This is a genomic window from Oribacterium sp. HCP28S3_H8 (assembly GCF_052064775.1).
Classification (GTDB): domain Bacteria; phylum Bacillota; class Clostridia; order Lachnospirales; family Lachnospiraceae; genus Oribacterium.
This window is the reverse complement of the sequence record NZ_JBQHUZ010000005.1, coordinates 173,014-221,232: the sequence shown is the minus strand read 5'-3', so window position 1 is coordinate 221,232 and position 48,219 is coordinate 173,014. Positions and strand designations below refer to the sequence as shown.

Genomic DNA, 48,219 nt, shown 5'->3' with positions numbered 1-48,219 from the left:
AAGGCATCTAAGCGTGAAGCCACCCTCAAGATGAGATATCCCATCGTAAGAGTAAGACCCCTTGCAGAGTACAAGGTTGATAGGGCTAAGCTGTAAGTGCCGCAAGGCATTCAGGTGATAGTTACTAATAGGTCGAGGGCTTATCCAAAAGGTTTTTGGTCCGGTTAGGTTTGATGTTTTATGAAATGTGTTTATGGATAAAGCGGTATGCGATTTTCAAGGCATGAGAGGAGAGCAGGTCAGATGGCCTGCTCTTTTTGTGTAAATTGATTTTTTTGCTTTTACGTTGGCGTGCTATTTATTATTATTATTTTATCTTTGTTATCTATCACAGCTTTTTATGCAGCTTTCTTAAATTATGCATTTTTGCCATACATTATGAGGCGTAATTTACGGTATATACAAGATATGATATAATTTCCTCGTATTGAAAAGTATAAGACCACAACACGGAGGTATTACATATGATGACAAACCGTGAAATCAAAGCTTTTGCATGGCATCAGATGCATGGCAACTGGATTGCATCGATTGCAGCGTATCTGGTTATGGTGATCGGAATCGTGAGCATTTCCTTCGGGATCAGTATGGTGCTTGCACTTGCTGGTATGATGCTAAGAGATCCTGTCATCCTGTTTGGAAGCAGTGCATACAGTACTTTACTGATTTCTACATGTGCCGGGATCTGCGTCGCGGCACTGGTAGCTTTGCTGCTCTGGTTTATTATCGGAACATCCCTTGGCATGGAGATCATGTTTCTTAATATTGTGAGAGGCAGAAAATGTGTGCCATTTGATATATTTAAAGGTTTTAGAGTGCGGCAAATGGGACATTATCTTGGCGTAATGATCATCATCTGGTTGATCAGCTGGGTGCTGATGATGCCTGAACTTTTTCTTAGCTTAAGGATGGGATTTCAAACAAAGACGGTAGAAGTCATCAACATTATCACTACACTTTTGATCTATTATATGGCACTGGTTCTTGGTATGGCACCACTGGCATCTGCAGATAATCCTGACATGAAGGCCGGGACGGCAATTCGCGTTTCTATCCATATTATGAAAAAAAGGAAAATCCGTTTTCTCTTGCTGATGCTTTCTTTTCTGCCCTGGATCCTGCTTAGCGTTATTACATTCGGAGTAGGATTTTTGTGGACGATACCGTATATGATGGCGGCCCAGTCTATTTTTTACCTGAGCGCATATAGTGAGGACTATCAAGGCAATGGAAATGATGATGTGACACCCTATGCCGAATATAGAGAGCTGAGTCCCGAGGAGGCGGAAGCTGTTAAGACACAGGAAAAAGACACCCCGGAAAAACATGCAAGCTTTGAGGAGATCTACCAGGCAACTCATAATGGTCAGGGCGTAGATTCCAATGCTCAGAAAGTATCTCCGGATGAATCACAACGTGATTTAGAACCAGAGAACTATAAGGAGCAGACAAAGCTTTTGAATTCGTCCCATGATGCAGATACCAACCAGACTACGTAATAAACAGAAAGAGGAATAGTATGAAATGTCCATTTTGCGGCGCAGAAGATACCAGAGTTATTGATTCGAGACCAGCGGATGATAATGCGGCGATCCGGAGAAGGCGGCAGTGCGAGAAGTGCGGTAAACGGTTTACTACATATGAGAAGCTGGAAACCATGCCGCTTATGGTGATAAAAAAGGATCAGACCAGAGTACCATACGACCGCTCCAAAATCGAGAATGGTATTCTGCACTCCTGTCATAAGCGTCCGATATCTACGGATCAAATCCGGAAAATGGTGGATGAAATCGAAAATGAAATATTCGCTACTGGTGAAAAGGAAATTCCGACGAGACAGATCGGTGAGCTTGTTATGGAAAAGCTGAAAGAAGTTGATCAGGTAGCCTATGTGCGTTTTGCGTCTGTTTACAGAGAGTTTAAGGATGTCAATACTTTTGTAGATGAAATCGGTAAGCTCCTTAAAAATAAGTCTACATCGTCGGGGACAGAACAGTAGTCGGCATCAGAGATACATTAGGGGGGAGAGATGAATAAAGTAAAAATCTGTGTGCCGATTACCGGCAAAACGCTTAAGGACATCCGCAGGCAGGCGGAAATTTGCGCTACGACAAAAGCGGACATTGTAGAGTGGAGATATGATCTTGCATCTGAGCTTTACGCAGATGACTTCGCAAATGATTTTAAGCCGGTGCTTAAGATGATTCAGGCGATTATTGCCGGAAAAAAGCTGCTTTTTACGATACGCACCGATGCGGAGGGAGGCATATTTCCATATACAGCCTCTCAGACGGATAGAGAGAGCTATTTACAAACGATCCTTACCGCGATGGATTCCGGCTGTGTTGATTTTGTAGATATAGAGGCAGGACGAGATGCTGATATCGTGCACAGACTTCTTCTTGATGCTGCGAATGCAAATATCGCGACAATTGCCTCGTATCATAACTTCCATTTTACCCCGGAGACTGCGGAGCTTTTACAAAAGTTCCGGGAGCTTGCAGGTACCGGAGCGGACATTGTAAAAACAGCATATATGCCTAAGGATCCAAGAGATGTAGCAAGACTTTTGTATGCAGTTACAGAGTTTCGCCTGGAGGATCACGCGCGGCATGAGATTATTGCAATGTCAATGGGCAGCCTTGGTAAAATCAGCAGGATTTCAGGAAATGTATTTGGCTCTGATTATACATTTGCGGCAGCAGATGAGGCATCAGCGCCAGGGCAGATGCCGGTGGAGCTTGTAAGGAATCTTTTGGATGTTTTTGAGGGATGAGGCAGACGATGAAAGAAATTGAGGGCAATATTTATCTGATCGGTTTTATGGCAAGCGGCAAATCAACTGTGGCATCCAAACTTTCTGAATTGACCGGATTGCCGGTCCTGGAGATGGACAGTGAAATTGAGTCCAGGGCAGGAATGCCTATATCCGGGATATTTAAGCAGTTTGGTGAAGAATATTTCAGAGAACTTGAAACGAAAGTGCTTTCGGACCTTACATCGGAGCATGCGATCATATCCTGCGGCGGAGGAACACCTCTACGTGAGGTGAACCGGCAGCTGATGCGAGGACGAGGCCGCATCATTTATCTTTCCGTGACCCCGGAAACAGTAGCAGAAAGACTTAATGTTAATCAGACTGATCGTCCGGTGCTTAAAGGACATGTGAATGTGAAGGATATCAGTGAAATACTTGAGAAACGTGACCCGATTTACCGGGAGCTTGCAGAGGATATTATATCTACAGATGGCAGAAGCATAGAGGAAATCTGCGCACAGATTCTGACACAGCTTTAGCACTATCATTATAGTATTTGCCTATATACCTCATATATAAAAATGTATGTAAATGAAACCTTTTTCCGGTGAAGCAGATTGTAATAAAAATGTCATTATGTTAAAATTTATCCAGTAATGATATTACATGTCAGTTCAGTATCATAATTAAAGGGGGTTATTTTATGGCTGAAGACAAAAACGCTAGAACCGGGCTATGGCTTGGCGGATTACCATGGTGGCAGGCAGTGATCTGTATCCTGCTTTGCCTTATCCCAATGTACCTTACCGTACAGGGCAAGGATGGTCCAAAGATGGTACAGTCTACCACAATGGCTGGTACACTTGCAATCTGCTTTGGTCTCGCAGTAATCTTTAATGAGATTGGCGAGAGAGTACCGATCTGGAACACTTACATCGGCGGCGGACTTCTTGCTACATTCTTTGGTGTTGCAGTCCTCAAGCAGTTCAACCTTGTACCAGAGGCAGGACTTGATGCAATCAACAGCTTTATTTCAGATGATGCAAACTTCCTTGAGATGTTTATCATCATGCTGATTATCGGTTCGGTTCTTTCTCTGGATCGTGATATTCTGCTTCGTTCGTTTGCGGGTTATATCCCGGCAATCCTCGGTGGCTTGCTGGCAGCTACGATCCTTGGTGGAATTACCGGTGCCATCTTTGGCATTCCATTCTCTGACACACTGATCAAGTATACACTTCCGATCATGGGTGGCGGTAATGGTGCCGGTGCAGTACCTCTTTCACAGATCTATGAGCAGGTTACAGGAGATGCGGCAGCAAACTACTATTCCTTTGCTATCATCGTACTGACAATTGCCAATATTTTCTGTATTATTGCTTCTGCAGCACTCAATGCTCTTGGTGAGAAGGTTCCATCTCTTACCGGTGATAAGAAGACTCTGATCCGTGGCGCAGAAGAGCTTGCAAGAGATGATGAGAAGATCAAAACAGATAATACCGATCTTTCCGGAGCACTGCTCCTTGCCTTTGCATGCTTCTCAGTTGGTATTCTTATGAGCTCTGTGATTCTGCCTAAGATTGCAGGAGCACCGATCCATAAGTATGCTTACATGATTATCTTTGTTGTTATCCTTGCAGCTACAGGTCTGGTCCCTGCAAGAGTAAGAGCAGGTGCCAAGAGACTGCAGTCCTTCTTCTCCGGTCAGCTGGGTATCATCATCATGGTCGGCATGGGCGCAGACTTTAATCTTGGCGAGCTGTTCAAAGCAGTTGCTCCTTCCAACATCATCATGGCTCTCATGATCGTTATCGGTGCTATTATTGGTTCTGCTGCTGTTGGTTACCTGGTAGGCTTCTATCCGATCGATTCTGCTATCACTGCTGGTCTTTGCATGGCTAACCGTGGTGGTAACGGTGACCTGGCTTGCCTCGGCGCTGCAGATCGTATGGATCTCATTGCTTACTCTCAGCTTTCATCCCGTCTGGGCGGCGGTATCGTCCTGATCATTGCATCCTTCGTCTTCTCCTTCATGCTGTAAGACGTTCTGGAGACAAACTTTTACAACAGAATATACGGTAGATTAAACCGGGAAGCGCTGTCCGTCTTGGGTGGCGCTTCCTTTGTATAACGGGAGTTTTTAATGATCGTTTATTTTAAAAAAGTCAGTAATCTGATTATGATACTGGGGGGAGTTCTCGGTGGTATAGCGGCCTGGTTCTACCTGCATGGTGAACTATTATCAACAGAGCATCCGACGAATGTTTTTATTTTTGCACTATGGATTTTTGCCGGAGTTATTTTGTTCCGGGTAATCGCTTCGGTGTATGCTACCCGTAAGTTAAAGGAACTGCAGGCAGAGCTCTATAAGGACTGTAAGCCTCAGGAATTTCTGGAGCATTTTGAAGCCTTAAATGCCGGGATCCCGCACAATCTCGCGGAGTATGCTCATGGACAGAACAATATATCCTTTGCCAGAGAGGCTCTCGGAGACTTTGACGGTGCCATGGATGCGATTAAAGACCTGAAACCTCAGGAGTTAAGGATTCATGCGCTTACAACAACGGCATTGATCGTCAATCAAAAAGCCAATCTGCAGATTCTGCGTAAGGACTTTGAAGCGGCATTATTTCAGATTGAAGACTTATATCGTATTAAAGAAGTCGCAGAAAAAAGAGCCAAGATGCTTGCAGATAATCTCGGTCAGGTAATACGGCTGCAGGAAGCACGTATTGCGGCTGCCAAGGGTGATGAAAATACTGATATTGCATATCTGGAGGAAGAGGAGAAGCTCTCCACCAATCTGATTCATAAAAAGGAAATTGCACTGGAGCTTGCCGAGTACTATCTACGTACGGGACAGAAAGAAAATGGAGTCAAGAAGCTCAAGGCAGTTTTAGAGAATGAGAGAGGACTTTACCCGGAAACAAGAGCCAGAGAACTGCTGGAGCATCCGGAGAAATATTATGTATATCAGGAAGTGGTACGGGACGATACCGGTAAAGAGATCGGGCAGCAGGATGCGGATGGATTTGTAGTGATCCGCGAGTGAAACCTGCGGGTAAATGGTCCGGTAAAAAATCAGATAAAGATAGGGCCTATTGTGCTATATGATGTAATTTCTATTGCGTAAAGTCCGGATACGTGATATTACAGACATACATGTCTGAAATGCAGAGGAGATCTATGGCATCTCAGAAATACTAATGTAGACAGGGTGAATTGAATGAAGTTTGAACCGAAGCAGGATCTGAAGCGATTGATCGTGGTTATTTTTGCGGCCTTTCTGATGGCTGTAAACATTCGCACATTTGTTCGTGCAGGAGGATTGTATCCGGGCGGAGCAACCGGACTTACCGTTCTGATTCAGAGAGTCAGTCAGCTTTATTTCCATCATGCGATCCCGTATTCTGCGGTCAATATCGTGTTGAATGCAATTCCTGTTTATATTGGCTTTAGATTTATCGGAAAAAAATTTACATTGTTTTCGCTGATTATGATTCTGCTTACTGGTTTTTTTACGGATCTGTTACCGGCGATGGTTGTGACGTATGACACACTGCTGATTTCAATCTTCGGCGGTCTTATTAACGGACTGGTCATCAGCCTCTGCCTTATGGTAGATGCGACCTCCGGTGGAACAGACTTTATTGCCATCTATTTATCACAGAAAAAGGGTATGGAAACCTGGAACCTGATTCTGGGACTTAATGTCCTGATCCTCGGCAGTGCAGGTATCCTGTTTGGCTGGGATAAGGCATTGTATTCTATCATATTTCAGTATGTTTCCACGCAGATGCTGCATACTGCGTACCGGAACTATCAGAGGCAGACCTTATTTATTATAACGGACAAATCACAGGAGGTAGCGGCAGCGATCCACGATGTATGTCATCACGGTGCTTCCATCATGGATGCGGAGGGATCGTTTAAGCATCAGAAGCACAAGGTGGTTTACTCTGTGGTATCGGCAAGTGATACGCACAAGGTGATTCAGACGGTCAAAGAAATTGATCCCCATGCCTTTATTAATTCCATACGGTCTACGGAAATTGCCGGTCGTTTTTATATGAGACCGAAGGACTGATGTCGATAGACGGATATGAACAGTATAAATCGTATAGATCAGATGAGCAGGATGGATCAAAGGGATCCGGGCTTGAAAGGTCGTCTTGCGCGAAATATCATTTTATGGATGCTTGTAGCCTTTTTTCTTTCTCTTTCTTATTGTCTGCATATTGATATCTGCTTCTTTCATCGTATTACCGGATGGAACTGTCCCGGATGCGGTGCTACGCATATGCTCCTGGCTCTTTTAAGAGGAGAGCTCCGGCGGGCATTCTGGTATAATCCGGTACTGCTGATTCTGCTCCCTGCACTGTGCGTGGTGATAGGGGATATTTACATTCGCTTCCTGAAAACAGGCTTTGTTGTACCTCGACCATGGGAGAGAGGACCGCTTATTATGGTGGGAGTTTTGCTTATAGCATTTGGAGTGGTGAGAAATCTGTCAGTGTATCCGCTGTATTGAGTTTAGATAAAAATATACTGCTTATACGCATGCTGGAGCTCAGGCTATAACAAAAGCAGCAGGAGAGGCTTTAACGTATGCTGATCCTGCTGTTTTTTATGTCTTATATTTTATAAGCGTCTATATGAAATTTGATTTTGATGCCTGACAGACTGTTATATCGAATTTGTTTTTGCGTTTAAGGCTCTTTGAAATTTTTACGCAGCAGCTCGATCATGTGCTGATCCGCCTTGGACTGGAAGGAATCCTTAAGGGTTGTAATGCAAAGACTCCAGTAAGCCCCGTATTTCCTGTCGATGGAAAGATAATAAGGAGATTCGTCAAAGTGCCGCTTCCTTACATAATCGGAGGGAACCATCGTATACCCGTAACCGGAAGCAGCAAGCCGCAGCAGTGTATCATAGTTTCTTGAGGTCAGCCGGATCTCCGGAGTAATATGCGCCTGTCGCAGAGCAAAATCCGTCACATGCCGGATGCGCTGCCCTTTATGGAGAGTAAGCAGTGGTTCGTTCTGCAGATATTTCAGATCCAGAACCGGATGCTCGTAGCCCTCCGTAACTACTGCCTTGCGGATCAAAGGACTGTTGGAAGAAACCGCGATGATGAATGGATGGTTTGCAAGGATCTCATAATTCAGAGAGGGATTTGGCTGCGCATCAGCAACAGGAGCATGCATAATCGAGAAGTCAAGGTCTCCGGAGAGTAGATTTGCTTCCTGATCATCCGTGGACCCTTCATAGATATCGATATCAATATTTGGACACTCCTTCTGAAATACCGGAAGCACTTTTGGCAGCAGAAAGGATCCGAGATGATTGGTTATGCCAAAATAGATATGTCCCGCCTTAAGATCGTTGAGGTCGGCGACCTCTGCTTCAAAATCATCAAAGATTTTAAGCACCTGGCAGGCCATCTGATAATATTTTTCACCGGCATACGTCAGCCTTAAACCATTGGGGCTCCTGACAAAAAGCTTGGTACCTACATTGTCCTCGATGCGCTGCAGAGACTGGGAGAGAGACGGCTGCGCTACAAACAGCTTCCGCGCGGCACGAGATATATTTTTAGCATCCGCGACAGTTTTGACATATAGTAATTCACGAGTGGTCATGATCTTCACCTCACAATATGTTCCTATTTTATCATGTCAGGTCAAGATATCAAATGATCTTTGTATATGAAAAGGGTATTTCTGATGCAGCTGAATAAGGTAAATGTGTATTTTTGATACTTTAATCTGCCTTAGAATCCTTAAGAAGCAGAGTTTCCGAACAGGTACTTTGCATCTCGGATTCATGGTATATAATAAAACCATGACCATGTCATAGTTCATCGAGATATGCTGGAGGAAAATGTGTAAATGGAAAATCTGATATTCAGTCTAAATGCCACAATGCCGATTTTTATGCTCATGGTCCTGGGGTATTTTTTAAACCGGATCGGCTGGATGGATGATGTCCTCGCAGCTAAGCTCAATACGTTTGTGTTCCGCGTATCTCTGCCGGTAACCTTATATCATCAGCTGGCGGGTGTAGATATTTATGCCGCCTGGGATAGCGGATTTGTACTGTTCTGCTTTTGTGCAACCTTAATCAGCGTATTGCTGGCTGCGTTCATTTCGCTTCTGTTTCCTGACAAGGCAGAGCGTGGAGAGCTGATTCAGGCATCTTACCGGAGCAGCGCAGCGTTGCTGGGACTGGCATTTATTGAAAATATCTATGGCAGCTCCGCCATGGCGCCTCTTATGATTATCGGGGCGGTGCCTCTTTATAATGTAGTGGCGGTAGTTGCATTGTCTCTTACAGATCCGGAGCAGCAGGGGCTCGATCGTGAAACCCTGTTGCATACGCTCCGAGGTATTGTTACCAATCCGATCCTGATTGGAATCCTCATCGGACTAGGCTGGTCCTTACTTAAGCTGCCGCGACCGCTTATTTTGACTAAGACCTGTGCCAGCGTCGGTGCGACGGCTACACCGCTGGGACTCATGGCAATGGGAGCAAGCTTTGATTTTAAAAAGGCATCTGGTAAGCTGAAGCCGGCATTGGCCGCGAGCTTCCTGAAGCTTTTTGGATTTAATCTTATATTTTTGCCGATTGCCATCCGGCTTGGATATCGGGAAGAAAAGCTGGTAGCGATCCTTGTCATGCTGGGTTCTGCCACTACGGTAAGCTGCTATGTCATGGCTAAAAATATGCATCATGATGGGGTGCTTTCATCGAGTGTTGTGATGCTTACCACGCTTTTCAGTGCATTTTCACTTACCTTCTGGCTGTTTCTGATGAAATCCTTTGGTATGCTTTAACTTAAAATCACGTAGAGAGGCAATTGTATGTTGCCTGTTAATGCTGGATCCATTATGATCAAACTACAAGGCATTAAGAACAGGAGAAAGAACAGGAGAATGTCTATGGATTTCCGTGAGCTCACCTATGTTACCGCGGTTGCAGACTGCAAGAGTGTCACCGCAGCAGCCAAAAAGCTGTACATTTCCCAGCCATCCTTATCTTATATTTTGTCCAAGGTAGAGCAGGATGTGGGAGTCCGGCTGTTTGACAGAAAAACAAACCCGATTACTCTTACGTATGCGGGAGAGAAGTATGTGGAAACAGCTCGGAAAATACTTAAAATGCGGGATAATCTGCGCAGTGAGCTGTTGGATATCGGCTCCGGAGAGCAGGGAGAAATCAAAATAGGAATCCCTACGGAACGGGCAGGATATATGCTGCCTAAGGTGGCAGGACGTTTCCAGGAATCGTTTCCAAGGACGGAGATCCGATTAATGGAGTCTAAGTCAGATGAGATCATCGAGAGCTTGCTGAATGACCGGATCACATTCGCAATCCTCCCGGGTGGGCGGGAAGGACTGCCTGCCGGATTACATACGGAGCTGATCTATCAGGAGCAGATCCTGCTTGTAGCAGGAGACCATATGATTAAGGAGGATATGCTGGTTTCTAAGGATGAAGGCGGTGCATTTATGGGTAGAGACCTGCCGGTGGTTAAGCTGTCATGCACGGGAGATCTGCCTTATATCATGATGCAGAAGGGCAGATATATCCGTAAAGCTACCGACCGGCTGTTTCAACAGGCCAATATTAACCCGAAGGAGGTTATGGAGCTCGCCAGCTGTATGTCTGCGGCGCAGCTTGCCAAGTCAGGACTGGGAATTACGATTGTGCCGGAAAGAGCGGTGGAAGCACTGGGCGGCAGGGAAAAATTCCATTGTTATTATTTTGATGAGCGACCGGAGTTCTGGGATGTGAATGCTGTCTATAAAGAAGGTACGTACCTTGACCGCGCAGATCGATATTTCATTGATCTTATGAAAGACACCTTTACACGGCATGTATGAGTATATACTGAGGAAGAGAAGCATTCACCTTACTTTACAATATAGAAACCTCATATTGTTGCCGGCAGAAGCTACGGGCGACAGTATGGGGTTTTTTGATGCTGCTGCTAAAGCCATAAAGCTTGCTCTATATTAATAGAAATTATCTATAATATACATAGACATATATACATAACATCTATAGTATTATCCTATTAATACTATAACTATACAAGTATTTTACTATATTTCGTGAAAGTAATAGAATCTAAGTATAAGGATTGTACAAAGAGCAGTACACTGCTCGCAATTTTATTACAGGAGGGGTAAAAATGGTCAAGTTATATGATGGCGGCGTATATCTCGTGCACGGACAGGAGGTTGTGCCGGAAAATGAAGCCGCAAAAGTGCGTCAGCTGACAGGGAAGGATCCGGATAAGATGGAGGCCAAAAAGGGCACGATTGCCTATGGCATTATGAAGGCACATAATACCAACACTTCCATGGATCAGCTCAAGCTTCGGTTTGATGCCATGGCGTCCCATGATATTACCTATGTTGGGATCATTCAGACAGCAAGAGCATCCGGCATGGAGAAGTTTCCGCTTCCATATGTGCTGACCTGCTGCCACAATTCACTTTGCGCGGTTGGCGGTACCATCAATGATGATGATCACCTGTTTGGCTTATCTGCAGCTAAAAAATATGGTGGCATTTACGTACCTCCTCATGTCGCTGTCATTCACCAGTTTATGAGAGAAATGTTTGCAGGCTGCGGCAAGATGATTCTGGGATCTGACTCACATACGCGTTATGGTGCCCTGGGAACCATGGCGATCGGTGAGGGCGGCGGTGAGCTCTCCAAGCAGCTTTTGAACCAGACCTATGATGTTGCATATCCCGGTGTTATTGCTATTTACCTTACCGGCAGGCCACAGCCGTTTGTAGGACCGCAGGATGTGGCACTGGCAATCATTCGCGCAGTATATAAGTGCGGCTATGTTAAGAACAAGGTTATGGAATTTGTGGGACCGGGCGTTGCCTCGATGACTACAGACTACCGTAATGGCGTGGATGTTATGACAACCGAGACCACCTGCCTGTCCTCAATCTGGAGAACCGATGCAGATACCAAAGCGTTCCTCGATAAGCATCATAGAGCAGATCAGTATACCGAGCTTAATCCGGCAGATGTAGCATACTATGATGGATGCGTCTATGTGGATCTGTCCTCGATAAAGCCGATGATTGCGCTTCCGTTCCATCCGTCCAATGCGTATGAGATCGATGAGCTGTATGCTAACCTTGAGGATATTTTACGTGAAACCGAGCTTGCCGCGGAGAAGGTTGCGGAAGGCAGAGCACATTTCACATTGCTGGATAAGATTACATCGGATGGTAAGCTCCAGGTGCAGCAGGGGATCATTGCCGGCTGCGCAGGCGGTAACTATACCAATGTAGTGGAAGCAGCACACGCTCTTAAGGGAAAGAGCTGCGGCAACGATGAGTTCTATCTTTCCGTATATCCGTCTTCGCTTCCGGTATACACAGACCTTGACCGGAAGGGTCTGCTTGCAGATCTGATGGATGCAGGTGCCATTATCAAGACGGCATTCTGCGGACCTTGCTTCGGCGCGGGCGATACGCCGGCAAACAATGCGCTGTCCATCCGTCATACGACCCGGAACTTCCCAAATCGTGAGGGCTCCAAGCCGGGCAATGGACAGATGTCTGCCGTGGCTCTGATGGATGCACGCTCCATTGCTGCAACCGCTGCAAATGGAGGCAAGCTCACTTCTGCGGAAACACTGGACTGCTGGGGCGATGTTCCGGAGTACCAGTTTGATGATAAGGCATATAAAAACAGAGTATACAACGGCTTTGGCAAGCCGGAGGAGGAAAAGCCGCTGCGCTTTGGCCCGAATATCAAGGACTGGCCGGAGCAGGAAAAGATGACGGATAACATCCTCCTTAAGGTCTGCTCCAAGATCCTGGATGATGTAACGACGACAGATGAGCTGATCCCATCCGGTGAGACTTCCTCCTATCGGTCCAATCCGCTGGGACTCGCAGAGTTCACACTCTCGAGGAGAGATCCGGAGTATGTGGGGAAAGCCAAGGAGGTAAGAAATCTTGAAGATGAGAGAAAGCAGGGCAAGATTGATGCGGCAGTTGCAGAAGCTTTTGATGTGATCCATACGATTCCAGGACAGCAGAATGTGAATGCAGCGGATGTTGAAATCGGATCCACCATCTATGCCAACAAGCCGGGAGATGGTTCTGCGCGTGAGCAGGCCGCTTCCTGCCAGAGAGTACTGGGGGCACTTGCCAATATTACAAAGGAATATGCCACTAAGAGATACCGTTCTAACTGTATCAACTGGGGCATGATTCCGTTCCATCTGAAGGGAGAACCGGATACCTTTGAGGTAGGCGATTTTATCTATGTGCCTGGCATCCGGAGTGCACTTCAGAACAATGCACTGGATGATATTAAAGCGTATGTCATTAAAGAGGGTAAGGCAGAGGAAATCTCACTTTATATCCAGCCAATGACCGCCAATGAGCGCCAGATTGTAGAGGATGGATGTCTTATTAACTTTAATAAGTTCGGTCATGCTGCCAAAGCAGAGTGAAAATCTATAGTCCGGTACACGAAAGAAAGCTGAGATCATAGAATCCAAAATTTATAGACAAGATGTATTGCTAAAACAAAGAAGCCATCGGGATTATCCCGAGGCTTCTTTGTTTTAGAAGATATGAAGTAAGAGTATGGGAATTCATTAAAAGTAAAAAGATTTCGGATCACTGGATTCTGTCATTACATATGCAGTGCATCTGCAATCGTTGCATACAGGCGGTCCGGCTCGATCGGCTTAACAAGGTGTGCCGTGAGTCCTGCCCTGAAGCTCTCTTCAAAGTTCTCACGGAACGCATTGGCTGTCATGGCAATAATTGGGATCTGCTTGGAACCTGGAATATCGTTTAATTTGCGGATCCTGCGGGTCGCCTCCAGGCCATCCATCCCGGGCATCAGGATATCCATGAGGATGACGTCAAAATTTCCGCGCTCTTTTTTATAGATCTCGATTGCCTCTGCTCCATCCTTGGCAGTAACTGCGGTCATGCCGCGACGCTCCATAAGCTTCACGCCGATTTCAAGATTAATATCGTTGTCATCCACGATCAGAGCCCGCTTTCCGCTGAAATCCGGACAGGTCTGATCAGATGTATCCTGGTATGCGAGCTGCGCCTCCTCGGAGAGAGGCATGGTCAGCGTCACGGAAATTCTGGTTCCTCTGGAGGCATCCGACTCTGCAGTAAGTGTGTCAGCCCCCATGGCATTGATATAGCTTTTTAAAATGATAAGGTCAATGTCAATGGATCCAAGATCATCATCAATCTTATCCTTGAGGTAGTCATGCGGCTTAAAGAGCAGACGGAAGCGCTCCTGATCGATGACGATCCCCAGACTTACGACGGAAAACTCAATCGTGACATTTTGCTGGCTGTGCATCAGCTCGCGTGCATGGAGCTCAATCCTGCCTCCCTTTACGGTATAGCTGATTGCACTTTTTAAAAGCTTCATAAGGATCTGCTGGAGGCAGTGCTGATCCGCCATGACCGTGAGGTCTGTCATGCCCTCTGTCTGCAGGGTGTAGATCAAACCCTTTTCCTGCATAGCATTGGATATATGACGGGAGATTTTTTCCAGTAATCCGTTAATATTGATTTTAACCGGCTGAAGCTCGATTTCATGGCTCGCAATTCCACGGAGATCTAGAATGTCGTTGATTGACTCATTCATATAAGAGCCGGACATGGAAATCTTATGCAGATAATCTTCTATAGAAGAATTGCTTACAAAATCATTTTCCGCAATCCTTGTGAGTCCCAGAATCGAATAAAGCGGTGTGCGTATATTACGACTCATCAAAGTCATAAAAAGATTTTTCTGCCGGATCTCCTGCTGCGCACTTTCCAGAGCACTTTCCAGCTCCTTTGTATGATTTACAACGTTTTGAAAGGTATCTGTGATATCATGAATCGTCAAAATAATGATGTCATTATTACGGATAAAGTAAGCTTCTTTAAGACGTAAGCTGCCATCCTGGCTTTTGGCAGTATAATGAACCCGATATACGGGAGACTTGTCAAGTGCCTGCTCGATGCTGGAGAGCTTTAAATCCTTTATAATATTTTCAGGATCCGGATCGGAGGATATATCCATAATATATTTTTTACTGATGTCCTCATAATTAAACCGGATGGACTGCATACGCTTCCAGTCTGCATTGGTAGAAAAAAGAGTCACTGCAGTCTCTGTAGCCGGGTCAATCTGAATTAGTTCCTCGTAACCATCTGAAAAAAAACGGTCAAAGAGTGAGGCTTTTTCACTGTCGGTTAAATTAAATTTTACCATATAAATTACATCCTTTACGATCAGTGTTTGTGATCAAAAACAAACATTTCTTTTGATATTATAGCGTTTAATTTGATAACTGAACAGATGAAACTGCCATTTTACGGAAAAAACTATGTGGAAAAATTCTCTTTTGCACCTTTATTTTCTGCTATGGAACCTTTAAAATAAGTATATAATCCTGTAAAAAATACACAATCAGGCATAGACGATTATGTGAAAGGATGTGAGTTCATGTTGACACAGAAAAAACTTCCATTAAGTATGCAGCCAAATTGTGTTGTCGGTATTGGAGCATCTGCCGGGGGATTGGAGGCTCTGCAGCAGTTTCTGACCTTTCTGCCGTCCAATACGGGTATGGCTTTTGTCATTATCCAGCATCTTGCGCCGGATCATAAAAGTCTGGTTGCGGAGATCCTTAGTAAGTACAGTGCCATGCCGGTTACGGAAATAACGGACGGTATGCATGTTGAGCGAAATCATGTTTATATGATTCCACCTAAATATAATGTTGAGATCGAAGCGGATGTTTTAAGACTTAAAGAATATGATTCTACCATCATTAACCATCCGATTGATATATTTTTCCGTTCGCTGGCAAGCTCTTATGAAAATCGTTCTGTAGCGGTGATTCTGTCCGGTACCGGATCTGACGGTACCAATGGCATCCGTTCCATTAAGGAGCAGAATGGCATGATCATCGTACAGACACCGGAGTCAGCTAAATTTGATGGGATGCCGCGTAATGCGATTGCAACTGGTTTTGCGGATTTGGTGCAGAACCCGGAGTCCATTGCAAGAGAAATGGCACATATCGCTGTTTCCATGATGGATGCCAGCAGTAAGCTGCAGCTGTCGGATCAGGACCTGATGGCACAGGTATTTGCGATTCTTAAAAATATAACCAATATTAATTATACGTATTATAAGCAGACGACGATCCTGCGCAGGATTGAGCGCCGGCTTGTGGTTACGCATAACCGGAATCTGAGAGAATATGTGACCTATCTTAATAATAATCCGGAGGAAGCAAAAATCCTTGCTAAGGAGGTGCTGATCGGAGTCACATCGTTTTTCCGGGATCCGGAATACTTTGAGGTGCTTAAGGAAACGGTACTGAAGCAGCTGTTAAGAGATGCGCCCAAGGAAAAGCAGATCAGAGTCTGGGTTGCGGGCTGCTCCACCGGTGAGGAGGCGTATTCCATTGCGATTCTGCTTATGGAGGCAATGGAGGAGCTGGATATCCGGAGAGACGTTAAAATATTTGCAACTGATCTGGATGCAGATGCCATTGCAACTGCGGTAAGGGGAGTGTATGGAGATAATATCATTGAGGATGTCTCTGTAAACCGGCTGTCCAAATATTTTTCCCGGAAGGGTAATAAATATGTGATTCACCATGATATCCGGAAGATGATCATTTTTGCGCAGCATAATGTATTTCAGGATCCGCCATTTGGCAAGCTGGATCTGATCAGCTGCAGAAATGTGCTGATCTATTTCCAGACGGTGCTGCAGAGGACAATTTTTGCTATTTTCCATATGGCACTCAATGACCATGGATATCTTTTTCTGGGAAGGTCGGAGTCTGTCATTGATTATGATGATGTGTTCCGGGTACTGTGCGCAAATGAAAAGATTTTCATTCACAATACCTCCGGCAAGGCTCCGGCTCATGAGCGCTTTAACTACTCAATGCAGAATGTGGAGAGTTCCCTGGAGCCGATTCAGATCCAGAAGATGGAGGACGATGCCGAGGTTCAGTATAAAACCAATGACCTGGATACCTCGATCCTGGAAGCACTGATGCCGGCATCGGTGCTTGTGAATGAAAAAAATGAGCTGAACCGAACCTATGGAGACTGCTCCAAGTTCCTGTCGATCCCGACCGGAGCTGCGACACTGGATATTTTCCAGCTGATCCGGACGGATCTTAAAATCGCGGTTTCCACGGTGCTTCGTGATGCCCGTCAGACCAAACACAAGGTAAGCTACGACTCTCTGCCGGTACAGCTGGAAGATGCGCCGGAGTATATCTCCATCGTAGCGCAGCCGATTTTTGATCATAATGGGCAGCAGACCAGCTTTATGGCGATTTCCTTCCTGAGAGGGAAGCGGGAGCTGTCCGGAGACGTCCGTAAATTCCAGATTGATACGGCAGCAGCCCAGCGTATTTCCAATCTTGAGCAGGAGCTTAAAATTACCAAGGATAATCTGCGGCAGACCGTTACGGAGTTGGAGTCGGTAAATGCCGAGCTGCAGGCTGCCAATGAGGAGCTGCTGACTGCCAATGAGGAGCTGCAGTCCTCCAATGAGGAGCTTTAGTCCGTAAATGAGGAGCTGTATACCGTAAATTCGGAGTATCAGTCCAAGGTTACGGAGCTTGCCGGTCTCAATGATGACATGGCAAATTTCCTGTCGACCACATTAGTCGGGATACTGATGGTAGACCAGAATCTCAATATCCGTAAATTTACAGAGTATATTTCGGATGAGTTTAATGTTGCGGATCAGGATGTGGGCAGATCCCTCCGGTACATTGCATATAATTTCGGCACGATTGATCTCATCAAACAATGCAGGCAGGTTTTAAAGACGATGAATGCAATCGAGCAGCATTGCACGTCAATTGCCGGTAAGACCTATCTGATCCGTATTGCGCCATACCTGACCAGGGAAACCATTGCCAAGGATAATGCGGATTCAGTAAAGGAAACGGGTAAAAAGAAGCTGCAGGGGCTGGTTATTACCTTTGTAGATACGACAAAGCAGGTGGATGATCAGGAGCAGATTGACGAGATGGCCAAGGCACTCCGGCAGGCGGTAAAGTCCAGTCAGGAGAAGGAGACCTTCCTCTCTCATATGTCGCATGACATGCGGACGCCTATGACGGCAATTCTCGGTTTGACAGAGCTTAGTCTCCGGGAGAAAAATCTTCCGGCAGAGGTGAAGGATAATCTGGAGAAGATTCAGACATCCAGCCAGTATCTGGTTGGTCTTATGGAAGAAATCCTGGAAACCAGCAAGATCAACGCAGGTAAGGTTGTATCCGTCAGCACCGCGGTAAAGGAGGAGACCGTCTTTAATTCCGTTGCAACGATCATCAGTGAGCAGGCAAGAGACAATCATCAGATCTTTGATCTGGATGTGGAGGGCTGCCAGAACCGGTATGTTTTGATGGATCAGCAGCATGTGGAACGGATCCTCATGAATCTTTTGTCCAACAGCCTGAAATTTACACCGGAAAATGGCAGGATTTCGCTGATTATTAACGTGGATTATCACGATGGCAAGGCATTCCATACCTATATTGTAAAGGATAATGGTATCGGAATTTCCGAGAGTTTCCAGGCAAGGATGTTCCTGCCATTTGAACAGGACAGTGTGGACGGTGAACACCATGATGGTACGGGACTTGGACTTTACATCTGCAAGAACCTGGTGGAGCTGCTTGGTGGCACGATTGACTGCACCAGTGAAGTTGGTAATGGCACAACCTTTATTGTGAAACTTAGCTACAGCATTGCGACAGATGAGCAGATCGAGCTTCAGACGCATCGCACGGAGACATATGAGGATCAGGTGCTGTATGGCAAAAACGTCCTGCTGGCGGAGGATAACCATATCAACGCCGAGGTCATTATCAAGATTCTAAATACCAAGGGAATCCATAGTGAGCTTGCAAGAGATGGACAGGAGGTTGTGGATCTGTATAAGAGCCGCGGACCGTACCACTATCAGGCAATCCTTATGGACCTGATGATGCCTGTAAAGGATGGAGAGGAGGCGGCCAAGGAAATCCGCAGTTCTGGACTGGAAGATTCGGAATCAATCCCGATTATTGCACTCACTGCAGATGTGACGGATGACGTTGAAACACGCTGCAGAGACGCAGGCATGAATTACTGCATCAGCAAACCGATTGATGCCGAAGATCTTTTCTATCATTTTGCAGAAGCGTTTGAGCATAAAAAGTAAGATGAAAAACGGGGAGAATAATCATTGACAGTAATAGACACCCTGGCAGCCTGGGGTGCGGATCCGGAATCCGCACTCCGAAGGCTTGCCGATGATCAGGAGTTTTATATCCACCTTCTAAAAGAGTTTGTACAGGATCCTGCTTTGGAGCGCCTCAGACTGGCATTGAATAGAAAACAGTATCAGAAAGCATTTCTCAATGCACATGAGCTCAAGGGAGTTGCGGCAAATCTGAGTCTTACTCCGCTTGCACAGAGTCTCTCCCGGATGGTAGAGGATCTAAGGGGGCAAACCACCCCGGGTCCGGAATTTCAGGAGCACTTTATCAAAATGACCACAGATCTTGATGAACTACGGCTGATTTTAAGAGAGGCAGATATTAATAACAAAAGTCAGGCCGAATAAAAGGCTGGTATAGTTAAATACAATAGATGCTATATTTGACAAACTATTTTACTATAGGTAATCATGGGATTATAGTAGCTTTGTACCAAATAGATAGTTTTATTCTAGCGCAGACTAGATTATAATTACTAATAGTTGTGTAACATTTTCTGAAATGTCACTTGTAAAACGTGGTAACAATTGGATAGCAGAACCAGGAAAACGGTTCTCTACACAAGGAGGGATACTATGGAAATTAAGAAACCTGCTGTTGCAGGCACGATGGAATCCAGTGACTGTCAGGTTACTGTGGAGCCGGGAGATGGAAAGATTGATTTCACTCTGGACAGTGCAGTAGCTCATCAGTTCGGAAATCAGATCCGCAAGGTAGCCTTTGAGACCCTTAAGAATCTCGGCGTGGACAATGTAAAGATCTCCATTGTCGATAAGGGTGCGCTTGACTGCACAATTAAGGCAAGGATCGAGGGAGCGGTTTATCGTTCTGTTGACCAGTACAAGAACTTACCATGGGGAGGTGCAATCAGATGATTGAAAATCCTAATAAAAAGAGACTCAGAAGATCCATGATGTTCCTGAATGCACAGAAGCCTTCACTGATCAAGGATCCGTATATTTACAAGTGCGATTCACTTATGCTTGACCTTGAGGATGCTGTTGCCGTTACTGCTAAGGATACTGCAAGATTTTCACTGTATCATGCACTTACCACCATTGATTACAGAGGAGCAGAAAAGGTTGTACGTATCAATGGTCTGGATACCGACCTCTGGGAGGAGGATATCCGCTGCTGTGTAGCCGGTGGATGTGACGTTATCCGTATTCCCAAGACTGAGACCGCCGATATGGTAAAGGCAGTTGAAGAAAAGGTTGTTGCTGCCGAGGAGGAGTTTGACAGAGAGCCTGGCTCTACTTTGATTATGGCTGCGCTTGAGTCTGCCAAGGGTGTTATGAACGCATATGAGGTATGTACTTCCTCTGATCGTATGATTGGCGTTGCTCTTTCCGGTGGTGACTATACAAAGGATCTGCAGACCAAAATTACCGGTACAGGAGTCGAGCTTATGGGCGCGCGTCAGCAGATGATTATTGCAGCTCGTGCAGCAGGAGTTCAGTGCTTTGATACCGTTTGGACCAATCTGGATGATATGGATGGATTCCGTAAGGATGTGGAGACCATCAAGATGATGGGATTTGATGGTAAGTCAATCATCAATCCACGTCAGATTAATATTGTGCATGAGATCTTTACTCCGACCCCGAAGGAAATCATCTTTGCAGAGAAGGTTATCAAGGAGATTGATGACAAGAAGGCAAAGGGTATCGGCGTATTTACCGTTGATGGTAAGATGATTGATATTGCATTCTATGATGGCGCCCAGAGAACAATCAAGATGGCAAAGGCAGCCGGTGTTTATAAGGGGGATCTGTAAGATGATTAATGCAGTTGGCAGAGATATACCTGAGGAGATTTTAAAATTAACAGGCAAGGAAGTGTTCCAGGGCACTCATCATTTTGACGGATATGAGTATCCGACAGCTTCCCACAAGGTAAAGTGTGTCATTAATTCCAATGGCTCCAAGCTCGTAGATTCCATTCATGATGTACTTGTAAAGTGCGGAATCAAGGATGGTATGACACTCAGCTTCCACCATCATTTCCGTAACGGCGATAAGGTCCTCAACATGGTTATGGAAGAGGCCCACAAGATGGGTATCAAGGATATCACTATCTGTGCATCTTCTCTTGGCTCACAGAACGATCCGATCGTTTATATGATTGACGATGGCACCATTACACACATTGAGTCTTCCGGTGTGCGTGGCAACATCGGTAAGGCAATTTCCGAGGGCAGACTTAAGGGACTTGCCATCATGCGTTCTCACGGTGCTCGTGCCAGAGCCATTATGACCGGCGAGACACATATTGATATTGCGTTTATCGGTGCTCCTACTGCAGATGAGTATGGCAATCTGAACGCAAATGGTGGTAAGGCAGATTGCGGTGTGCTTTCCTACTCTGCAGTTGACGCAGATTATGCGGATAAGGTCGTAGCGGTAACAGATACACTGGTTCCATTCCCTAACCTTCCGGCACAGATTTCACAGGTTAAGGTAGACTATGTTGTAAAGGTTGATGAGATCGGTGATCCGACCAAGATTGCAACCGGAGCTGCAAAGCCAACCTCTGATCAGAGAAAGCTGCTCATGGCGAAGTACTGCACAGATTTCCTGATTGAGACTCCTTACTTTAAAGAGGGATTTTCATACCAGACCGGTGTCGGCGGCGCTTCCATCGCTTCTACCAAGTATCTTGCAGAAGTGATGAGAGAGAGAAACATCCATATGTCTTTTGGTGTCGGCGGTATTGCCAAGCCAATGTGCGATCTGCTGGATGAGGGTCTGATCGGCACTCTTGTAGATACACAGGACTTTGACCAGGATGCAATTCACTCTGCAGCAACCAATCCAAGACATTTCTATATTACGGCAGATGAGTATGCCAACCCGTTTAATAAGGGCGCATATGTAAACAAGCTTGATTTTGTCATCCTTGCAGCGCTGGAAGTAGATACACACTTCAACTGTAACGTGGTTGTAGGCTCTGATGGTGTCATCACCGGTGCACAGGGCGGACATCCGGATACAGCAGCAGGTGCAAAGTGCACGATCGTGATCGCTCCGATTATGCAGGGCAGAATTCCGACCATTTGCACAGATTGTACAACAGTAACCACTCCGGGTGAGGACGTTGATGTTGTTGTTACAGACTACGGTATTGCAATCAATCCTAAGAGACAGGATCTCATCGAGGCAACCAAGGATAAGGGTCTTCCAATCAAGACGATTGAAGAGCTGAGAGATATTGCTTACTCTATCACAGGTGCTCCGGAAAAGGTTCAGTTCGGCGATCGTGTAGTTGGTATCATCGAGGCAAGAGACGGATCCATCATGGATGTTGTACGTGAGGTTAAGCCTTTTGAATTTAAGGATTAATATCCTTTAGAACCCACGTAAAATGTCTGATCAAATATTACGTGCGTTTCATAAAAACCGCGGCCAGTCGTGAGATTGGACCGCGGTTTTTGTCATAATTCTTTTGTTTCTTATGCTATAATTGCTATAATCAAAGCTATGGAAGATCATTTTTATATTGCAGAGGGTCGTCCCTTTGCCGGAAGAGAACTGGAGAGGCTGCGCGGATTTCTTGCAGGCTGCGGGCTTGACTATGATGATGCAATTACATATTCAGCGGTTATTGTAAATGAGGACAACGGGGAGCTTGCTGCGGCTGGATCATTCAGCGGTATCATACTTAAATGTATCGCAGTATCGCCGGTGTATCATGGACAGGGACTCCTGGTGGACCTTATGGGACATCTTTATGAAAAAATGTATGAGAAAGGGAGCACCCACTGGATCGGATTTACAAAGCCAAAAAATGAGGGGGTCTTTGGTCATACCGGACTGCATCTTGTGGAAGCGGCGGAGCACATGATTTACCTTGAAAACCGGAAAAATGGCTTCCGTGACTACCTCACTTCATTGTCCCGGGAAGTGGAAGGATGCAGTCGGGAGGAACGGGAGGCAATTTTCCATCGGGAGGTCGCACATAGCATCCATGCAGGAGACCCGGAGCGCGTGGATTTTCCGGGCTATCTGATTCCGCCGGAAGAAATGCCAACGTATTTTATAATGGATAAAGAACAAGCCTTGCAGTATCGCCAGGAACTGTACCGCAGGGTTGAAGCCAGGGTGCTGGACGCATTGGGGCTTCAGTGTAACACTTGAAATAGGGGAGATAGATATGCCAGATCAGTTAGACTACAGCCACGAGGTTACAGTTCCGGAGATGCTTGAAGCTAGAGACCGGAGAGTTGAGATACAGCGCAGTATGATTGCAGAAACAAAAAATCCGGTTGTATGCTTTATGCTAAATGTCCCGGGACCACATAAGGTTGATGATGCTCTTACGTGGGCGTTTGAAACTGGAGTCCGGCGGATCCTTGCGAAGCTTGAGACAGCGGGGATTCCTGTCAGTAGAAGCGTTACCGAACGGGAGATTACAGGCCTGGTTTTCTATGCGGCAGTGGAGGCAGATGCCGTTCAGGTAAAACAGAGGATGTGTGAGCTGGAAGAGGCTGACCGGCTTGGCAGGCTTTTTGATATTGACGTTATCGGACTGGACGGTTGCAAGGTCAGCCGGGAGGAGTTTGGCATGGCACCGCGGAAGTGCCTCATGTGTGGTAAGGAAGCCCATATCTGCGCGAGAAACCGGAGCCATACGGTGCAGGAAATGACCACGGAAATTCATCGGATCATACAGGCTGCACGGGGTATCGCAGGATGAGGCGCCAGGAGCTGATCGAGGACTTTGGATGGCATGTGAGGAATGCCTTACTAGGAGAGGTGTATACCACGCCTAAGCCGGGACTTGTGGATCGGCAGGATAACGGATCCCACAGGGACATGACGTATGAAACATTTATAGACAGCACAGAGGCAATTACGCCATATATTGTGGAGATGTTTCTGGCGGGCTTTGACGGCGTTTCTGTTCTGAGCCGTGATGTACCGGGATATGATCCCGCACTTACGTACTCGGAGGCGGAAAGGATTTTTCTCATGATTCGGGTGATTGGCATGAATGCGGAACGCGCGATGTTTACAGCAACGCATGGGGTCAACACTCACAAGGGCATGATCTTTACGATGGGGATTGTGTCTGCGGCAGCCGGCTTGGAGTATCGGAGCTCCGGGAGATTTGATGCAGCACATATACTGGAGACGTCCGCTAAGATGACACGCAGAATCCTGCAAAGGGAATTTGCGGAAATGCAGACCCGCGCACCACGTACGCATGGAGAAATCCTGTATCACCAGTATGGAGAGAAAGGGATCCGCGGTCAGGCGGAGCTGGGATTTCCGATCATCCGGGAGACAGCGCTGCCTGCAATGGAAAGAGCCATACACATTGCTGCGGATGATACATCGGTAGAGCAGCTTAGAAAGCTCGGAACGGTCCGCAGGGAGCTTACACAGCAAGACTCAGAGCAGAACCGGGAAAAGCTGGAAAATCTGATCCATCTGGAGGTACTTCTCGAGATCATGGCAGTCTTAAATGATACCAATGTGGCTTCGAGAAGTTCCTATATGGAGATGCAAAGCTTTAAGAAAGAAGCAGCCACGGTATTGCAGCTCGGAGGTGCCTTTACCGAGGAGGGATTTCAGGCACTGGAAAAAATGAATCAGGATTGTATCCGCCGGAATATAAGTCCCGGCGGAGCTGCGGATATCCTGGCAGTTACGATCCTTCTGCACCGGCTCGTGGAGAGCATGGTGTAAGTACATAAGTACTAAGTACAGAGGAAACATTTCCCTTAGTAATGGATGACGTTGGATTCCTTCCGGATTTTATCAAGGACAGGTTCAGCTTCCGGAGAGGTAAACCACCGGTAGGTGCTTTCCGGTACGAGTGTCTTAACGAGCGTAAAATTTCCATCCTTTAAGGCCTGCCGCACGGTAGAAGCGGAAATTGCTCTTCCATCGATGGCCTTCCGCGGGATAATACAGCACTGAATGCCGCTTTCCGGCAGAGCCTCCGCCATGATCTTATTATATAGGCTCGTTACGACCGAGGTCGGTTCGTCCCCGACATAGCGGACATTGATTCCGAGGGATGCCGCAATTTTACGGAAAACGGCGAGATCCAGACGTGCCTGACCGGAAATGACCTGAGTACTGTCTTTCTGGAAATACGCGGGGAAGGTGCTGGAGCTTATGATATAGGACCCGCTGTCATGATAAATGACATTTTTAAGCTGCGCAGTGCCTTCCATGACAAGCTTTTTACGGATCTTGAATGGTACCAGCGAAGCATCCTCACTAACAATAAAGATATGCAGGATATCCGCATCCCGGGAGGCAGTCTCCGCAAGGTACTGATGCCCCAGTGTAAACGGATTGGCATTCATTACCAGGGCTGCCACCCTTTTTCCAGTGGGGTCATAGTTTTCCGGCAGATCCTTTCGGAGACTGTCAAGATAGTCCTGAAAGCCGGTCCGCTTGTTTTCCATAAATACGGTATTGGCGTCCTCAACCCTTGCGATCTCCGTAAAACCAAGGCTTGCAAAAAACTTGGCAGAGTTCAGCTTAGTATACAGAAACAGATGGTAATTACCGCGAGAGTACTGGAACTCGATCAGATGCGAAACAATATCATTCATCAGAGCCTCTCCCTGATGATCGCTGGAAACCGCGAGACAGCGGAGCGTGTTTCCAAAGCAGCTTCCGGTGGCGATGACGTTGTAATCGTCGTCGATCATGGCGGCGGTATAGTCCAGATTTTTATCTCTGCGAATGCCTTCTTTTTCCAGTAAGGCATCCACCATCTGGTTCATATACCGATCGGATTTATCTACGGATGTAATATTATATTCTGACATTAGAACCTTCCTTCCTGTGATCTTAAGGATAGACGTCAGCTATTATAACAGGAAATCGGAAGAAATGCTTGCAAATACATGGTTTATATATTAAAATATCTCAGTATTTTATGAGCTATGTGATAGAATTTAGTATTTCAAGGCAAAAAAATATCAAAGTATTTACTTGCTTTTCAGGAGGATTTTATGGTATCAGCTAGTGATTTCAGAAACGGCGTTACACTTGAAATCGATGGCCAGGTTGTACAGGTCATTGAGTTCCAGCATGTTAAGCCAGGTAAGGGTGCAGCTTTTGTAAGAACCAAGCTCAAGAACGTAATCAATGGAGGAGTTACAGAGAGAACCTTCCGTCCGACAGAGAAATTCCCGCCTGCACATATTGACCGTGTTGACATGCAGTATCTCTATGATGATGGCGAGATGTACAACTTCATGAATCCGGAGACATTTGAGCAGATCGCACTTTCACATGAGCAGATTGCTGATGCTATGAAGTTTGTTAAGGAAAATGAGACCTGCCGTGTAGACTCTTACCAGGGCAAGGTATTTTCTGTTGAGCCGCCGCTCAAGGTTACTCTTGAGGTTACTCACACAGAGCCGGGTGTTAAGGGCAACACTGCAACAGGAGCAACCAAGCCGGCAACTCTTGAGACAGGTGCTGAGATTCAGGTTCCGCTGTTTATTAACACCGGAGACAAGGTTATCGTTTCCACACAGACCGGTTCCTACGAGTCCAGAGGCTGATATAATACGGAGCAATCCGTTTGCTTAAGGTTTCCCAGACGGGGAACCTTTTTTTTAACCAGGTGGATTAACGCTGTTTTGTAGATAAAGGAGCATGAGTTTGAATACGATTCAGAATATCATAAGCGATGCGGTTAAGACCGGTTTTGCGCTTGCCGGCTATGACCGGGAGCTTGGGCGGGTTTCCATTTCCAATCGTCCGGACCTCTGCGAGTATCAGTCCAACGGAGCGATGGCAGGTGCTAAGAAATACCATCAGAAGCCGATGGATATTGCCAATGCAGTGGTATCGCATCTCGTGGATATGAAGTATGAGGAAGTACAGATTTTTTCCAGGGCGGAGGCAGTCATGCCCGGATTTATCAATCTAAATCTCTCCGGAGAGCTTCTGGGGATGTATTTAAATGATATGAATCACGATCCGGCGATGGGACTTGAGCAGAATAAAACGCCAAAGACCATTATTGTGGATTATGGCGGAGCCAATGTAGCTAAACCTCTGCATGTGGGACACCTTCGTTCTGCTGTAATCGGAGAAGCCATCAAGCGAATGGCTGCAAAGATGGGAAATAAGGTGATCGGAGATGTACACCTTGGAGACTGGGGTCTGCAGATGGGTCTCATCATTGCAGAGCTTGAGGACCGTGGAAAGCTTGGAGAGGATTTCACCATTTCAGAGCTTGAGGAAATCTATCCGTATGCCTCGCAGAAGGCGAAGGAAAAGGATGATAATGGAAATCTTGTGAATGCAGCATTCGCAGAGCGTGCACATGAGGCAACGAGGAAGCTGCAGCAGGGAGATCCTGTCTATCATAAGGTTTGGGAGCAGATTATGCGGGTTTCTGTTGCCGATCTTAAGAAAAACTATGACAACCTTGATGTGCATTTTGACCTCTGGAAAGGTGAGTCCGATGCGGAGCCATACATTCCCGGACTGATCCGGGAGCTTGAGGATAAAGGTCTTGCGTATGAATCACAGGGAGCGCTGGTTGTTGACATTACCGAGCCGTCGGATCCCAAGGAGCTGCCGCCGTGCATGATCCGGAAGTCGGATGGCGCATCGCTGTATGCAACCAGTGATCTTGGTACCATTATTGAGCGTGAAAAGCTCTATCATCCGGATGCCTATATTTATGTCGCTGACAGCCGTCAGTCCCTGCATTATACCCAGTTTTTCCGTGTAGCACGCAAGGCCGGCTTTGTGAAGCCTGAAACAGGGCTTACCTTTATCGGCTTCGGTACGATGAACGGCAAAGACGGAAAGCCATTTAAGACGCGTGAGGGTGGAGTGCTCCGTCTGGAAACCCTGATCAGGGAAACAAATGACAAGGTGCTCGAGAGGATCAGGGAGTCCCGTGGCGAGGACATGTCCGGTGCGGAGGCAGAGGCGAATGCAAAAATCATCGGACTTGCTGCCCTGAAGTACGGAGATCTCTCCAACCAGGCGACCAAGGATTATGTCTTTGACCTTGACAAATTCACATCCTTTGAAGGAAATACAGGTCCGTATATTTTATATACCATCGTACGTATCGGTTCGATCCTTAGAAAATATGCGGAAGCTGCCGGACTTTCCTATGCGGATACAGAAAGCTTTGTAAGAGAGCATGCAGGGGATTTCCGGATTCTGCCGATGGAGGACAAAAGCGGACGGGATCTGGAAACTTTGCTTGCCCGTTACCAGGATGAGCTTTGCAATGCATGGACCGAGCTTGCGCCGCACAAGATCTGCACGTATATTTATGAGATTTCCAACAGCTTTAACTCCTTCTACCATAATGTCAAGATCCTGGCAGAGGAGGATACGGCTAAAAAGCAGAGCTATCTTGCCGTACTGATGCTGACCTGGAGGATCCTTACGAGCTGCATCCATGTACTTGGATTTAATGCGCCGGAGCGGATGTAATGAGAGGAGAAAAAATGAAATATTTTATTGCCAGCGATATCCACGGTTCAGCATACTGGTGTGAAAAAATGCTGGAGAAGTATAAAGAGAGCGGAGCATCCCGGCTGATACTCCTGGGAGACATCCTGTATCATGGACCCAGGAACGATCTGCCCAGAGATTATGCCCCTAAAAAGGTCATTGCCATGCTGAATCCGCTGAAAAATCAAATCTATGCGGTCCGCGGCAACTGCGAGGCAGAGGTGGACCAGATGGTACTGGAGTTTCCGGTGATGGCGGACTATGCACTTCTGAGTCTCAATGGACATACCATCTACGCAACTCACGGGCACCTCTTTAATGAGGATGCGCTTCCGCCGATTTCGGATGGAGATGCACTGCTGCATGGACATACGCATCTTTTAAAGGCGGAGAAGCTGGAGAGGGACGGAATATGCTTTTATCATCTGAACCCGGGCTCCACCTCACTTCCCAAGGGCGGAAACCCTAACACCTACGCTGTACTGGATGGGGATACCTTCACTGTCTATGATTTTGACGAGCATGTAGTTAAGGAAATCACGCTTTTGTGAGCAGCGACTGTATATTTGAGCGATTTATATTCAAATAAATAGACAGTGTAGAATTACGAGCTAAGTATAATTCAAATACATTCAAATAATAAACAGACTTAAGGAGCCTTTACACCGGAATTACCGGTGTAAGGGCTTTTTTAGATAAAAGGATAGGAGGAAACAGGTCTTCTCCGGACCGGATCGAGAGCCAGATAGAGCCGGGGAGGGCAGGACAGAGCCAGATAGAGGAAGATTTTTGAATGAAAGCTATTGACGCATATACCCCCTGGTGGTATAGTTTCAATTGCCATCAGATAGGGGGTGGGGGTATGGATAGAACAAACCCTGGAACCTTTAAAAATAGGACTGGTGACATTGCTATAATTTCCTGCAGATCCGAAACGGCCCTGTTATAGCAGGATTCCCGCGGATCGGTTTATACAAGGGAGGATTTTATGAAACAATATATTGTAACAGGGATGAGCTGTGCAGCCTGCCAGACAAGAGTGGAAAAGGCAGCCAGAAAGGTCCCGGGAGTGAAGGAAGCCAATGTATCACTGCTTACCAACACGCTTGCTGTCGATGGAGAAGCAGATCCGTCCGCAGTAATTCGCGCTGTGGAAAATGCAGGCTATGGGGCTTCACTTAAGGGAGCTTCGGTAGAGAAAAAAGAGGAAGTGAATAGTATTTCCGCTGAGGAGGATGCACTGAAGGATAGAGAGACACCCGTGCTCAAGAAGCGCTTAATCCAGTCGGCAGTGCTGCTGCTACTGCTCATGTATCTCTCGATGGGACATAATATGGCAGGATTTCCGCTGCCGGCATTTCTGGAAAATCCGGTAGCTGGTGCTGTAACGCAGATGCTGCTTGCGATCCTGGTTATGTACATCAATAAAAAGTTTTTTACCGGAGGCTTCAGATCGCTGTTTGAGCTTGCGCCCAATATGGACGCACTGGTTGCACTGGGATCCTCAGCATCTTTTGTTTACTCCCTGGTCGAGCTTTATATCATGATCTATGCGCAGGGAACCGGTAATACAGCATTGGTTCATGAGCTGCATCACAACCTTTATTTTGAGACAGCAGCGATGATTCCCTGCCTGATTACCATCGGTAAGCTGCTGGAAGCAATTTCCAAGGGACGCACCACAGATGCTCTTAAGAGCCTGATGAAGCTTGCACCGAAGACTGCAGTTCTGTACAGAGACGGGCAGGAGGTAGAAGTTCCAATTGCCGAGGTGCGCACCGGAGATATTTTTGTGGTGAGACCTGGCGAGAACATTCCTGTAGACGGCATTATCGAGGAGGGTTCTACTGCGGTTAATGAATCTGCATTGACCGGAGAATCTGTCCCGGTTGATAAAACCATCGGAGATCTGGTTTCTGCGGCAACCATCAACCAGTCGGGCTATATCCGGGCAAGGGCGACGAGGGTCGGCGAGGATACTACACTTGCGCAGATTATCCATATGGTAAGTGATGCCGCTGCAACCAAGGCACCGATTGCAAGAATTGCAGATCAGGTTTCCGCGATTTTTGTACCGGCAGTAATCGGACTCGCCGTGCTTACCTTCATCATCTGGATGCTTACAGGGAAAGGACTTGCCTTTGCGATTCCGAGAGCGGTTGCGGTACTTGTGATTTCCTGTCCATGTGCCCTGGGGCTTGCAACGCCCGTAGCAATCATGGTGGGCAATGGCATCGGCGCGAGAAATGGAATTCTATATAAGACAGCGGCTTCTCAGGAGCAGGCAGGAAGGATCGATATCGTTGCTCTGGATAAGACCGGTACGATTACCTCCGGACAGCCTAAGGTTACGGATATTCTTCCGGAAGCCGGGTTTACCGAGGAGAAGCTTATTAAGATGGCGATTGCCCTGGAGCAGAAATCCGAGCATCCGCTGGCAAAAGCCATTATGACATATGCAGAGGAGCATCATCTTACCGCGGAAGAAGTTTCGGATTTTACAGCACTTCCGGGAAACGGTCTTACGGCAAAGCTTGGTGGGGTCACATTATATGGCGGATCCGGTGCGTTTATGACAGGCAAGTTTGCTGCCTCAGGGGAAATCCGCGAACGTTCGGAGAAACTGTCGCAGCAGGGGAAGACACCGCTTTTCTTTGCAAGAGGTGATCAGCTTGCGGGTGTTATCGCAGTTGCGGATACGATCAAAGTGGATTCTGCCGAGGCAGTAAAAGAGCTTAAGAATATGGGTATCGAGGTATATATGATTACCGGCGATAACGAAAAGACGGCACAGGCAATTGCTTCCCAGGCAGGAGTGGATCATGTCATTGCGGGAGTACTGCCGGACGGCAAGGAAGCCGTGATCCGTGACCTTGAGAAAAAGGGCAAGGTTGCCATGGTGGGAGACGGCATCAATGACGCGCCTGCACTTACAAGAGCTGATCTTGGCGTAGCTATTGGCGCTGGTGCGGATGTTGCAATTGACGCTGCAGATGTGGTGATTATGAAATCCGGACTTACGGATGTAGCCGCTGCAATCCGGCTGGGCAGGGCCACGATCAGAGACATTCACGAGAACCTGTTCTGGGCATTTTTCTATAATGTGATCTGTATTCCGCTTGCTGCAGGATTTTACAGTGCGGTCTTTGGCTGGAATTTTGAGATGAGTCCGATGGTTGGCGCGGCGGCAATGAGTCTTTCCAGCTTTACGGTATGTATGAATGCGCTCAGGTTGAATCTTTTTGATGTACATAATGCATCTAAAGATAAAAAAATAACAAGAAAACACAAAAAGGAGACAAAGAACATGACAGAAACAGTAAAGATCAAGGGTATGATGTGCGAGCATTGCGAGGCAACGGTTAAGAAGGCGCTGGAGCAGCTGGATGGTGTGGAGAGCGCTGTGGTTTCTCATGACAATGGAACGGCTGTGCTTGAGCTTTCCAAGCCGGTTGAGGATGATGCAATCCGTAAGGCTGTTGAGGATAAAGACTACGAGTTCGTATCGATCGTAAAGTAACAGGAGGATGTGCAATGGCAGAATGCTGCTGTAATACAGAGCTGGATGAGACAGGAAGGCATAAGCATAAGCCCAGAAGTGCGGAAGAAATCAGGTCGCTTACACATCGTCTCAATCGGATTGAGGGGCAGATTTGCGGTATTCGCAAGATGATTGAGGATAACCGGTACTGCCCGGATATCCTGATTCAGGTGAGTGCCGTGCAGGCCTCGCTTAATTCCTTTAATAAGGAGCTTCTGGCTGCACATATTAAATCGTGTGTTGTTGATGATATCAAAGCCGGTAACGAGCAGGCGGTTGATGAGCTTTGTGAGCTTCTCAAAAAAACCATGAAATAACAGAATTATGTATAATCCTACTGGCGGATGTATCAGATGGACATAAAAAACCGCAGAATGTTTCTTACTGTTCACGATTTCTACACAATCATTGCGTATGATAATAGCATATCCAGAGGGATATAAGAGTCGGTAAGAAAGGAAAGGCTTATGAAAAATATCCTACATATTTTCCATAAACGGAGAACCGCCGGAGCGGAAATCAGTTTAGCTGATCAGAATTTTTCCAATGGTAATTCACCGGATAATGGAAATAATAATTTCAATGATTTCTTTAATCAGTTCCAGAATCAGTTCAATAATAACGGACAGAATCAGGGAAAGGGTGGAAATCAGTATCATCCTAAAAACAGAAGACCGCAGATGTTTTATTATTTCATCGCTCTTATTATTATACTCCTGCTTAATACCTATGTATTTCCATCGCTTCTCAACCGGAGCGTGAAGCAGACAACGTATACAGAGTTTATGAATGCGGTCAATAACAACGCAATCACCAATGTAAATCTTAGTGATGATACGATCACGTATATTGCAACGGTAAACGGAACCAATATAACATGCAGTACAGGACGTCTTAAAAATGAGTATACAGAGGCGCAGGTACTGCAGAAGCTTTACAGCCAGGGAGTCAATTTTGATGAGCAGATTCCGGTTGAGACAAGTCCTCTCTTAAGCTTCCTGCTTAGCTGGATTTTCCCGATCCTGATTTTCTGGATGCTTGGAAACTGGCTCTCCAAACGGATGGCGGCATCGATGGGCTCCATGGGCGGAGGCGGCATGTTTGGCGGTTTCGGCAAGTCCAATGCGAGAGAATATGAAAAAATCGATGGCAATGTTGTAACTTTTAAGGATGTTGCCGGGGAGGACGAGGCCAAGGAGCTTTTGACAGAAATGGTAGATTATCTGAAGGTCCCGGATAAGTATACCAAAATTGGCGCACATATCCCTAAAGGAGCATTACTTGTAGGTCCTCCCGGAACTGGTAAGACTCTTCTTGCCAAGGCAGTCGCCGGAGAGGCTGGTGTGCCGTTTTTCTCCATTTCCGGTTCGGAATTTGTAGAAATGTTTGTCGGCATGGGCGCGGCAAAGGTGAGAGATCTGTTTGACCAGGCAAAGAAAAAAGCACCGTGTATCATCTTTATCGATGAGATTGATGCGATTGGTAAAAAGAGAGGCTCCGGCGGTCTTGGAGGTAATGACGAGCGGGAGCAGACACTGAATCAGCTTTTGACGGAAATGGATGGATTTGATTCCTCCAAGGCAATTATCGTGCTTGCCGCGACCAACCAGCCTGATGCACTGGACCCGGCACTTCTGAGACCCGGCCGTTTTGACCGTCGCGTCCCAGTGGAACTTCCGGATTTTCAGGGACGTGTAGATATCCTTAAGGTGCATGCAAAAAACATCAAGATGGCAGATAATGTTAATCTTGAGGCGATTGCAAAGGCGGCAGCCGGAGCATCCGGCGCAGAGCTTGCCAACATCATCAATGAGGCTGCACTTCGTGCCGTACGTGCCGGAAGGGAAAGAGTTATCCAGTCTGATCTTGAGGAGTCCATTGAAGTAGTCATTGCCGGATATCAGAAGAAAAATCAGGTTATGACGGACAAGGAGAAACTGATTGTTTCCTACCATGAGGTAGGACATGCGCTGGTTGCGGCACTGCAGAAAAATTCCGCACCGGTACATAAGATCACGATTATACCGAGAACCTCCGGCGCTTTGGGTTACACCATGCAGGTAGAGGATGATGGCAACCATTATCTCTACTCCAAAGAGGAGCTTGAAAATAAGATTGCTACACTGACAGGCGGACGCTGCGCAGAGGAACTGATTTTCGGTACCTGCACGACCGGCGCATCCAATGATATAGAGCAGGCGACCAAGCTTGCCCGTGGCATGATTACCCGCTATGGTATGGCGGATGGTATCGGCATGGTGGCGATGGAGCAGATCCAGAATCAGTATCTCGGAGGAGATGCAAGCCTTACCTGCTCTCCTGAGACGCAGACAAAGATCGATCAGATGACAGTTGATCTGGTAAAGCAGCAGCATGATAAGGCATATAAGCTTTTGAAGGACCATATTAATAAGCTGCATGAGATTACAAAGTATCTTTATGAAAAGGAAACCATTACCGGAGAGGAATTTATGGATATTTTAAATCGTAAGGATATTGATACTTCCGTCGTGAATCCTGCGGTTTCCGGCAATGCCGCTCCGGCTGCGGATGGAAACACACAGCAGTAATGAATCATAAAATAAATCAAAGCTCACAGGATTTGTGATATATCCCCTCTTTACTGGAAAGACAGTAAGGAGGGGATTTTTTATATTCCGGCATTTTATCAATTTCTCTTTTATCAATTTCTTTTACGCAAAGCTTCTAATTTCGATAATGCCATCAGCCTGAGTGAAGCCGACGAGATTGTACTTTTACGCAATATGCACGTTAATTTTCTGACGAATATAGAAAAGCCCGGCTGAAGTCGATATAATGAAATAAAAGTATACAGGACAGCAACCTGTAAAGATTAGAATTTGTTTAAAATAAACAATTTTGAGCGGAGGACATGTGATCATGCGGGATCTTGATTATCTCAAGCTTCTTTCCAGACAGTTTCCGACTGCGGAGGCAGCAGGGGCTGAAATCATCAACCTGAGAGCTATTTGCGGACTTCCCAAGGGTACGGAATATTTTTTCTCGGACCTGCATGGAGAGTCAGAAGCATTTATCTATCTCATGAGGAGCTCATCGGGTATCGTACGGGACAAGATTGATGAAACCTTTGGAAACCTCCTGCCGGAGCGGGATCAGCTTGCGCTTGCCAATCTGATTTACTATCCGAGGGAGATCCTCTCTGATCCGGAACATAAAAAACTGGATACACCCGAATGGCAGAAAATCACGATGAATCGACTGATTTCTATCTGCAGGGTTGTTTCATCCAAGTATACACGCTCCAAGGTGCGTAAAAAGATGCCCAAGGACTATGCCTATGCCATCGATGAGCTTTTGCATCTTGACCGGAATGATGTCAATAAAAGGGTATATCATAATGAAATCCTCAATGCCATCATCGACATCGATATGGCTGACAATTTCATCATTGCACTTTGCGAGCTGATTCAGAATCTGACGATTGATTCGCTGCATATTATCGGCGATGTGTTTGACAGAGGACCGCATGCAGACCGGATCATGGAGGAACTGATGAACTTCCATGATGTAGATATCGAGTGGGGAAATCACGATGCCGAGTGGATGGGAGCTGCTTGTGGAAATCCTGCCTGCATCGCCAGTGTGCTCCGGATTGCCACCTCTTATAATTCCTTTGATGTGCTGGAGGACGGGTATGGCATTAACCTGCGTCCGCTGTCCATGTACGCCGAGGAGGTATACGGAAATGACCCCTGTGAATGCTTTAAACCGCACATTTTTGATCACAATGTTTCAGATTCTGTCAATCCCGAGCTTGCAGCAAAGATGTGCAAGGCCATCAGCATTATCCAGTTAAAGGAGGAGGGAAAGCTCATTCATCGTCATCCGGAGTATGCGCTGGAAAAACGCTGCCTTCTGGATCAGGTTAATTATGAGCAGGGAACCGTCCTTATTGACGGAAAAACCTATGAACTCAAGGATAAGAATTTTCCGTCGATTGATCCGAAGCACCCGTATGAACTCACGGAACGGGAGCAGAGCCTCATGAATACGCTGATTTACAGCTTTACACATTCGCAGCTCCTGCAGAAGCATATCCGCTTTTTCTTTACCCATGGATCGATGTATAAGGTTGTTAACAATAATCTTTTGTTCCATGGATGTATCCCGATGGATGAGGATGGAAACTTCAGGGAGCTTAAAACCTCAAGTGGTATGGTGAGCGGCAAGAAGCTCATGGATTACTTCTATGAAAAAGCGATTGAGGCGTATTTCCTGAATGATAATGTAGATCCGGAGGGAAAACTATACGCGACGGATGTGTTCTGGTATATGTGTTGTGGTCCGATGTCTCCGTTGTTTGGTAAAGATAAGATTACGACCTTTGAGCATAGCTTTATCGAGGATCCGGAAACCCATAAAGAGAAATTTGACCCATACTACTCCTTATCTAAGGATGAAGCGTATGCGGATAAGATTATGGAAGAGTTTGGTGTGGATCCTGAGAGCGGACACATTATAAATGGACACGTTCCTGTCAAAACCATTAAAGGAGAGAAGCCGGTCAGAGCCAATGGCAAGGTCTTTGTCATTGATGGAGGCATTTCCAAGGCATATCACTCGAGGACAGGCATTGCGGGATATACCCTGATTTATAATTCCCGGCATCTGGCGCTTGCCGAGCATAAGGATTTCCATAAGGGAGAGGAAAATACTCCGGAGATCCAGATTGTGGAACAGATGAAGCACCGGGTTCTGGTGGGAGAAACAGACACCGGAAGGGAATTAAAACAGCAGATTTCCGACCTGCTGGAGCTTTTGCAGGCATATCGTAATGGTGATATACGTGAAAAGGGAGAAACCATCATTCGGAAATCCAACTGAATCTCATTGCCATAGTAAAAAATGTGTTTATAATAAAGAAGCTGTCACAGTGGCAGCTTCTTTATTTTATAAAAGGCAGGACGGCGTACATGGAAAAGAACACATCGATTAAGGACATGACCTCCGGTAGACCGGTAGAGCTGATTTTGGAATTTGCCATTCCGATGCTGCTCGGTACATTGTTTCAGCAGTTTTACAGTATGGTGGACAGCATTATCGTCGGCAAGCTGCTGGGGGTGGACGCACTGGCAGGAGTGGGCTCTACAGGCGCGATCAATTTTATGATCAACGGCTTTGTAATCGGCATGTGTTCCGGATTTGCTATCCCCGTTGCCCAGCGGTTCGGCGCACAGGATGCATCAGGTCTTAGAAGATATACTGCCAATATCATTTATCTGACAGCCATTTTTGCTATAGCGATGACCGTGCTGATCTGTATCCTTACAAAGCCGATACTGCTTATGATGCATACACCGGTTAATATTTACAGCTATGCGTATCAATATATATTTATTATTTTTCTGGGAATACCGGTGACGTATCTATATAATATCACGGCAAGTATTATCCGGTCTCTGGGAGACAGCCGAACGCCGGTCTATTTCCTGATCCTTGCAGCACTGCTTAATATCCTGCTGGATTATATTTCCATTGCATTTCTTGGATTCAGCGTCAATGGACCGGCAATCGCTACAGTGATTTCCCAGGGTGTATCCGGCATTTTATGTCTTATCTATATGGTGCGGAAATTTCCGATCCTTCAATTTCAGGAAGGAGAGCTGCAGCCGGATGGGGAGCGGTGCCTCAACCTGATCCGTATGGGGATTCCGATGGGACTCCAGTATTCCATCACGGCCATAGGATCTGTCGTGCTGCAGACGGCGGTGAATGGACTTGGCTCCATTGCGGTCGCATCCATCACCGCAGGACAGAGAATCGGAAATTTCTGCTGCTGTGTCTTTGATGCGCTTGGGGCTACCATGGCGACCTATGCAGGTCAGAATGCAGGTGCGCTTAAGTTCGACCGGATCCGGCAGGGTGTCTATGCTGCGACAAAGCTGGGAGCCGTATATTCTGTTGCGGTTTGCATTGTGCTGATTCTTTTTGGTGGAGAAATTCCCCGAATTTTTGTAAGTGCCGAAGAGCAGGAGGTGATCCGCAACGCACATCTCTTTCTGATCGGTAATTCCTTATTTTACATCCCGCTCACTATAGTAAATGTCTGGAGATTCACGATCCAGGGGATGGGATTTTCCGGCTTTGCCGTGCTTGCGGGAGTATGCGAGATGGCGGCGAGAGCTATTGTGGGTATAATTTTTATCCCGCTTTTTGGATTTACTGCAGCATGCTTCGCTTCTCCACTTGCGTGGATTTTTGCGGACAGTTTCCTGATTCCGGCATTTTATTACTGTTTAAGGAGGCTTAAGGCGGAGTATCAGGAGTAACGGATCGAGAAGAGAAGTGATTACATATACAAGCCGTGCATTTTGTGTTAATATTGACTTGGTATGGAATTTTGGCAGCTTACCAGAACAGAAAGGGCAAGATATGAACAACGATATTGAAACGATGTCAGTCAATGCAATCAGGGTACTTTCCGCCGATGCAATTCAGAAGGCTAATTCCGGACATCCCGGACTTCCGCTGGGAGTTGCTCCGATGGCATATGAGCTTTGGGCACATTTCCTTAAATTTAATCCAAAAGATGCAAAATGGGCAGATCGGGACCGGTTTGTGCTTTCCGGTGGACATGGCTCCATGCTCCTGTATTCACTGATCTATCTTTTTGGTCTGGATTATACCAAAGAGGATATCATGAATTTCCGCCAGCTTGGCTCGAGGACACCGGGACATCCGGAGTATGGTGCTGCCAATGGGATTGAGGCGACAACCGGACCGCTTGGCGCCGGCATCGGCATGGCCGTAGGTATGGCAGCAGCAGAGAAGCATCTTGCCGCCGTCTTTAATCGCCCGGGTTATGAAATCGTAAATCATAGAACTTATGTTGAGTGCGGCGACGGAGATCTGATGGAGGGCATTTCCTCGGAGGCTTTGTCTCTTGCAGGTACCTGGAAGCTGGACAAGCTGACGGTCCTTTATGACTCCAATCACATTTCCATCGAGGGAGATACCAGTATTGCCTTTACAGAGGATCCTGCAAAACGCGCGGAAGCCTTTGGCTTTAAAACACTTCTTGTCGAGGATGGAAATAATCTGGAGGAGATCGGCAAAGCGATTGCCATAGCCAATGCGGATGACTCTGCACCATACTTTATTACAGTAAAGACTACGATCGGATACGGCTGCCCCGCAAAACAGGGGACCAACAAGGCGCACGGTGAGCCCCTCGGTGAGGAAAATGTCAAGGCTATGAAGGAGTTCCTCGAGTGGCCGTCTCAGGAACCGTTTTTTGTACCGGAGGAGGTTTATGCACACTACCGGAAGCTTTCCGAGGACAAGCTTCCGGCATATACCGCATGGGAGAAATTGTTCGCAGCCTATCGTACTGCATATCCGGAGCTTGCGGCACTTTGGGACGAATATCACAGTAACATCGATGAGGCGAAGCTTTCCGAAGATGCAGGATTCTGGGAGCCTTGTGATAAGGCAGAAGCCACAAGAGCATCCTCTGGTGCAGTGATCAACTATATAAAGAATAAAATTCCTCATCTTTTCGGAGGCTCTGCAGATTTGTCTCCGTCTAACAAGACAGACATGAAGGGAGAGGAGTATTTCTCTGCGGTAACACCGGAGGGCAGAAACATTCACTTTGGCGTAAGGGAAATGGCAATGGGAGCGATTGCCAATGGTATGTTGCTGCACGGTGGACTCCGTACATATACAGGAACATTTTTTGTTTTCAGTGATTATCTTAAGCCGATGGCAAGACTTGCAGCGCTTATGGAGATTCCGCAGATTTTTGTACTGACACATGATTCCATAGGTGTAGGAGAGGACGGGCCGACACATGAGCCGATTGAGCAGCTTGCGATGCTGCGTTCTATTCCTAATTTCCAGGTGTTCCGTCCATGTGATCGAGCGGAAACAGAGGCAGCATGGTACGCAGCACTGCAGTCAGACCATACTCCGACCGCGCTGATTCTCACACGGCAGAATCTGCCGCAGATCCCGGGATCCGGCCGCAGAGCACTTCAGGGAGCTTACGTTATTGATGACTGTGACAAGGATCCGGAGTACATTATCATCGCGACCGGTTCAGAGGTTTCTCTTGCGGTGGATGCTAAAAAGCGCCTTACAGAGGAAGGCTACCAGGTACGTGTGGTTTCTATGCCAAGTATGGAGGTATTTGAACAGCAGTCAGATGCATATAAGGAGTCTGTGCTGCCAAAGCATGTACGTAAGAGAGTTGCGGTAGAAGCGCTGAGTGATTTTGGCTGGGCAAAGTATACAGGACTGGATGGCAAGGTGGTTTCTATGCATTCCTTTGGAGCAAGCGGCAATGGAAGCCAGCTGTTTAAGCACTTTGGCATTACAACTGACGCGGTTGTTGATGCGGTCAAGTCTTTAAAATAAGAAAGAACGATCAAGGATTATAGGAGGCAAGATATGAGATTTTTTATTGATACTGCCAATGTGGATGAAATCAGAGAAGCCAATGATATGGGGATTATTGATGGTGTCACGACCAATCCTTCTCTCATCGCTAAAGAGGGCAAGGACTATCTTGAGACGCTGAAGGAGATCACATCGATTGTGGATGGTCCGATTTCCGGCGAAGTCAAGGCTTCTACTACGGATGCAGAGGGTATGATCCGGGAGGGAAGAGAAATTGCGGCAATTCATCCCAATATGGTCGTAAAGATCCCGATGACAACAGAGGGACTGAAAGCAGTCAAGACTCTTTCCAAAGAGGGAATCCACACCAATGTGACACTTGTCTTTTCTGCTTCCCAGGCACTGCTTGCAGCAAGAGCTGGAGCGACTTATGTTTCTCCGTTCCTTGGAAGACTTGATGATATTTCTACAGATGGAATCGCCTTAATCGAAGACATCATGGAAATCTTTGAAATGTATCCTGACATTGATACGCAGGTGATCTGCGCATCCATCCGTCATCCGATGCACATTGTGGAGTGTGCCAAGACTGGTGCGGATATTGCAACTGTGCCATATAAGGTTCTGATGCAGATGGTAAAGCATCCGCTTACAGATATTGGCATTGATAAGTTCCGCAAGGATTATGAAGCTGTCTTTGGTAAATAATCCGGACAGGAATATATATGCTGGATAGTGTCATACTATTGATTATTCTTATTATTATCAAAGCAATATTTACATCTGCAGAGACTGCATCGTTGGAAGTAGGGGAAGCCCGCCTCCGTAAATTAAAGGAGGAGGGGAGCCATAGCGCAGAACGCCTTCTCCGGCTGACAGAAGATTCCGGGAAATACTATACCAAGGTGCAGGTGCTTACGACACTGGCGGGGCTTCTCGCCAGTGCCTTTGCTGTTTCCGCATTTCTTGCGCCGATGACCGCAATCCTTTTATTATTGCCGCTAAGCATTCCGGTAACCGTAATTCGCGCAATTGCGGTTCTGCTGATTACCTTGATTTCCGGATTTTTTATCATACTTTTAGGCGAAATGCTTCCTCGCAGACTGGCACATAAGGACTTGGAAAAAACAGCGCTTGGCATGGCACTGCCGCTCACCATCGCAACGACACTGATTAGTCCGGCAGCAGCCCTGCTTAGACTCTGCACAAATTGTATTTTGAGGATCATCGGTATCAGTCCTGAGGATATGGAGGAGAGGGTTTCAGAAGAGGATATCCTCATGATGATAGATGAGGGAACAGAAAAAGGCACCATCGAAAGCTCGGAAAACGAAATGATTCAAAACGTGTTTGAGTTTAATGATCTGACAGTCGAGGATGTCTGTACCCACCGTACCGAGGTTGCGATGCTGTATCTCGAGGACAGTGACCGGCAATGGCGTAAGACAATCCATGAAAACCGTTACTCAAACTATCCGATCTGCGGGGAGGATGACGACGATATTATCGGTATTCTGGATACCAAGGATTATTTCCGCTTGTATGATCAGTCGCGTGACAATGTCCTTAAAAATGCTGTCGACAAGCCTTATTTTGTATCCCAGAATATGAAGGTCTCGAGCCTGTTTCAGGAGATGAAAAAGGACCGGAAGTACTATGCGGTGGTGCTGGATGAGTACGGTGGTATGACTGGCATTGTCACGTTGCATGATCTTGTAGAGGCGTTGGTCGGGGATATCGAGGAGGAAGATGAACCGATTGGACCAGAGGATATTGAGACGGTGGGACCGGATGAATGGATCATCCTGGGTGAGGCAGATCTTGAGGATGTGAATGAAAAGCTGGGACTGGAGCTTCCGACGGAGGATGCAGATACCTTTGGAGGATATATCATGGGAATCATCGGCAAGGTGCCGGATGACGGCAGCTCCTTCCATGTAGATACGCCAGAGCTGGAAATAGACGTCGCTTCCATAAAAAATCACCGGATTGGAAAGACGGTTGTGCGTAAAAAGTCCGCTGCAAAGCAGGAAACAGGAGAACCGCAGCCGGTGTCATGAAGCAGAACTCATGGGATCCTTTCATGAGGAGTGCAGCGATATTCGTTTATACAGACTTTCATCAGGGATCATTTAGTATGATATACCCGCATGGGGTACTTGACGATTTCAAAGTTCCTGCTATGATAGACGTGGTTAGAAAAAACTAACTATGATTATATCAAGAAATTTTGAGGAGGCAGGTATGTTAGGAAATATTATTGTTTCTGTGATTATTGCGGCAGCGGTCATTCTCGGTGTAAGAAGCATTCGCAAAAGAGCTGTCAGTGGATGCTGCGGCGGAGGAGATGCGGTACCTAAGGTTAAGGTTTCAGATCATAATTTATCGCATTATCCATATGATGTGCTGATGCAGGTAGACGGCATGCACTGCGCCAATTGTGCTCGCAGAGTGGAGAATGCGCTTAACAGTCTTGAGGGTGTTTTTGCTGCAGTAGATCTTGGTAGAAATGAGGTTTCCATCCGTATGAAAGAGAGAATTCCGGATGAGAAGCTGAAAGCAGCCGTCCGTAAGGCAGGATATTCTGCCCGGGATATCGAGGAACAGGGCAGATAAGGAGGATAACAAATGCTCAATGAAGAAAATCAGGAAAAACCAGTGAAGCTGATCGAACGTAAGCTTGCATATCAGGGGCGGATTTTGTCCGTGTATGATGATCATGTAAATGTTGGCGGGCACGATACACACTGGGATTTTATTCATGTAAAGGGAGCAGCAGCAGTACTGCCGGTGCTTCCGGATGGCAGGCTCCTCATGGTACGACAGTTCCGTCATGCTTTGAATCGCTTTACACTTGAGATTCCGGCAGGCAAGCGGGATTCGGAGGATGAGGATTATCTGGTATGCGCAGAGAGGGAGCTTGAGGAGGAAACGGGCTATCGGACAGATCACATGGAGTTTCTGCTGGATTTGACGCCAACGGTTGCCTTCCTCGATGAGAAGATCCGGATCTATACGGCGGAGCAGCTGGTGTCGGGACAGAAGCACTGGGATGAGGATGAAGAGATCGGAGTGGAGGCATGGAGTCTTGAAGATTTACTCGGACTCATCCGTGATGGTAAGATGACGGATGGAAAAACAGTTGCAGCGATCCTGGCTTATGCCGTAAAATGCAAGTGAATGTTTCCTGCTGATGTATCCCCGGGATCCAGCAGAAGATAATACATATAATGCCTGATACGGATGCAGCCAGCATCTTTAAATGGCAGGACAGGAAGGAACAATATGAAAAGAGAACACTTGGAAGACTATGTAAAAACCATCCCGGATTTTCCGGAGCCTGGTATTTTATTCAGAGATATTACTTCGTTGATTCAGGATCCGGATGGTCTTAAAGAGTCCATTGACGGACTGACCAAGGCACTGGAAGGCGTAGAGTTTGATACAGTGATCGGACTTGAGTCCAGGGGCTTTATTTTTGGAACGCCGGTCGCGTATGCGCTCGGCAAGGGATTTGTACCGATCCGTAAAAAAGGCAAGCTTCCAAGAGAAACGGTATCCGTGAAGTATGATCTTGAGTATGGAGAAGCGGAGATTGAGCTTCACAAGGATGCCATCCGTCCCGGAGAGAGAGTTGTGCTGATTGATGATCTCATTGCTACAGGCGGATCACTTGAAGCTGCTGTTAAGCTTGTGGAGATGCTTGGCGGCAAGGTGGTTAAGATCCTTTGTGTGATGGAACTTGCGGGACTTAAAGGTCGCGAGAGGCTTAAGAATTATGATCTTACCTCTCTTATTACATATGAAGGAAAGTAAGGCATGCCATAATGGGTGAACAACTGACAGAATCCGATGTTAAAAGAATCGAGGAGGAAATCCGGCACAGAAAGGTGGATTTACGCCCCAAGCTTACCAGAGAGGTGAGCGAAGCTGCTGCACAGGGAGACCGCTCCGAGAACTTTGAGTATTACGCGGCAAAGCGTGCCAACGGGCAGAACAACTCCCGGATCCGGTATCTGGAGAAGCTTTTGCGCTTTGCGACGATTGTCTCTGATCAATCCAGGGAGGATGAGGTCGGACTCAATAATACAGTTACGGTATATTTTGAGGATGATGAGGAGGAGGAAACCTACCGGATTGTGACATCGATCCGGGGACACTCTCTGGAAGGACTGATTTCCAATGAATCCCCGTTAGGTCGTGCTCTGATGGGACACAAGGTGGGAGACCGGGTTGAAGTAAAAACAGAAAATGCGGGCAGCTACTTTGTCGTGATTAAAAAGCTGGAAAAAACAGGCGAGAGTGCGGAGGATCATATCAAGGGATTTTGACGTATCCGGAGGTCGGATTTTTTGATAGCGATCGCTTTTAAGCCTATTATGGAGTAAAAATCCGGAGATAAAACCGGAGTAGATGTAAGACGTAAGTAAAAAACGATCAACGAAAGGGATGTGCTTCAAGCCGTTATAGGTTTGAAACACATCCCTTTTTTAGAGGATAAGCTGCATATTAGAGGACAAGTGGTATAGAGTAAAGTATCCGGCAGGGATCAACAGGAGTCAGACCATCAGGCTGGGACGACGCACCTTTTGGGAAATCGGAACGTCATCCGTTCCGGTGCAGATCACGGCTTCGCTGCTTTCTTTGTCCAGAGCACAGAAATCGACATGCTGATAGAGATAATTCATAAGCTCCCGCCGACGTACAATGCCGATAAAATGATCAAGATCATCAACGACAGGCACAAAGTTCTGATTGACCGCACGATTTACAAGACCCTCCATCGAGCTTGCAACACCTACCGGTATATAATGGTTTTTAAGGGGAATGTCTTTGACCTGTACCCGCTCCGCATCCTTGAGATTAAATTTTAGATTATTTTTGAGTGCATACAGGATGTCTCCTTCTGTGACAATCCCGAAAAATTTGCCGTCCTTAGTGAGGACCGGTATGGAAGAATATCGGTGGTATTCCATTTTTTCCATAGCCATTCTGACCGTATCCGTATCCTCGATATAAGCGACGTCGCATTTCGGAGTCAGGAAAAAAAGTATATTCATGCCTATCTGCTCCCTCCTTTTGATTTCCTCGTTTCTATTTTTCATACTTCCAATATAGCAAGGATTTGTAAATGAAGTTTGTCCAGAATCTTACGAAATCCGAAACATGATTAAAACATTTTAAACAAATTCACGAAGCTTTCTACTTCTTATATTATAGCATAAGTCACTGAGATTTGGGATAAGCGTGAGAAATTAAGAGCAGAATGCCGGGGGCGGAATACCCGACAGCGTGCCGGAGGGAAGTACTTTTTGACATTAAGAACGGCAGATAGTAAAATATTGCAATAACATATAGCGATACATATCGCAATGCATGTATATAGAAGGCATGGAAGCTATATGGGGAGAATGCAGTTATGGCAGAATTGGTAAAAGACAAGGTGGAAACAGCTTCATCAGAAGTTCATCAGGATAAAAATAAAATGCTGACACCGGATGTGAAACAGACAGAAATCACGCTGGAGCATCCGAAGGATAATACACCTCCGGAGGTTTTGTATCAGCAGCTGATCCGGGATATCAGGAAGTATCATCCCTCCGGAGATCTGTCCATGATCGAAAAGGCATATCATGTTGCGGCCAAGCAGCATAAGGATCAGAAACGTAAATCAGGAGAACCGTATATCATTCATCCGCTCTGTGTAGCCATTATCCTGGCAGATCTGGAAATGGATAAGGAGACCATAGCTGCAGGTCTTTTACATGATGTTGTAGAGGACACCGGTATGACGCTAGAGCAGGTGGAGAAGGAGTTTAATCCGGATGTTGCACTGCTTGTAGATGGTGTCACAAAACTGACACAGCTCAATTTAAATACGGATAAGGTCGAAATGCAGGCGGAAAACCTGCGTAAGATGTTTGTCTCGATGGCAAAGGATATCCGGGTTATCATTATCAAGCTTGCAGATCGTCTGCATAATCTGAGAACGTTGGAATATCAGACGCCGGAAAAACAGAAGGAAAAGGCGAGGGAGTCGCTCGAGATTTATTCGCCTCTTGCAGATCGTCTGGGTATCAGCAAAATCAAAATTGAGATGGATGATCTGTCGCTTAAATACCTGGAGCCGGATGTCTACTATGACCTTGCGGAAAAGGTGCATCTTAAAAAGGAACAGAGAGAGGCAAGGATCAATGCCATTGTTGCCGAGGTGTCAAGCCACATCAAGGAAGCGGGGATTGATGCCCAGATTAACGGGCGTGTCAAGCACTTCTTTTCCATCTATCGTAAGATGGTAAACCAGAATAAAACCATAGACGAGATCTATGACCTTTTTGCAATCCGGATTATTGTGGATACGGTACGGGACTGTTATGCGGCTCTGGGTATCATTCATAAGATGTATACCCCGATTCCGGGACGGTTTAAGGATTACATCGCCATGCCTAAGCCAAATATGTACCAGTCGCTGCATACAACGGTGATTGGCAAGGATGGCGTTCCATTTGAAATCCAGATCCGGACGTTTGAAATGCATCGTACTGCGGAGTTTGGTATTGCAGCGCACTGGAAATATAAGGAGCAGGGCGGCTCACAGGAAAAGGTATCCGATAATGAGCTTGCCAAGATGAACTGGCTCCATGAGATCATGGAGTGGCAGAAGGATGAGTCGGACTCCAAGGAGTTTATGAACATGGTTAAGTCAGACCTTAACCTGTTTAATGAAAATGTGTATTGCTTTACGCCGACCGGTGATGTTAAAAACCTGCCGGCGGGTTCCACGCCGATTGATTTTGCCTATGCAATCCATTCTGCGGTCGGAAACAAGATGGTTGGAGCCAAGGTCAATGACAAGCTGGTTCCGGTGACCTATCAGCTGCAAAATGGAGACCGGGTCGATATTATTACGTCTCAGAACTCCAGAGGTCCCAGTCGTGACTGGCTTAAGATTGTAAAATCCACGCAGGCTAAAAACAAGATTAACCAGTGGTTTAAGTATGTGCAAAAGGATGAAAACATTGAGCGGGGCAAGGACCTTCTCGAGAAGTATGCACATTCCAAAGGCTACAACCTCGGAGATCTGACTAAGCCGGAGTATATGGAGGGTGTGATCCGGAGGTACAGCTATACGGACTGGGATTCGATCCTTGCTTCGGTAGGACGGGGTGGCCTTAAGGAAAGCCAGGTTATTGCCAAGCTGATTGATCTTAAGCAGAAGGAAGCGGAAAACAGCAGGAACGATGAGGATGTACTTGAGAACATCGAGAGCCTCAGCAAAAAGACGGAAGTCATACGGAAGTCCAAGTCTGGTATTGTGGTCAAGGGTATCCACGATCTTGCCGTGCGCTATGCCAAGTGCTGTTCGCCGGTTCCGGGGGATGAGATTGTAGGCTTTGTCACAAGGGGTCGGGGCATTACGATCCATCGTACAGACTGTATCAACATGATGAATCTGCCGGCGGATGAAAAATCCAGGCTGATTGAGGCGGAGTGGCAGATGGATGACTCCGGAGAAACCTATGCGACAGAGCTTACCATTTATACCAATAACCGTGTAGGACTGCTCGTGGATATCTCCAAGATCCTTACGGATGCCAACATCGACATCAAGGCGCTGCAGTCGAGGGTCGGTAAAAATGAAAAAGCGACCATTACGCTGTCCTTTGACATTCACAACAAGGAAGAACTGTCAGTGCTGGTAGACAAGCTGCGTAAGGTAAACGGCATCCTCGACATTGAAAGAACACAGGGG

40 protein-coding genes and 1 rRNA gene (1 of these 41 only partly in view) are annotated in these 48,219 nt (G+C 46.6%); 37 read left to right on the top strand and 4 right to left on the bottom strand.

The genetic code is table 11. The annotated features are described in order from the left end of the window. The 9 genes from ACTNEN_RS08155 to ACTNEN_RS08115 all read left to right on the top strand — a co-directional run. A 23S ribosomal RNA gene (locus ACTNEN_RS08155) occupies nt 1–148 on the top strand; the annotation flags it as partial. Between the two features lie 316 nt (nt 149–464). Next, nucleotides 465–1,499, top strand: coding sequence for a DUF975 family protein (locus ACTNEN_RS08150; RefSeq protein ID WP_441205713.1), 1,035 nt, complete (start codon nt 465–467; stop codon nt 1,497–1,499). A gap of 20 nt (nt 1,500–1,519) precedes the next feature. Further along, a complete protein-coding gene (nrdR, locus tag ACTNEN_RS08145; protein ID WP_441205712.1) occupies nt 1,520–1,999 on the top strand; it encodes a transcriptional regulator NrdR in 480 nt (159 codons plus the stop codon). Nucleotides 2,000–2,029: 30 nt separating this feature from the next. Further along, complete coding sequence (aroD, locus tag ACTNEN_RS08140; RefSeq protein WP_441205710.1) at nt 2,030–2,776, top strand: type I 3-dehydroquinate dehydratase; 747 nt, start codon at nt 2,030–2,032, stop codon at nt 2,774–2,776. Nucleotides 2,777–2,784: 8 nt separating this feature from the next. Next, nucleotides 2,785–3,297: a shikimate kinase gene (locus tag ACTNEN_RS08135; protein WP_441205709.1), complete on the top strand. Its 513-nt coding sequence runs from the start codon at nt 2,785–2,787 to the stop codon at nt 3,295–3,297. Nucleotides 3,298–3,461: 164 nt separating this feature from the next. Next, the gene (locus ACTNEN_RS08130; protein ID WP_441205708.1) at nt 3,462–4,799 is read left to right on the top strand and encodes a 2-hydroxycarboxylate transporter family protein; all 1,338 of its coding nucleotides are present in this window, start codon (nt 3,462–3,464) and stop codon (nt 4,797–4,799) included. A gap of 102 nt (nt 4,800–4,901) precedes the next feature. Continuing rightward, nucleotides 4,902–5,810 carry a hypothetical protein gene (locus ACTNEN_RS08125; protein WP_441205707.1) on the top strand — a complete coding sequence of 303 codons (909 nt, stop codon included), beginning with the start codon at nt 4,902–4,904 and terminating at the stop codon, nt 5,808–5,810. A gap of 174 nt (nt 5,811–5,984) precedes the next feature. Continuing rightward, complete coding sequence (locus ACTNEN_RS08120; protein ID WP_441205706.1) at nt 5,985–6,845, top strand: YitT family protein; 861 nt, start codon at nt 5,985–5,987, stop codon at nt 6,843–6,845. 51 nt (nt 6,846–6,896) lie between these two features. Further along, nucleotides 6,897–7,289 carry a DUF2752 domain-containing protein gene (locus tag ACTNEN_RS08115; protein WP_441205705.1) on the top strand — a complete coding sequence of 131 codons (393 nt, stop codon included), beginning with the start codon at nt 6,897–6,899 and terminating at the stop codon, nt 7,287–7,289. A 178-nt stretch (nt 7,290–7,467) separates the two neighbouring features. Here the strand turns inward: ACTNEN_RS08115 and ACTNEN_RS08110 are convergent, their stop codons facing one another. Then, entirely contained in the window at nt 7,468–8,400 is a 933-nt protein-coding gene (locus ACTNEN_RS08110; RefSeq protein WP_441205703.1) for a LysR family transcriptional regulator, read from the bottom strand. 249 nt (nt 8,401–8,649) lie between these two features. Here ACTNEN_RS08110 and ACTNEN_RS08105 point away from each other — a divergent pair, with 249 nt between their 5' ends. The 3 genes from ACTNEN_RS08105 to ACTNEN_RS08095 all read left to right on the top strand — a co-directional run bounded on the left by ACTNEN_RS08105 (nt 8,650) and on the right by ACTNEN_RS08095 (nt 13,259). Further along, a complete protein-coding gene (locus tag ACTNEN_RS08105) occupies nt 8,650–9,594 on the top strand; it encodes an AEC family transporter (RefSeq protein ID WP_441205701.1) in 945 nt (314 codons plus the stop codon). A 105-nt stretch (nt 9,595–9,699) separates the two neighbouring features. Further along, entirely contained in the window at nt 9,700–10,644 is a 945-nt protein-coding gene (locus ACTNEN_RS08100; RefSeq protein ID WP_441205699.1) for a LysR family transcriptional regulator, read from the top strand. Between the two features lie 311 nt (nt 10,645–10,955). Continuing rightward, nucleotides 10,956–13,259, top strand: a complete 2,304-nt coding sequence (locus tag ACTNEN_RS08095; RefSeq protein WP_441205698.1) for a hydratase — start codon at nt 10,956–10,958, stop codon at nt 13,257–13,259. A 185-nt stretch (nt 13,260–13,444) separates the two neighbouring features. Here ACTNEN_RS08095 and ACTNEN_RS08090 read toward each other — a convergent pair whose 3' ends face one another. Beyond that, nucleotides 13,445–15,046 (bottom strand): hybrid sensor histidine kinase/response regulator, encoded by a 1,602-nt coding sequence (locus ACTNEN_RS08090; protein WP_441205697.1) that lies wholly within the window; start codon nt 15,044–15,046, stop codon nt 13,445–13,447. A 234-nt stretch (nt 15,047–15,280) separates the two neighbouring features. On the opposite strand from ACTNEN_RS08090, the gene ACTNEN_RS08085 reads away from it, so the two are divergent. The 9 genes from ACTNEN_RS08085 to ACTNEN_RS08045 all read left to right on the top strand — a co-directional run bounded on the left by ACTNEN_RS08085 (nt 15,281) and on the right by ACTNEN_RS08045 (nt 24,772). Further along, nucleotides 15,281–17,371, top strand: coding sequence for a chemotaxis protein CheB (locus ACTNEN_RS08085; RefSeq protein ID WP_441205696.1), 2,091 nt, complete (start codon nt 15,281–15,283; stop codon nt 17,369–17,371). Nucleotides 17,372–17,449: 78 nt separating this feature from the next. Then, nucleotides 17,450–19,024 (top strand): ATP-binding protein, encoded by a 1,575-nt coding sequence (locus ACTNEN_RS08080; protein ID WP_441205695.1) that lies wholly within the window; start codon nt 17,450–17,452, stop codon nt 19,022–19,024. A 24-nt stretch (nt 19,025–19,048) separates the two neighbouring features. Next, nucleotides 19,049–19,429, top strand: coding sequence for an Hpt domain-containing protein (locus ACTNEN_RS08075; RefSeq protein ID WP_441205694.1), 381 nt, complete (start codon nt 19,049–19,051; stop codon nt 19,427–19,429). Nucleotides 19,430–19,657: 228 nt separating this feature from the next. Continuing rightward, entirely contained in the window at nt 19,658–19,957 is a 300-nt protein-coding gene (gene citD, locus ACTNEN_RS08070; RefSeq protein ID WP_441205692.1) for a citrate lyase acyl carrier protein, read from the top strand. Beyond that, entirely contained in the window at nt 19,957–20,859 is a 903-nt protein-coding gene (locus ACTNEN_RS08065) for an aldolase/citrate lyase family protein (RefSeq protein WP_441205730.1), read from the top strand. The genes citD and ACTNEN_RS08065 overlap by 1 nt, the downstream gene beginning before the upstream one ends. A gap of 1 nt (nt 20,860) precedes the next feature. Further along, complete coding sequence (gene citF, locus ACTNEN_RS08060) at nt 20,861–22,423, top strand: citrate lyase subunit alpha (RefSeq protein WP_441205691.1); 1,563 nt, start codon at nt 20,861–20,863, stop codon at nt 22,421–22,423. A gap of 138 nt (nt 22,424–22,561) precedes the next feature. After that, nucleotides 22,562–23,218, top strand: coding sequence for a hypothetical protein (locus ACTNEN_RS08055; protein ID WP_441205689.1), 657 nt, complete (start codon nt 22,562–22,564; stop codon nt 23,216–23,218). A gap of 16 nt (nt 23,219–23,234) precedes the next feature. Continuing rightward, complete coding sequence (gene citX / locus ACTNEN_RS08050; protein WP_441205688.1) at nt 23,235–23,777, top strand: citrate lyase holo-[acyl-carrier protein] synthase; 543 nt, start codon at nt 23,235–23,237, stop codon at nt 23,775–23,777. Continuing rightward, on the top strand, nt 23,774–24,772 hold the full coding sequence (locus tag ACTNEN_RS08045) for a triphosphoribosyl-dephospho-CoA synthase (protein WP_441205687.1): 999 nt from the start codon (nt 23,774–23,776) through the stop codon (nt 24,770–24,772). Before citX ends, ACTNEN_RS08045 begins: the two co-directional genes overlap by 4 nt. A 35-nt stretch (nt 24,773–24,807) precedes the next feature. On the opposite strand, the gene citC is transcribed toward ACTNEN_RS08045, so the two are convergent. Next, complete coding sequence (gene citC / locus ACTNEN_RS08040; RefSeq protein ID WP_441205686.1) at nt 24,808–25,872, bottom strand: [citrate (pro-3S)-lyase] ligase; 1,065 nt, start codon at nt 25,870–25,872, stop codon at nt 24,808–24,810. A gap of 186 nt (nt 25,873–26,058) precedes the next feature. On the opposite strand from citC, the gene efp reads away from it, so the two are divergent. The 15 genes from efp (at nt 26,059) to ACTNEN_RS07965 (ending at nt 44,797) form a co-directional block, all read left to right on the top strand. Continuing rightward, nucleotides 26,059–26,616: an elongation factor P gene (efp, locus tag ACTNEN_RS08035; protein ID WP_441205684.1), complete on the top strand. Its 558-nt coding sequence runs from the start codon at nt 26,059–26,061 to the stop codon at nt 26,614–26,616. Nucleotides 26,617–26,716: 100 nt separating this feature from the next. Continuing rightward, nucleotides 26,717–28,522: an arginine--tRNA ligase gene (gene argS / locus ACTNEN_RS08030; protein WP_441205682.1), complete on the top strand. Its 1,806-nt coding sequence runs from the start codon at nt 26,717–26,719 to the stop codon at nt 28,520–28,522. 14 nt (nt 28,523–28,536) lie between these two features. Continuing rightward, the gene (gene yfcE / locus ACTNEN_RS08025; RefSeq protein ID WP_441205680.1) at nt 28,537–29,094 is read left to right on the top strand and encodes a phosphodiesterase; all 558 of its coding nucleotides are present in this window, start codon (nt 28,537–28,539) and stop codon (nt 29,092–29,094) included. Between the two features lie 437 nt (nt 29,095–29,531). Further along, a complete protein-coding gene (locus ACTNEN_RS08020) occupies nt 29,532–32,063 on the top strand; it encodes a heavy metal translocating P-type ATPase (protein WP_441205679.1) in 2,532 nt (843 codons plus the stop codon). Nucleotides 32,064–32,077: 14 nt separating this feature from the next. After that, entirely contained in the window at nt 32,078–32,401 is a 324-nt protein-coding gene (locus ACTNEN_RS08015) for a metal-sensing transcriptional repressor (RefSeq protein WP_441205678.1), read from the top strand. A gap of 363 nt (nt 32,402–32,764) precedes the next feature. Further along, entirely contained in the window at nt 32,765–34,654 is a 1,890-nt protein-coding gene (gene ftsH, locus ACTNEN_RS08010; protein ID WP_441205729.1) for an ATP-dependent zinc metalloprotease FtsH, read from the top strand. Nucleotides 34,655–34,985: 331 nt separating this feature from the next. Beyond that, nucleotides 34,986–36,950: a fructose-1,6-bisphosphatase gene (locus ACTNEN_RS08005; protein WP_441205677.1), complete on the top strand. Its 1,965-nt coding sequence runs from the start codon at nt 34,986–34,988 to the stop codon at nt 36,948–36,950. 89 nt (nt 36,951–37,039) lie between these two features. Continuing rightward, on the top strand, nt 37,040–38,395 hold the full coding sequence (locus ACTNEN_RS08000) for an MATE family efflux transporter (RefSeq protein WP_441205676.1): 1,356 nt from the start codon (nt 37,040–37,042) through the stop codon (nt 38,393–38,395). 103 nt (nt 38,396–38,498) lie between these two features. Then, entirely contained in the window at nt 38,499–40,484 is a 1,986-nt protein-coding gene (gene tkt, locus ACTNEN_RS07995) for a transketolase (protein WP_441205675.1), read from the top strand. Nucleotides 40,485–40,517: 33 nt separating this feature from the next. Further along, nucleotides 40,518–41,174 (top strand): fructose-6-phosphate aldolase, encoded by a 657-nt coding sequence (gene fsa / locus ACTNEN_RS07990; RefSeq protein WP_441205673.1) that lies wholly within the window; start codon nt 40,518–40,520, stop codon nt 41,172–41,174. A gap of 17 nt (nt 41,175–41,191) precedes the next feature. Continuing rightward, complete coding sequence (locus ACTNEN_RS07985) at nt 41,192–42,526, top strand: hemolysin family protein (protein ID WP_441205672.1); 1,335 nt, start codon at nt 41,192–41,194, stop codon at nt 42,524–42,526. 184 nt (nt 42,527–42,710) lie between these two features. Beyond that, a complete protein-coding gene (locus ACTNEN_RS07980; protein ID WP_441205671.1) occupies nt 42,711–43,082 on the top strand; it encodes a cation transporter in 372 nt (123 codons plus the stop codon). A gap of 12 nt (nt 43,083–43,094) precedes the next feature. Continuing rightward, the gene (locus ACTNEN_RS07975; RefSeq protein ID WP_441205669.1) at nt 43,095–43,646 is read left to right on the top strand and encodes an NUDIX hydrolase; all 552 of its coding nucleotides are present in this window, start codon (nt 43,095–43,097) and stop codon (nt 43,644–43,646) included. A gap of 105 nt (nt 43,647–43,751) precedes the next feature. Beyond that, the gene (locus ACTNEN_RS07970) at nt 43,752–44,282 is read left to right on the top strand and encodes an adenine phosphoribosyltransferase (protein WP_441205668.1); all 531 of its coding nucleotides are present in this window, start codon (nt 43,752–43,754) and stop codon (nt 44,280–44,282) included. An 11-nt stretch (nt 44,283–44,293) separates the two neighbouring features. Beyond that, nucleotides 44,294–44,797: a GreA/GreB family elongation factor gene (locus ACTNEN_RS07965; RefSeq protein WP_441205667.1), complete on the top strand. Its 504-nt coding sequence runs from the start codon at nt 44,294–44,296 to the stop codon at nt 44,795–44,797. 228 nt (nt 44,798–45,025) lie between these two features. Here ACTNEN_RS07965 and ACTNEN_RS07960 read toward each other — a convergent pair whose 3' ends face one another. Then, nucleotides 45,026–45,526, bottom strand: a complete 501-nt coding sequence (locus tag ACTNEN_RS07960; RefSeq protein WP_441205666.1) for a CBS domain-containing protein — start codon at nt 45,524–45,526, stop codon at nt 45,026–45,028. Between the two features lie 425 nt (nt 45,527–45,951). On the opposite strand from ACTNEN_RS07960, the gene ACTNEN_RS07955 reads away from it, so the two are divergent. Further along, nucleotides 45,952–48,219, top strand: the 5' portion of a protein-coding gene (locus tag ACTNEN_RS07955; RefSeq protein WP_441205728.1) for a RelA/SpoT family protein. It continues 3 nt past the right edge of the window; 2,268 of the gene's 2,271 nt are visible here — the first part of the coding sequence; the start codon lies at nt 45,952–45,954; its stop codon lies beyond the right edge, outside the window.

Coding starts and splice junctions, on each gene's coding strand:
- ACTNEN_RS08150 (WP_441205713.1), top strand. CDS start 465: ATGATGACAAACCGTGAAATCAAAGCTTTTGCATGGCATCAGATGCAT.
- nrdR (WP_441205712.1), top strand. CDS start 1,520: ATGAAATGTCCATTTTGCGGCGCAGAAGATACCAGAGTTATTGATTCG.
- aroD (WP_441205710.1), top strand. CDS start 2,030: ATGAATAAAGTAAAAATCTGTGTGCCGATTACCGGCAAAACGCTTAAG.
- ACTNEN_RS08135 (WP_441205709.1), top strand. CDS start 2,785: ATGAAAGAAATTGAGGGCAATATTTATCTGATCGGTTTTATGGCAAGC.
- ACTNEN_RS08130 (WP_441205708.1), top strand. CDS start 3,462: ATGGCTGAAGACAAAAACGCTAGAACCGGGCTATGGCTTGGCGGATTA.
- ACTNEN_RS08125 (WP_441205707.1), top strand. CDS start 4,902: ATGATCGTTTATTTTAAAAAAGTCAGTAATCTGATTATGATACTGGGG.
- ACTNEN_RS08120 (WP_441205706.1), top strand. CDS start 5,985: ATGAAGTTTGAACCGAAGCAGGATCTGAAGCGATTGATCGTGGTTATT.
- ACTNEN_RS08115 (WP_441205705.1), top strand. CDS start 6,897: ATGGATCAAAGGGATCCGGGCTTGAAAGGTCGTCTTGCGCGAAATATC.
- ACTNEN_RS08110 (WP_441205703.1), bottom strand. CDS start 8,400: ATGACCACTCGTGAATTACTATATGTCAAAACTGTCGCGGATGCTAAA.
- ACTNEN_RS08105 (WP_441205701.1), top strand. CDS start 8,650: ATGGAAAATCTGATATTCAGTCTAAATGCCACAATGCCGATTTTTATG.
- ACTNEN_RS08100 (WP_441205699.1), top strand. CDS start 9,700: ATGGATTTCCGTGAGCTCACCTATGTTACCGCGGTTGCAGACTGCAAG.
- ACTNEN_RS08095 (WP_441205698.1), top strand. CDS start 10,956: ATGGTCAAGTTATATGATGGCGGCGTATATCTCGTGCACGGACAGGAG.
- ACTNEN_RS08090 (WP_441205697.1), bottom strand. CDS start 15,046: ATGGTAAAATTTAATTTAACCGACAGTGAAAAAGCCTCACTCTTTGAC.
- ACTNEN_RS08085 (WP_441205696.1), top strand. CDS start 15,281: ATGTTGACACAGAAAAAACTTCCATTAAGTATGCAGCCAAATTGTGTT.
- ACTNEN_RS08080 (WP_441205695.1), top strand. CDS start 17,450: ATGGCAAATTTCCTGTCGACCACATTAGTCGGGATACTGATGGTAGAC.
- citD (WP_441205692.1), top strand. CDS start 19,658: ATGGAAATTAAGAAACCTGCTGTTGCAGGCACGATGGAATCCAGTGAC.
- citF (WP_441205691.1), top strand. CDS start 20,861: ATGATTAATGCAGTTGGCAGAGATATACCTGAGGAGATTTTAAAATTA.
- ACTNEN_RS08055 (WP_441205689.1), top strand. CDS start 22,562: ATGGAAGATCATTTTTATATTGCAGAGGGTCGTCCCTTTGCCGGAAGA.
- citX (WP_441205688.1), top strand. CDS start 23,235: ATGCCAGATCAGTTAGACTACAGCCACGAGGTTACAGTTCCGGAGATG.
- ACTNEN_RS08045 (WP_441205687.1), top strand. CDS start 23,774: ATGAGGCGCCAGGAGCTGATCGAGGACTTTGGATGGCATGTGAGGAAT.
- citC (WP_441205686.1), bottom strand. CDS start 25,872: ATGTCAGAATATAATATTACATCCGTAGATAAATCCGATCGGTATATG.
- efp (WP_441205684.1), top strand. CDS start 26,059: ATGGTATCAGCTAGTGATTTCAGAAACGGCGTTACACTTGAAATCGAT.
- yfcE (WP_441205680.1), top strand. CDS start 28,537: ATGAAATATTTTATTGCCAGCGATATCCACGGTTCAGCATACTGGTGT.
- ACTNEN_RS08020 (WP_441205679.1), top strand. CDS start 29,532: ATGAAACAATATATTGTAACAGGGATGAGCTGTGCAGCCTGCCAGACA.
- ACTNEN_RS08015 (WP_441205678.1), top strand. CDS start 32,078: ATGGCAGAATGCTGCTGTAATACAGAGCTGGATGAGACAGGAAGGCAT.
- ftsH (WP_441205729.1), top strand. CDS start 32,765: ATGTTTTATTATTTCATCGCTCTTATTATTATACTCCTGCTTAATACC.
- ACTNEN_RS08005 (WP_441205677.1), top strand. CDS start 34,986: ATGCGGGATCTTGATTATCTCAAGCTTCTTTCCAGACAGTTTCCGACT.
- ACTNEN_RS08000 (WP_441205676.1), top strand. CDS start 37,040: ATGGAAAAGAACACATCGATTAAGGACATGACCTCCGGTAGACCGGTA.
- tkt (WP_441205675.1), top strand. CDS start 38,499: ATGAACAACGATATTGAAACGATGTCAGTCAATGCAATCAGGGTACTT.
- fsa (WP_441205673.1), top strand. CDS start 40,518: ATGAGATTTTTTATTGATACTGCCAATGTGGATGAAATCAGAGAAGCC.
- ACTNEN_RS07985 (WP_441205672.1), top strand. CDS start 41,192: ATGCTGGATAGTGTCATACTATTGATTATTCTTATTATTATCAAAGCA.
- ACTNEN_RS07980 (WP_441205671.1), top strand. CDS start 42,711: ATGTTAGGAAATATTATTGTTTCTGTGATTATTGCGGCAGCGGTCATT.
- ACTNEN_RS07975 (WP_441205669.1), top strand. CDS start 43,095: ATGCTCAATGAAGAAAATCAGGAAAAACCAGTGAAGCTGATCGAACGT.
- ACTNEN_RS07970 (WP_441205668.1), top strand. CDS start 43,752: ATGAAAAGAGAACACTTGGAAGACTATGTAAAAACCATCCCGGATTTT.
- ACTNEN_RS07965 (WP_441205667.1), top strand. CDS start 44,294: ATGGGTGAACAACTGACAGAATCCGATGTTAAAAGAATCGAGGAGGAA.
- ACTNEN_RS07960 (WP_441205666.1), bottom strand. CDS start 45,526: ATGAATATACTTTTTTTCCTGACTCCGAAATGCGACGTCGCTTATATC.